Source organism: Marinoscillum luteum (assembly GCF_044005705.1).
Lineage (GTDB): Bacteria > Bacteroidota > Bacteroidia > Cytophagales > Cyclobacteriaceae > Marinoscillum > Marinoscillum luteum.
On record NZ_JBIPKE010000019.1, the window covers coordinates 576,714 to 633,176 of the forward strand.

The window sequence follows — 56,463 nt, forward strand, 5'->3', positions numbered from 1 at the left end:
CTTTGCGGGATACTATGTGAAAGAAGAATACTATGACGATGAAGTACGCAACGCCCCGGACTTCAAACCGACGGATGTACTCATCGCCATCAAGCTCAAGGAAGAAAACAAGGCCTTCAAAGTAGAAAAATACGAGCACAGCTACCCGCACTGCTGGCGTACGGATAAGCCCGTGCTTTACTACCCGCTAGACTCCTGGTTTATCAAGACCACCGCCATGAAAGATCGGCTGGTGGAGCTCAACAAAACCATCAACTGGAAGCCTGCCTCTACTGGTTCGGGTCGATTTGGCAACTGGCTGGAAAACCTGGTAGACTGGAACCTGAGCCGCTCAAGATTCTGGGGCACTCCCCTACCGATCTGGGTCACCAAAGACCGAAAGGAAGAAATCTGCATCGGCAGCATTGCCGAGCTGCAGGCCGAAGTAAAGAAATCCATCGCTGCGGGATATATGAAAGAGGAAGTCGGTGACGACTTTGACCTGCACAGACCCTACGTGGACGATGTGGTGCTGGTTAGTGCCAGCGGCCAGCCCATGTATCGGGAGTCAGACCTCATCGATGTATGGTTCGACTCTGGGGCGATGCCTTATGCGCAGTGGCACTATCCTTTTGAAAACCAGGACACCTTTGACGCCAACTACCCTGCCGACTTTATAGCCGAGGGTGTGGATCAGACTCGTGGGTGGTTTTTCACCCTGCACGCCATTTCTACTTTGCTCAATGACAAAGTGGCCTTCAAAAATGTGATTGCCAATGGTCTGGTGCTGGATAAAAATGGCAACAAAATGTCCAAACGACTGGGCAACGCCGTGAATCCGTTTGAAACCATGGATAAGTACGGCCCGGACGCTACGCGCTGGTACATGATTGCCAACGCCAACCCATGGGACAACCTGAAGTTTGACATAGAGGGTGTGGCCGAGGTACAACGTAAGTTTTTCGGTACGCTCACCAACACCTATTCTTTCTTTGCACTGTATGCCAACCTGGATGGTTTTGACTTCTCAAAGCCTGCCCTGCCGATGGATCAGCGCACCGAAAGCGATCGCTGGGTCATCAGCCGACTGAATAGCCTGATTGCGGAAGCGGATGCAGCGTTCAACGACTATGAGCCTACCAAGGCAGCCAGAGCCATCCAAAACTTTGTGACGGATGACCTGAGCAACTGGTACGTGCGCCTAAACAGGAAACGGTTTTGGGTGGGTGAATACAACGCCGACAAAGAAGCGGCCTATCAAACGCTCTATACCGCGCTGATGACCGTGGCTAAGCTATCTGCACCTATTGCGCCGTTCTATGCCGAGCACTTATTCCAGGACCTGAATAAAGTTTCTGGCCTGGACACCAGCGCATCGGTACACCTCGCCAATTTTCCGGTATCGGATACAGGGCTCATCGACGTGGAACTGGAGAAAAGAATGCACCTGGCACAGAGCGCTTCTTCACTGGTACACAGCTTGCGCAAAAAAGAAAAAATCAAAGTACGCCAGCCTTTGCACAAAATCCTGATCCCGATCCTCAATGAAGCGGACAAGGATAGAATCGCTCAGGTGGCGGCGCTCATCATCTCTGAAACCAACGTGAAGGAAGTGGAGTACGTGGACGATGCCTCGGGTATACTGGTGAAGAAGATCAAGCCCAACTTCCGTAAGCTGGGTCAGCACTTCGGGCCCAAGATGAAGCTCCTGACCCCTCTGATCAACCAGATGGATCAGGCGCAGATCAAAGAACTGGAGCAAACCGGCGAATATGCCGTGGAGCTGGAAGGTGAAAAAGTGGTGCTGGGACTGGAGGATGTGGAGATCACCTCTGAGGATATCCCGGGATGGCTGGTAGCCAGTGAGGACGGCCTCACCGTGGCGTTGGACATCACCATTACAGATGAACTGAAGAAAGAAGGACTGAGCCGCGATGTGGTAAACAGACTTCAGAACCTGCGAAAAGATCAGGGACTGGAAGTACAGGACAAGATCAACGTGAGCTACCATACCAATGACGAATCGTTGAAATCTGCGGTGGAGGCTTTCAAAAGTTATATCCAAAAGGAAACCCAGGCGCTCTCGTTGGAGTATGTAAATGAGGCCAATGGTGGCACCTTGCTGGATATTGACGGCCTGGAGCTGACCGTGGCGATTGAAATAGCGAAGAATTAAACAGTCAATAGTCAATAGTTTACTAGTCCACAGACCGAGCAGTGGACTAAAGACTAAGGCCATCGACTAAAATACCAGAAATTAAAATGGAGAAAAAACGAACACCTCTATACATCTATTACCTGATCAGCTTGCTGGTGATTGCCATCGATCAGGTGGTGAAAATGGCTGTCCACTTCAACATGGACCTGGGTGCCAAGGGTCAGATCAAGATCTTTGGGGACTGGTTTAAGCTGCACTACCTCACCAACCCCGGCATGGCTTTTGGCATGCAGATCGGGTTTATCGACAATGGAAAGCTCGTGCTCACCCTCTTCAGGCTGGCCGCCATGGTGGCGATTGGTTATTACCTCTACACCCTTTACAAGAAGGAAACCTCCAAAGGGTTGCTCATCTGCATAGCGATGATCCTGGGTGGTGCCATCGGCAACCTGGTAGATAGTATCTTTTATGGGGTCTTTCTGGACAATGCGCCTTACGATGCCCCCACTCCATGGTTTTATGGCCAGGTGGTAGACATGTTTTACATCGATATCTGGGAGGGCCGCATTGCCGACTGGGTGCCGATCCTGGGCGGAGACTATATGGCCCTGTGGCCGGTCTTCAACATTGCAGATGCTTCCATCTTCATGGGGATCACGTTTATCCTCATTTTTCAGAAGAGCTTTTTCGGTCATGAGACCGAAAGTTCGGACCAGACGGAAGTGAAGGTGGAGCCATAATAGGGGGCACCACCGCACAAGCACATCAGAAAACCTGACAAGTTCCAGAGACCTGTCAGGTTTGATTGTTTCCTGACACTCCGCACCTCTTTGCTTTACCGATCATAAATACCACAAACATGAAATCATTCCTTCTGTCAGTGGGCATTTTGGTACTGTCCACGGCCACTTACGCACAGATCCTCAAAGTCAACAAAGGAAGCATCGACTCAGACTCCTCCGGCTATTTGATGGGCAGCACCAGTGTGGACTTCAACCTAAACAATAAAAGCGCTACCGCCGAGCAGAGCATCACCTACACGGGCCTGGAGGCGGATGCCGACCTGGCCTTCATCGGGAAGCAACATGCCTATATCCTCATCAACCAGCTCAACTATTTCAAATCTACTGGCGGGCCTCTGATCAGCACGGGTTATGCGCACTTCAGAACCAACTTTCTGCGCAAAAAGCAACTCTCCTACGAACTCTTCACCCAGATACAGTACGACGGTGGCCGGAAGATGCCCCTGAGGTATCTCCTTGGCGGAAACACGCGATTGCGGCTGGCCAGCAGTGCGCGCTCCAGCCTGTTTGTGGGCATCGGCATGATGTATGAAAAAGAAAACTGGAAAATGCTCACCGATGAAACTCAGATCATCTACAAAAACCTCCTGAAATCCACCAACTACATCAGCTATAAGCAGGCCTTCAATGAGCATGTGAACATCAATGTGATGGCCTACTATCAGGGTGACTATGATGGGGAAGCGGATGTCTTCCGAAGCAGGATCAGTGGTGAGGCCGTGCTAAACGTGAAACTCACCAACCTACTGGCCTTCAATACGTCTTTTTCCGCTCAGTACGAAGACCACCCCATCATCCCGATCAATAAGCTGGTGTACTCCCTTACCAACGGGTTTAAGTTTTCGTTTTGAGACCTATGTCTCGCATCAGGATTTCAAGTCTTCCGAATCAAAAGAAATAATACGGTTTAACCTAAGGTTATTCTTTTCGAAAGCCCCAAAATAACTCCCAAGATTCCTGTAAAAAGGATCATCCGAGTTAATTAAGTCAGCAGACTTGAGTACCAAATTTCGAATTTCCTCAAAGGCTTTTTCCGACCTATATAAAACAGCTCTTCCACCAATAGGGTCATCTGCAGTCGAAATCCCAGAGTATATTCCCTGTAAAACCCTTGGTTCTTTGCGATTCCCAATTTTGTATATGTGATGAAAAAGTTTTCCACTACTTCCAGTAAATAAGGTTGTCAAGCATCCATTAGCGTAGGTCATTTCACCCGAGTAGGTCGTATTTGGACCTTTCAATACGAAATAGGCCTTCTGGTTCTTTTGGTAAATCTGTACTGGAGATTGGTATATAAGGCCCTCATCACTGCTCTGTCTTACAAAAGATACCCAAACCCCAAAGCAACTTGCAAGCACTTGAGGAATCGGCGCATTTAAGAAGGTTTGATACTCAGAATAATTTTCGAAACCCAGATAATTCAAAAGGCTTCTCAGTTTAATCTCCTGAATGGAACATGAAGAAGTAACTGACCTAATAGCTTCATTATACTTTGTGTAGAGATACTTACCGTTGATATTGGGACCCAGCTTCGCTTCCATTGCATCAAAACCAGTAAAATCGAGGGACTCTCCCGTTTTCTGGGCAAGAAAATCGAACAATTTTATAAGCTCCTCTTTTTGGATTTCCATTTTCCGAAGTTATTCTGAAAACAAAGTAATAAAACTGGAAACTAACGGCAAGAAACTGTAACATTCACCTCCCCATACTTCTCCAGTTTTGTATTGTTCGCATCACAGAAAGAATTGATCTAAGTGATCCATTCGGGGGAGTTGCTCCTTAGATCCATTTGTTTCTGTCCATCCCCTTCTCTTGATCATGCCTTAGTGCATGCACATCATTTTTTCACATGATAATAATTGATCATGAAAAAGTTAGGATACCTATGTATCATCGTTTTGGGATTGGCATTTTCGAGTTGCTACGATAGCGCAGAAGAAATACTGGATATACCCATGGCCACCACACCTGATGGAGGTGGAGAAGACGATGACGACCCCATTCCTCCTCCTCCTGAAGGCGGAGGAGTACTCAATGTTGGAGATGGAGGGCTGTAAGTAGTATATCCCTGAAAGTAGTCATGTGCAACTTTCAGGGATATTTTTCTTAGATTATGATGTGAAGAGAATTCTCCTAATTTTTCTAACATTACTTACCGTAGTGGCATTCGGTCAAAGTTCTGACAGTATGCAACACAACACCTCACTTCAGCACTACCGATTAGCCTACGGATATCAATCTTCAGGATCACTGGACTCAGCCCTATTTTATTACAAAAAGGCACTTCATACAGCCATTGACCCTAAGACAATAGCTCAACTACATACCAATGCCTCAATCATCTACAAACAACTTGGAAGGTATGAAATGGCCTTGGAGCAAGCTTTTGCGGCCTTAGCGAATTACTCAAGCTCATCCATCGACCAGGCATCCTGCCTAGACAACATAGGTACCATTTATTTTCATATTAGGGATCTAAATAAGTCACTTGAATTTCATTATAAAGCACTAAAAATCCGTCAAGATCACGGTTATGAAAAAGGCATAGCAAAGAGCTTTAACAACATAGGAAATGTTTACATAGAAGGACAGATGTATGATAGCGCAATTCATAATCTCCAAAGAGCACTCAAAATCAAAAAAACAATAGGGGAGGAAAAAGAGATAGCCACTGTAATGCACAATATCGGTTGGGCCTATCTTGAAAAAGAGGATCTTCACAGTGCCGAACAATATCTCATCCATGCATATACATCCAAGCTGAGGCTAAAGGATTCCTTGGCGCTGGTGTATACAAGTAATCTTCTTTCCAAATTATATTTAGAGAAAAACAACCCTGACCTTGCGTGGAGCTATATCACTCAAACTAGACGGCTTGCACGCAAGCTTGGTCTCTTGAACCTTCAAGTTCAAAGCCTGGAAAATGAGGCACTCTACTATGCCGCTATAAAGGACTTCCGAAATCAAGCACTTACACTTGGTCAATTCATAATACTCAACGAAATCCTTCTCAATCAAGAGAAAGCACGAGCACTTGCGGAGATGCAAACCAAATACGAAACTGATAAAAAGGATCAAGAAATCACTTATCTCCACAATGTAGAATCAATACAAAAGGAGGAAATCGTTCACCAAAAAAAGATGGCTTCTATCGCAATAGTTGCAGCTACATTCTTTCTAATCATGGTCATATGCATATCTTATCTTCTTCATACCATTAGAAAAAGTAAGAATCACATAGAGCAACTTAATCAAGAGATGCAGCATCGGATTAGCAATAACCTCCAACTGCTCTCGGGAGTGTTGAAGATGCAGTCCAGTGATCTATCAGCCACCTCAGAGGCTTCTGATTTGATCAAAATCACGGAAAGTAGAGTAAATTCCATGGCTATTGTTCACCAAAAACTATTCGCTAATAAAAACAAGCGAACCATCAACCTGCAAGAATACCTGGAGGAATTATGTCTCTTCTTGCGACATTCATTCAGTCCTGGAGAACAACTAAATATCAAGACTCATGTAGAATCGATTAAAGTAGACGTGGACCAGGTTTTATACATAGGCCTCATCGTGAACGAGTTGATCACAAACGCAATTAAGTATGCATTTACTGAAACGAATAAACTTCCACAGATAGATATAACCGTTCGGGGACAAATGACCAACCTCATTTTCTTAGAAGTGCGAGACAATGGAACAGGGTACGATCCTAACCAATCTTCTCCGTCATTTGGAACCAAACTTATTAAAACGCTGACCCGTCAACTAAAGGCAGAAAGCACTAATTTTAATCAAAACGGTGCCGTATTTCAACTTTCAATCCCATTGGCCTATGAAACCTGAAATTCTCATTGTGGAAGATGATCTTATTATTGGACAAGCGGTCGCCCGGGACCTTGAAGCGCATGGCTATACCGTAGCAGCGATATGTGAATCGGGAGAGGATGCTTTGCTGGTTATAGAAAAAAATCTTCCAGACTTGGTTCTTATGGATATCAAACTACAAGGCAAGCTAGATGGGATACAAGTGACAGAGCGAATCTTGAAAAAGTACCGAGTACCGATCATTTATCTCACAGACATGCAGGATTCTATTACCTTGAATAAGGCTAGACAAAGCAAACCCGCCAACTATCTCATCAAACCCTTTCAAACACATCAGTTACTTATCGCGGTAGACCTAGCTATTTTCAATGGGGCAAGCACAGTAACTGGGGAGCGCTTTGGCTTTTTCAAAGAAGGCACAGAGCTCATCAAGATCGTTTACGATGATATACTCTATCTCAAAGCGGAAGGGTCATATTGTGATGTGGTAACTACCCAAAAGTCATTCACCCTAACCATGCCAATGAACAAAATGCTTCAACGAATACCCTATCCGGATTTGATCAGAGTATCAAGGTCCTATTCGGTGAACAAAAATCACGTTGAACGAATCATGGGGAAATTAATCACCATCCGAGGAGTCAAAATTGCAGTGGGAGAAACCTATAGTGATGTGATCAGGGAAAATTTCAATGTCATATAAGGAGGTATTCGGAAACGGATTTACCTGATTTAGAAAAGAAGTTTTGTGCCTGTAGTGATTTTCGTACTTTTAAAAAAAGCCTACATATTGAAACCATACGAATACGACGCATTCTTATCCTTCGCAGTAGAAGACAAAATAGAAATTGCCACTTTGCTTCATCACAAACTGGAGGAAAAAGGTCTGAAAGTCTGGTACTCTGGGAGAGAACTCTTACTAGGAAGTAGCATTCAATCAACCATTACTGAGGGGCTTTTGCGATCACGATTTGCCATATTGCTCATCTCACCTCATTACTTCAAAACAGAATATACCCTACAGGAACTGGGAGCCCTATGGTCCAGAGAGACAGAGAACAGAAAAGTAATTATACCTGTATTTCATCGAATAACCCCACAAGAAGTGGGCCTTATTAACCCTGCTTTGGCCGAAAGATGGGCACTAAGTACGGAGATCGGTCTGGACCAAGTATGTGACAAAATTGCCAAATACATCTCTGCGTCAGAAGAAACAATCGTTACCAGGCAAAAGAAAACCAGACTGAAAAAATGGTTCGCCACCCTTTTATTGATCGCCCTTTGTCTGACCGCCTTGATGTTTTGGAGAGCAGAAAGAGAAATATTACCTAAGGGCATAATCATTGATGCCGTCACTCTACGGCTCAGGGAGTTTCAAAGCAATCTTGAAAAAAACCTTTCTATTATTTTGGCAAAACAAGGAGCAGAGCCCACTTCCCGTGAAGAGGTAATCAGACTGCTTGATTCATTCAGTACCATCGAAGCTCAGTATAGAAATTTTTATGAATTTACTAACGGTATCACCGAACTGCAATTCGAGAAAAATGTAGGTCCTGCCTCTGGCATCGATTTTGAATCCTGGTCACCTGTTGATAATTATGGGTTCAAATACCCTCAAATCTACATGGCCAAAGGTAATACCAGTACTGGAGCCTGGGATCTTCAGTTTTTCTTCTTCAACACACAGGAAACTCGATTTGAAATCGATAAAACCGAATTACAGGATAGCCTCACCGTAGTGACCATCAGCTATACCGAACCACTTAGGCTGGTAATATTTCACTACGCGTATGGCCCGCAAACGTCCCAAAGAAAACATACCACCTACTCTATCCACGGTTTCATGACTCAGGAGCAATACTACTTCTCCAATATTGACGATAAGTGGACTTTAACGCAAATCAAATAACCCTAAGAGTAGTTTTTTGGATACTTCCCTTAGAAGTTAAGGGGTTCAGAAAGAATTTTAAGTGGTTTAGAAAAAGAATTCAACCTTTACCCATGTTGATGTCGACTTTAGATCAAAATAAAGTGACATGCAACAGTATAAGAACAAGAGTGGCAACTCTGGAGTAACAGGTTATGCCATAAGTGAAGGTCAAATAATTGTTCAATTCAAAGGTGATAGTCAATATGTTTATAATCATATCAAACCAGGCTCTCATCATGTCAATCAGATGCAAAGATTGGCTGTCCTTGGTCAGGGGCTCAATCGATACATCAGTCAAAATGTAAACACGAATTACTTCGAAAAGTTGTGAGATTGGGCATTATCATATTGTCCATTATTTTATGTCATGCTACATTGGCGCAATCCACCATCACTATAGCGCAGGGTTCTTTCAAGGTAGCCGGATTGTCAGAGGAGACCCTCTCCTTTGGCTTTGCACAAGGAGACGAAATCAGTTTTTCTTTAACGGAAGAGAAGGGCAAAGACATCCGTGAGATTGAGATCATCGAATACCCCAGCTCCTCTCGGTATTCACAGTTCAAAAGCAGCAAAGTCCACCAAACACTTGAGGTAGCCAGGACTGGTATTTACCAGTTTCGCGTCAATAACGGGTCTATTTCTGGAAGGGTGTGTAAGTACAGTATTACCCGCAAACCCTCCTCACCAGACACCCAAAACTTCAATACCTCTGTGTACTGGGAAACACACTACGACACTACGTGGGTGGACGAAATAGAGACTTATCTGTCCAGAGATGAGTACGTGCCAAAGGTGATTGTTCCCTCCTCGGATTTTTATATCAATAGCGGTTCCAATGCCATGCTGTTGGGGGGAACCTCTCGCATCACGATTCCCTTGAATATGCCACCCAATACAGTCAAATGGTTTTATGAGTTTAGCGCCTCCCGCGAAAAGTCAGACGTTGAAAATGTAAAATCATCATTTGGACTTATGGGTCAGCTAGTAAGTTCAATTGAGCCAAGTATGGCAATCGCCAACATAGGTATGAACTTGCTAGCCACTCCCCCTGGAGCCGATCAATGCGATATTTATTTACTGGATTTCGAAAACAAGCAATTCTTTGAACGGAAAGAAGACCATCTACTCAGACATTATTCGGACGGATCAAGAGAGAATATGAAATCTGGAATCGTCGAAATCCCCTGGGTAGCCCAGCAACAACTCTACCTAGGAATAAGAAATCCATCCGGTTCATTTGGCATTCATGTCACAGTGGAAGTAGTAGCCATCGTCCATGAGCAGGAGTATGCCGAACAGACCGTCACTTTACCCCAAGTGAAGACATATAAAACGCCCTATTTAAAAAACTAATTCTATGATCTACCGCCTTTATTTACTTTCCCTTCTCTTCTGTGCTAGCCTCTCAGGTCTGTCGCAAGAAGAAAATGAAACAGAAGAACTATCAAAACTTGACAGATTCACCTCCAAAACAGGTTCAATAATTAAGTACCAGGATTATTCTCTTTCTGAGCTCTTATTGATATATGGAACTACTTCCGAGGTTAAAGTCCGGAAAATAGAAAGTGGAGGCCAAATAGGCTTCTTTCTTCAAATTTCCAATGAAGGAAAGTATGGAGATAAAAAAGCTTCCATTGCATATGAGGACCTGCTCGAACTTATAAAGGCATTGGAAATATTAAAATCCGAGTCCACAAATGACCTATCCAAAAGCCCGGAATACCTAGAAAACAAGTTTGTAACTGATGATGGGTTCCAGTTAGGCTACTACTGTAGCAAAGGCAAACTACAGTGGTATCTAGTCCTCGAAAGTTATGGATCCGGAAATACGATCTTTCCCAGGCACCTAGGGGAGGTGGAAAGGTTATTCTCAGAAGCCAAATCAAAAATTGAATCACTAAACTGAATCTTAGAAATGATGACTAAACACTATGTAAACAAGAAAGCCCAGGCAAACGGTGATCACGAAGTTCACAAAGCAGGTTGCATCTATATGCCAAGCGAGGAAAATAGAAAGTACCTGGGAGAGTTCTCCAACTGTGAGGACGCTGTTAAAGAGGCCAAAAAGTCCTACAAACAATCAAATGGTTGTTATTACTGCTGTAACGAATGTCACACCTCGTAATGAACACCTTTCCAACTGTACTCGGATTTTCTACCCCAGAAGGGTGGGAAGTGATTGTTTTATTAGCCTTGATGTTCGGCTTTGTACTGCTCACCAGGTTATTTGGTGCGTGGATGCTACGGATCAATGAGGTAATTGATCTTTTAAGATCTATTAGAGAAATACTAAAAAAGAAAAATGAAAACGCTTAACAGGAAAAAGAAAACTGACCCGGTTGAGCAACATAGAAGGTTTACGCCTTCTCCTTCCCCAAGGCCAAACCCAAATAAGCCCAAACCAGGAGCTAAAACAGTTCCGGCAAAACCACACCGTAGGACCCAAAAAATGATTGACTCGTGAGAATCGCATGTTTTATTATTTGTATATGCGCAATCGCATGCACCGAACCGGACAACGGCTCCTGCATCGATACCAATTGTGCAGATTATAGCTCACAATATGCGGCACAGCTAGCTTATGAGTCTGACCCTGAATGTAGAAATGATCTCGATCATGATAGTGATGGCAAGGCTTGCGAAGATTACTTTCGGGATAATGGCAACGGGGGAGGAGGCGGGTGCCCTACCTCATCCAACTGTGGTTGCTCCAACAAGAACAAATCAGCCTGTGCCTCCTCTTGCTGCCAATGGATAGTGGGCACAGGGTGCAGGTGTAGATGATATGGGTTTCCGCTATCAAAAACGTGTCAACCTCGGCAAAGGGTTGGGACTGAACATCGGGAAGAAAAGCATATCCACGAGCTACCGAACGAGGCATGGCACCATTGGTTCTCGTGGCTTTTCTCTCCGCACTGGTATCCCAGGTCTCTCCTATCGCTCCAGCTGGAGCAAAAGTAAGGAAGGTCTTTTGATCCTGGTGGTCTTCGGGCTGGTTTACATAGCATCAGTGGTCATCTATAACGTAGCGTTGTTCTTAATCTTTTTGGTTAAATTCACTTATTTCAAACTCATCGCCCATGATGATGAAACCGACATTTCAGGATAGGACATTATTTGTGTTCCTTCTTTTTTTGGTGGCCTGCACCTCTGCCTATACCCAGGAGGCCAAAGTATTCGTGACCGATACCGGCACTAAGTATCACCGGGAAAACTGCAAGTATCTCCGATACTCCCGATCAGAACTCACGATAAAATCAGCAAAGGAAAAAGGCTATGAAGCGTGCAAGGTTTGTAAACCTTCACCGTCTGTGAATAGCAGCGATACCACAAGTCAGGTTACCCAGAAGATCCAAACAACCACAAAACCAACCAGCTCTCCAGGAGTCTCCAGACGCTGTAGTGCCACCACACAGGCAGGTGCCCAATGCAAGCGAATGACCAAAAGCTCCAGTGGCAAATGCTGGCAGCATGAGTAATGGACTAACTGAGGAATTGACGTACAGTGAAGGGGGACGAAATCATCAATAAAGTCACGCAAAATGATAAGAAATTGATCGGATAGTTATCCCGATTGATTTTTATCACCCTCAGACATGGATGCAAAAAAATGATTTCGGAAAAGAATTCCACCGGTTCGGAAAAGAAATGAATCCGAATTAATAGTAACAAGCTTCTTTTGAAGTAAACCAACCCACTTCAAATGTCCAACATTTCTAACCAAATCCCCGGGCATTCCGGAGGATATAATGGAGCTACGGTCTCTGACAATCAAATAAAGCAACGAACTATTTCGAACAATCAGGAGATTTTCGAAACCATCACGACCGAACTAGAAAAAGCCCAGACCGAAATACTGGTTGTGGCAGCATGGTTTACAGATTCCTCCTTACTAGAACTCCTCAAAAGAAAGTCAGAGGAAGGCCTCACTGTCCAGATCATTGTCTCAGATAATGAGGACAACCTAAGGCTTGACTTTGACAGTTTCCCGGATGCCGCCACCAATGTACTCAAAGTAAGAAATGTGGGTTATGGAATGATGCACCAAAAGTATTGTGTAATTGATCGAACCATGGCCATTCATGGCTCTTACAACTGGACGGTTAATGCGAAAAAGAACAACCAGGAGAGCGTGATTATCACTAATCATAAGCAAACGGTAGATGAACTAATCCTCAACTTTGAGGACATTAAAAATCGACTGCAGGAAATCCAAGAACACGGCCTCTCCGATACAAGAGCTATTAAAGATCATTTTAAGAACAACCCTGAGATTTTACTAACCCCTCAGCGCGAAGAGCTGTCCAACAAACCATTACTGGAAGTTATGGAAGAACGCAAGCGAGAATATGAGGAAGTACTAGACACGATGATAGCGGCTGAGGTAAGTCATTACAATCGATCTGAGATAGTTAGTATGGGCTACCAAAAGGCCAGGTCAACCAACGGAGATCATCAAGTTCTACCGAACGCGTTTGACAGTGTTTACTCCTCATTCATCGCCGATATTGATGCTCTGGAAGATAAAAAGAATCGCCTTCTCAATCGGATAGAGGAACAAAGAGCAAAAAGCATCCAGAATCTGGAGGCAAAACAAGAACTGGACATTAATGCTATAATAGTAAAGTATGACACCAAAAATCAGATATTGACTACCCAAATTGCCAATTCAAAAAGCCAGATAGACCTCAACAAAGCACAAATTGAAAGATTAGAGTCTCACGATGTTCAAAGAATCGAAGCACAAGTCGCAAGCATCAAAGAAAATATAAACATTCAAGAAAGGGAATTCATCAGGCCCGCGCTCAAATGGTTCGAGCTTCTCCCAGCTATTGTGATCAATCTCGGGCTCTTCTTTTATCTAGTGCTGTTTTACTCTTCCGCAGCATACATCCTCATGTTTAGCAAACTGGATGCAAAAGAGGCAAAAATGAGCGGGGTTTCCATTTTACCGCCAGAGGTATTCAATCCCAACGCTCTTTCCATGGCTGTTGACAAAGGAGGCACGGCCATTCCCTTCATTCTTCTCTTTGTCTTTGTACCGATGACCCTCTCCATAATTGGCAAAATACTTGGCACAAAACACCTTTTAAACACTAGCCTACTTTTCACCGGAGTGGTCGTCGTAGACGCTTTGATTGCTTATGTGGTGAGCGAGTCCATTCATGAAGTGGAGTACCTTTCTGGAAACGTAAATGAGGTTTGGCAACTGAGTATGGTGCTCTCTAACCCCAATTTCTATCTGGTTTTTGTTATGGGGGCCCTAGGTCTTTTCTTATTCAAATTCGCATTTGACAAACTAATGGGCATTTTCGAAGATAGAAATCCTCAAATAGCCGAACTGCGGAGCAAAAAAATAATTGAACAGCTCGGAGCAAAAATCAGTGAACTTGAAGAAAGGAAAGCTCAAATATCAATCGAAATTCACGAATTCAAGCAAGCCAATATTATTTGTGACAGAGATGTCACCCGAGACAATTACGCCCTCAATCACCTACCTGAAACCCGGGAATCAGAAATAGCCAGAACCAAATCAGAAACCAATATCAGCATTGAGGGGATAACAAGAATTACCGACGTGTATATCAGTCATATCGAAAACGACAATTACCTCATTTCATTCCACGCTATTAGGGACCGAATCAGCACGTTTCTAGATGGTTGGTTTCAGTACTTGCACGAAGAGTATTCTATAGCGAGGGCCACCAATATTACACGACTATCCCGTGATGCAGCCATCCTCTGGCAAGAGGATAAGCTGGTTTCTAAAAGCCTGGACACCCGAATTAACCGATAACACCTTATGAAACCACCAACCACTTACTTATTGATTCTACTTTACGCTTTCGTCACCTCATGTGGGTCAAGGGAGAAAATGCATTCCGCATCATTAAAAAGCGACACAACAGAGATTGTTCACTTCAATTTTATCATTGCTCCTGATCTCTCCAATCGGGTTGATCCTAAGATTTATCCGAAGCCCGTTACTGATTTGGATATTGTTCGGCAGCTGATAAGTAGAATTGACAACATTCTCAAATACCGAAGATCAGAAGAACAAAGAGATGTTTTCAGCCTCTCCTTTATCAATACGGGTCTGATAAATATGTACGACGTGGACATGTCGAAACTCACAATCAACTTTGGGAAATTTCACAATCAAAGAGATCGGATTGATTATATCAAAGACCGATCATCAAGAAAATTTAGCCTGGACAAAAAGGAATTCTTAGAAGAGTACCAAGGCATCATACAGGCCTCAATAAATCAAACACATGGTGCTGATTTATGGTCTTATCTAAATGCTGGCCTGAATAACCTGAATGTTAAAAATCAGGAAGAGATCGTTGTCTACAATGGCAGACATTATCGGAACAAGTTCAGAAACATTCTCATTCTGGTGACAGATGGATACCTGGAAACCGCCCTATATGGGGATGAAGGATGTATTTCAAAAAAGTTATGCTACTCCCTGAGTGGACAAAGAGTCAAATCCTTCAGAGACGCTTTCAAAGACTCACAAACGGCAGACCTCCAAACATTTCTTGATGAGGAAGGCTTTGGTATTGTCCCTGTAAACAATCCCAATCTAAAAAATTTGGAAGTGCTGGTCATGGAGTTGTATGACAGATCGCTATCCCGTTCGGGAAGCGCACGTGTCCATCCTACCGATGAAGAAATACTACGAGTCTTTTGGTCCGACTGGCTCAATAAATCAGAAGTAAAGAGATTCCAGCTTCATAAAACGGTCACAACAACCGAAGAGGCCAATAGAATAATATTTAGTTTCCTGGGGATTGATTAACACAGTGCTTTACGACATCTATTCACATTTCTCCAAAATAAATTAACACTCATAAAAATCACTTTTCTTATCTTATCTAACTGATTCATTAGCCACCTAACTAATAACAAGAATGAAAACATGTCATATTTTATGTGTTGCATTAATTTATGGGATCATATCATGTGGTCCCAGTAAATCTGAAATAGAACAAAGAAATAAGTTTGTTGCAGATTCAACCGCACGTGTCGATTCCATAAGAAAAGAATCCCTTCGAATCCACTACGAGAAGATCGAAGTTGGGAAACAGGTCAAGGAAAATTATTTGAAAGAGATTTTGGAATTGAACAAGGCTGAAATACTAAAAGCTGAAAAGAAACTGCGGCAAATTAATGAGTTTCAACTTGGGCGCTCTCTGTCTACAAAAGAGCAGCAAATCGCTGACCAACGTAATAGAATCAGTCAGTTAGAGAGACTCTCTTCATCTATTCAAGCAGAAATAGCAAAGACCAAATTATTTGAATCACATGAGTTCCAAAGTACTCCAGAAGGTGCAGTAAAGCACCTATTTGAAGCTTCCGAATCTGGAAATCTTAGCAAACTAAGGAACCTAATCGACCCTTATGGGGAGTTCACCAAAGATGTTGCACAGATCGGTTTCATTGAAATTTTTCCCGAGGATAGTCGTTCAAAATTCAGGGAGATGTTTAAGAAGGGCCGCATAATGGGTGAACCTAAAGTTTCAAATGATACAGCTGAAATCGAAATTGCTTATGGAGGGAGTTCAAATAGGTTGGAAGTTATCAAGCTAGTCCGTCGAATGGGCAAATGGTATTTTTTGGACTTTTGACTCTCCAAACCTGACAGGTCTACGCGACTCGGTCTCGAAGACCCGTCAGGCTTCAACCAACCACCACGCCCGTACCTTCCGCCAGGGTACCGAAAGCCTCCAGGTCAAAACCCCGCTCTTGCATGAACGACTCAAATGCCTGCTGAGCATCAGCCGACACAGTCACCAGCAGCCCACCACTGGTTTGTGGGTCAGCGATCAGGCGATGGTCCATCCCCTCCGCCAGTGTGATCTTGTGGCCATAGCTTTTCCAGTTGCGGTTGGTGCCGCCGGGGGTGCAGTTGAGGTCAAGGTACTTTTGCACAAAATCAAACCTCGGCACCTTGCTCAGGTCAATCTGTGCAGCGCAGCCACTCGCCTCACATACCTCCAGCAGGTGTCCGCCCAGGCCAAAGCCCGTCACGTCTGTGAGGGCATTCACCCCTTCGAAGGCCGCCAGCTCCTGCCCGATCTTATTCAGCTGAAGCATGGTATGTTTGGCCAGGTCCAGGTCCTTAGTGTCGGCCAGTCCTTTCTTCTGTGCAGTGGTCACCATCCCTATGCCCAATGGCTTGGTCAGGTACAGCAGGTCTCCGGGCTTTGCCGCAGCGTTTTTCTTCACCTGAGTCACTGGCACCCTGCCGGTCACGGCCAGCCCAAAGATGGGCTCCGGAGCATCAATGCTATGCCCGCCAGCCAGGGGTATCCCCGCATCGGCACAAACCTTGCGGCCACCTTCCAGCACTTTGCCAGCCACCTCTATGGGCAGCTTGTCTATCGGCCAGCCCAGAATGGCAATGGCCATGATGGGCGTACCCCCCATGGCGTAGATGTCGCTGATGGCATTGGTGGCGGCTATGGCCCCAAAGTCAAAAGCATCATCCACGATAGGCATGAAAAAGTCTGTGGTACTGATGATGGCTGTGGTGCCATCCAGGTCGTAGACCGCCGCATCGTCTTTGGACTCGTTGCCCACCAGCAGGTTTTTAAAAAAAGGCATTGGTTGCCCGTCGGTGCTGATGATCTTGTCCAGTACCTCAGGGGCTATTTTGCAGCCGCATCCGGCTCCATGGCTATATTGTGTGAGCTTGTATTCCATTATATTTTTGATAAAATTTCTTGTGCGATCTGCATAGGGTCGCTGCTCAGGGTCTCCAGGTGCAGGCGGATGTGGTCCCTTTTTCCTTCAATGGACTTTCCGTATCGTTTGTCATAGTACTTGAGAATGATCGCCGCTGCTTCAGGCGCATCGCCATGATCAATAAACTCCAGGGCTTGTCGGGCTTCCTTTTTCCCCAGCTTTTTTTGTATGCTTTTGGTGGCCAGCACCAGCCGCTCCAGCGACACATGGCGGTAGTTCAGCACCAGGTTTTTGACCCGTACAGGCCGCGCCACTTCCAGAAATACGTGGGGGCTCTGCTCCTTCTGATGATAGAGTTCCGCCACCAGGTCCACCCTCCCGATGCGCATGGACTCATCCTCCACCCAGATACGGCGAGTAAGGTCCAGCTTTCTAAACTCCTGAAATAACAAATTCTGAAACTGCTCTGAGGTAGGCTGCTCCTCCGACTCCTGTCGGCCAAAGGCCGAACCCTGGTGACAAGCCAGACCCTCAAAATCCACCATCTGCTCTCCCAACTCCTGCAGGGCATAGAGCACCTCCGTTTTGAGTGAGCCGGTATAGCCGGTCAGTACCATCAGTGGCAGAGGCTGGTCAAAAAACTCCAGGGCTTCGCGGCGATAGGCTTTGTACCCACCATTGAGAATGGACACGCTGAACCCGTTGGTCTCCAGCAGCATGGCCACACTGTGTGAGCGGTTGCCGCCACGCCAGCAGTGCACCAGCAGCTCCTGAGACTGAAGGCCTTCGGCAAATTCTATAAAACCACTCATCTTCGGACCGATAAAATCCAGCCCCCTTTTGAAAGCCGCCTGGGGGCTGTCCTGCTTGTAGAGGGTCCCTACGATCACCCGCTCCTCATCAGACAGCAGTGGCATATTGAGCGCATTGGGCAGACGGCCCTGCTCATACTCCACGGGCGAGCGTACGTCTATGATGGGGAGCTTTTCTCCGAGTGAAAGAAATTCCTGAGGGTCTAACTGCTTCATGTGGAGCCGCAAATATAACGCACTCCCGTATCAAACATTCTCAGGGTAAATTGAGCATGGATTTATTCAGTTCTCAGGCTCTTCACCGGGTTGACCACTGCAGCCTTCCAGGCCTGAAAACCAATGACGACAAGGGCTACAAAAAAGGAAATAAAGGTGCTCAGCGCAAACATGTCTACACCTATCCCCACCCGGTAGGCAAAATCCTCCAGCCACTGTTGCATCAGCCATACGGTCAGGGGAATGGAAAGCACCACCCCCAAAATGAGCTGCCACGAAAAAGTACGGGCCAGCAAGTGGAAGATTTGAAACGGAGAGGCCCCGATCACCTTGCGGATACCGATCTCCTTCTCCCGACTATTCACCACCAGCACGGTGAGGCCAAGCAAGCCAATGGCCGCTATCAGGATGGAAATAACCGTAGCCACGCCAATGAGTTTATTGAGCCGGGCTTCATTTTCATACTGCCGGGCCACATTTTCGTCCAGGAAGGTATACTCCAGGTTTCTGTTGGGAAACGTTGATTCCCACGCTTCCGTGAGTATTTCCTGTACCTGCGAAAGCTGCGAGCCGGTAAATTTGAAAAGTAGCTTTGGGATCATGGAATCCTTTACTTCAGCGTCAGAAATGCCCAGAAACATAGGCAAGACATTTTGGGTAATCACCAGCGGGGCTATCTCCTGATGGAGGGAGGAAAAATGAAAGTCTTTGACCACCCCAATGATCCGGTGTTCTCCGAAGTTATCGCCGGGGAGTTTCTTTCCAATCGGATTTTCAAAGCCAAAATAGTCCACGGCGGTTTCGTTGAGCAAAATAGACTGTCGCTCATCCAATCCGCTGCCTTTTTCAAAGTCTCGTCCTTCAACGATTCCTATATCAAAAGCCGACAAATATTCTGCGTCTACGGCCAGCATGCTGAACGTGCGAAAGATGCCTTTGTCGTCTGTAAAAGACAGTGCGGCCCAGCCAGGGGTGCCGAATGCATGACTGGCCATGGTAATACTCGAAACTTGAGGATGTGCCTCTATTTTAGGCTTTAGCAGCGCTCCATTAGCCCTGGCGGAGGCTATCCGCTCGGTGGTACGACCAGACTCTGAGCTGGAAAACAACGGCACCGACACGAAGGCCTGATATTCAAAACCCAGGTCTTTATCCTGAAGAAACCGGATCTGCTTTTGCATAATGAGCGCACTGCTGATGAGCAACACGGTGATCACAAACTGAAAAGTCACCATGACTTTTCTCACCCAGTGTTTACCCCTGGAGGTGCTGCCTGAACGCATGATCGCAAGTGCCTTGGTGCTGGTGAGAATAATGGCCGGATAAATCCCAGCCAGTGTACCAATACACAAGGCAATGAGGAAAAAGATGGCCAGGTGCCACATCTCAAAAACATAGACTAGTTCAGTTCCGGTCAGGCGATTGAACGTAGGGATCAACAGTACGGCCAGCAAGCCCCCCACCAGCATCGAGACCAGAGCCACCAGTACACTCTCACTCAGGTATTGAAAAATGAGGGTTCGCTTCGCAGCTCCCAATATTTTACGCATGCCCACCTCACGAGAGCGCTTAATGGACTGACCTATGGACAGGGTGGTGTAGTTGATACAAGCAATGAACAACACCAACAGACCAATAATGCCGAGCACATAGACATACACCGGGTTGCTCACTGGTGCTATTCCTGCCGGGATCTCGGGGTTCAGGTGGATGTCTGTGAGGGGCTGAAACCCAATGTTGTATTCATCCCTGTTCATCTCCTCGCCCAGGTAGCTCATCACCACATCCTGCGACTTGGCATTGACCGTCTCTATACTTGTCTGATCCTTCATGAGCACGTAAGTCTCTGGCCCAACCATCATCCAGGCAGTCAGGGCGCGCTCTCCCATCAGCTCCCGGTTGAGCACATTGGAAATGGCCAGATCAAACTTGATACTCGAACTCTGTGGGATATCATCCAAAACCGCCGTGATGGTAAACGGTGTGACATCTTCATCGAACTGAAGCTGGAGCGTTTTACCGATAGGGTCTTCGTCACCAAAGTATTTTTCGGCATAGGCACGGGATATAATGAGGTCATACCGGCCAGACAGGGGTTCGGTCACATTGCCATGGATCAGGTCGAAATCAAAGACTTCAAAAAATTCAGGACTGATAACCGCCACCGGCTCGCTGATCACATCCTGCTGATTTCGGCTCACCGGAAAATTTCTCAGGTGATACTGTACCACTTCCTCAAATTCCGGAAAGTTCTCCTCGAACAAATTCTCAAACCGCACCGGAGTATTGGAGTTGAAAAATATCTTCCCCTCCCCATAATCTTCCAGCAGCCAAGCCCTGTAGATCCGGTCTTTTTTGGTGTGAAAGTGGTCGAAAGTGACCTCCTGAGTCACATACAATCCCATCAACACAAAACAGACAATGCCAATGGTGAGCCCGAGGGTGTTGAGCATGGTGTTGAACTTATCCCGCCATAATACCCTGACGGCTACTTTGAAGTGTTGTCCTGAATTCATGATGATGTTGTTTTTGAGTTTTGAGTTTTTTCTGAGGGCCGACCAGCGAAAAGAGCGCAATACCAACCAGGTATATTGCCAGCTGGCCCTTCTGGGACCTTTGTGAGAAGTGGTGCGATAGAAGATTTCCAGCAGGTCTCCCTGGAGATCCTCCAACAGGTATGGATCGCAATACCACTCCAGAAAGCGGCTTGCCCATCGGGGGGGCAGATGACCTTGTGTGGAAGCCTGACCCATCAGCTAACGGAAAAGGTGAGTTTGGGTAACTTCTGATAGAGCTCCATGCGGACCGCCATGGATTCCTCCAGCACCTGCCGGCCAGCCTGAGTCAATAAAAAATAGCGCTTTCGGCGACCACCACGCTCCTGAGTGGCTCCTTTCATCTCTGAGCTCACCAGGCCTTTCTTTTCCAGCCTCCGGAGTACAGAGTGTACAGCGGTCACGTCTATCAATCTGTTGGCCTGCTGATGGAGCTCATCGAGGATGGCTACGGCGTATGCTTCGTTTATCAAAGCCCCTACGGTGAGGAGCACCAGCTCCTCCAATTCTCCTATTGATTCTCGTTTCATGAGAAATATTAGTTGTACAAAGATACAATGATACAGTATCCTGTTGATTTGTACAACTAATCAATGAAAGCTTTAACCCTTTTTAACGTAAGGGCAGAAAGAAGGATCAAGCAATATTTGTGTTGGGTATCACTCTATAGTTATACCGAATTAATCCACTGTGGATTCAGAAAAGTTAAGACGCAAAGGCGGGTGGGGCATCCAAGCCTTGCCCGGCCGGGACAAGTGTGAATCATTTTGACTCCAGAAAGTTTTAAAAAAGGCCAAAAACGATGAGTCAAAATGATTTTTTGCGTGCTACCGGCTAGGTTGGTGCCTTTCTGTGGGATCACCAAATGTTTTCTTTGCCTACGCGGCCCGGGGCAAGCAAAGAAAATGAAGGGTAAGTAGCCAATCGGTTGGATTGAGTCATATGAGATGTCAGATTACGGATCACTATCCACCTTTAATACAATCTCCCCACAACTTTATTACTTCATCCAGAAAGAAGCTATCTGAGGGGTTTGATGCCGATGTGGCAGCCTTCTATACAGTATCGGTAGTATAGTTTCAGGTGATCGCCTTCACCCACTAAGGAGTATTCTGCTGTTTCTTTGGTTTTGCGCCCGGTCCTCACCTCGGCCAGGGAAAGGATGTAGCCGTCAGTGGCGCTATCCACCAGCACCCGATAAGTGTTGAAATCCTTCAGTCCGGTATAATTGGAAGAAAACACTCCGCCGGCTTTGAATTCCAGGATCTGAACCGGAGAGTCCGGTACTTGCTCCACTATGTATCCACCTCCGGGCGAGTAGCCATATTCAAATACCTGCCACTTGCCTACCAGTGAGCGCTCATCATCGATCAGCACACAGCAGTCGTACTGGCTACAGGAGGAGATTAGCAGCAAAACAAAAGGAATGAGGATGGATGTCGGTTTCATAGTCTTTGGGTTTGTTCTATTAGACACATCATCCTGTCAAAGGGTTGACTCAAAGGATTGTGACATTACGTTTAGTTTTCTGTCAAATAGTTGCCTGAAAGGTCAACCTGAATAAACCGCGGGGTTTAACTTAGCCGGCGAATCAAACCACAGCATCCGTTGTTACCAAAAAAATCCCTCGGAGTAATCCTGGCCATCACCGGCATCTTACTTTTTTCCAGCAAAGCCGTCATGGTGAAGCTGGCCTATCAGTATGAAGTAGACACCGTCTCTTTACTGCTGTTTCGAATGGTCTTTTCACTGCCCATCTATGTGGTGATCGCAGCGTTCAACAGGCCCATGGAAAAGGTAGCCGGGAAAGACTACATGTGGTTAATTCTTTTCGGATTCATTGGCTACTACCTGGCCAGCTACTTTGATTTTCTGGGTCTCATTTACATCAAAGCCAGTCTTGAGCGGTTGATTTTGTTCATCTACCCCACGCTGGTGTTGCTCATTTCATTTGTCTTTCTCAGGAAAAAGATCACCAGAAAACAGGTCATAGGAGTGGTGGTGACCTACCTGGGTGTACTGATCATCTTTGTGTCGGAGCTGAGCATCAGCGATGACTCATCTGTGATACTGGGCAGTGTACTCATTTTTCTGAGCGCCCTCACCTATGCCAGCTATCTGGTGGGCTCCGGGTGGCTCATTCCTAAATTTGGCGCCACCGCCTTCACCTCCTACGCCATGATCGTGTCCTGTATGGCAGTGATCCTTCACTACTCCCTACAACGACCTGTGGGCCTCCTCGACTTTCAACCCGAAGTATATTGGATCGGGCTGGCCATGGCCATATTTGCCACGGTCATTCCCTCCTATCTGGTCAGCTTTGCCATCAAAATATTAGGGGCCAACGACTTTTCAATCTTTGGGAGCCTGGGCCCCATTTCCACCATAGGCCTTGCTTACCTGTTTCTGGGCGAAACCCTCACATGGACACAATTCCTGGGTGCAGGCGTGATCATTGGCGGGATCGTTTTGGCCGAAAAGAAAAAGAAGGGTTAAAGAAATAACAAAGATCAAACGATTTGATGGTGCCTTTTGGGACAATTCCTAACAAATCGCTTGTGTGATTGCGTGATCAGCAAAAAGAAAGCCAAATATTGCAAAAAAATCAGTAATTGCTTAATTTTGCTATCATAATCACAAAAAACACGCCTATGACACTGCTCAGAGTACATGACCATCAGCAAGACCTCACCAACGACTTTGTGAAAATGGTACGAACCACAATCAAAAAAGGAAACTCTGTAGCAGCTAACAAACAGCAGATTTTTATGATGGGTCAGGAGATGGGCTTTTGTAACGACGAGATCCGTGTACTGCTGGAGGACGCAGTGCCCTCAGCGCTTCCTTTATAATCTCACCCTGATCCCCGGACCTATCAGAAAGAAAGGCTTCTGCTCGCTGAGCAGATAGCCAAAACCTGCATAAAGCGGAAAGGTCAGTTTGTTATCGCTGGACGTGGGGTAGAGCGAACCGATGACCACCAAACCCACATCCCGGCTGTTACTCTCTGTAAAGTTGAAAGCATCTATAGCGATGAAACCGGCTCCTAGTTTATATGGCCTGTACTTAGCGATCCGGCCGGGCTGGTAAAAGCTCATCTGAGCGATCATGGCAAAGCTGGGTCCTCCAAAATTTCCAAAGTTTCCGGTACCGGACTTTAAGATCAAAAGACCAGCAGGGAATGACACATCAATGTCAAAATTATAATCCCGCTTCAGGTGGATCTGTATTTTCTTGGTACGGCCGTCGCCACCATACTTAGGCTTCACGTGACTTATCTCCAGCTCTATTCGTGACCATTCTTCCAGCTCGGAGGTCTTCTTGGAGAGGAAATTATTCAGGTTGATGTCTTCGCTCCGGCAGTACTTATCATCATAATGCACAAACCTCGGAGAGGTCTCTCCGGGGCATATCACCACTTCATCAAATTGATATAGCTCGATAAGGTTTCCTTTTTTGTTGGAAATTTTCACCTTGATGGTCAGGTATTGCTTGCCAAAGAGGTCCTTACCTTCATCTATTTTACCCCGGTCAAAATCAAAGACGAGATCCGTAAGGGTATTTTCATAGTAGATCGGCTTTTCGATATCGCTCACCACCAGCTGTCGGTCACCAAAGTCCAGGTTGATGAAATCAAAAGGTCGCGGACGCTGATACTCCTCTACTTTGAGGCTTTTCCCAGTGGACTTATTGTGATTAAAAATCTCAATGTTGTTGGTATTGATGGTCAGCGGTACCTTGATTCTAAAGAGTGATATATTTTCATTTTTGATCAGTGAATCATACTCCAGGTTGCTGGCGCCCGGAAAACTAAAAGCGGCTTTGTGAAGTCCCTCACCCTCCAGCTTGATGTTTAAGGTTTCGCCAGGGTATACGGTGGTTCCCCGCTGCCAGTCCTTCCCTTCTCGCTGGATAAAGATCTCCTGGATGGTGGTCTTGGGTGTGATGTCCAGATTACTCACAAAGCGCGCATCGTCCCCGTCCTTGATGTACAAATAGCCATCTGATTTTCTGTGGTAGCTGTAGGGCCGCAGGAGACAAAGTACCTTGTCATTGTTGAGTCGGGCTTTGGTGTAAAGCTCCGCGATCAACGCTCCTCCGGATTCTTCCTGGTCTTCAATTCGGTAAGTTTTCCCAAGCCTGAGAAACCGATTGTTATCTATCTGGACCTCTATGGCCTCCTTCTTGTCATCTTTTGGGGTCACCTCCTGGGCATCAAACTGCAAAAAGGCCAACCGGCCAGAGCGGATCTTGAAGGTATAGCTGAGCGACTTCAGTTGATACTTGGGGCGCCCAGCCTCCATGGTAGGTTTCCTCAGTGTAAATGGCACTTCTACTTGCTGATCGCCCAGTGTATTGGGCAATAAATGCAGTAGAAGCTTTGGACCCTCCCGGGTCATTCTATAATTAATTGGCAAGCCCTCTGTCCAACGATTGTCCACCAGAATATTCTCAGAATTGTTGCTGGTCAGCTCAAATACCTTTTCCTCCCCAATGTATAGTTCCTCACTGCCCGGATATAGCTCCACATAGGTATTGGTATAGGGGAATAGTGGCATATCCACGTACTTCACCACCGAATCCTCTCTGATCCCTAAGGTGAATTTTAAAAATTCGCTCGTAGTGAGCTGATTGAAGCGGACTTTGAATCGGGCATAATCACTGAACATCATGATGGAGTCCAGTGGATAATAATCAGCAGAGGGCATCAGGGCGATATCAGCCACCTCAGAGTCCCCGTCGAAGAACAAATAAACTTCCGCTATTTCATCTTCCCGATCGTACTGGAAAGCCAGCATCTCCTTCTGGTTTCTTATAAGGGTATGCCGGGACCAGGAGTACTCCATGGTATCTATGAACATCTTCGCCTCCAGCAGGGGACTTTGCTGGAAGGTCATTTGAGAAAAACCGGATACAGAAATAAGAATGAGGAGGCAAAAAGCTCCAAAGGAAATAGCTGACTTGATTTTTTGCATTGCTGCAAAGATGGCAAAGCCATGGCAAGTGTACAACACCTAAATCTCAGTGGCCTCTTCGGTAATAATCTGCGGCTTGCCCTCCAGCGTCTTATGTACGGGGCACCTGTCGGCTATTTCGATGAGGCGCTTGCGCTCGGCATCCGTCAAATCTCCCTCCAGTCTGATCATCCGCCTGATCTGATCAATCTTTCCTTTGGCCGCTTCGGCCTGGCCACCATCTTGCTGGTGAACCTTGTCGTGTGTGAGCTTCACTTTCACCTCTTTCAGGTCTATCTTCTTGTAGTCCGCATACATGCGCAGGGTCATGGCCGTGCAGGCGCCCAGTGCAGATAGTAAATAACCGTAGGGCGAAGGGCCGTGATCGGTACCTCCGCTACCTTCTGGCTCGTCTGCCAACAAATGGTGTTTCCCCGCAGTGATCTCGGTGAGAAAGCCCTGATCAGAGAGCCGGGTCCAAACCTCGCCTTCCGGCGCTACTTCCTCAGCATCGTTCGGTACTATATAGCGGGAAGCCCAAGAAGACACCATATTACCCACATAATGGGAGTCCGCTTTTCGGCTAAGCAGATGATCTGACCCATCCAAAGTAATGAAACTCTTCGGGTGCATGGCCTGCTGATAAATTTCAGCGGCATTGTCTATCCCCACTATTTTGTCCTGTGGTGAGTGCATCACCAGCAGAGCCTTGCCCAGGTGCCTGATCACTTCGCCTTTTCGATCCTTTTCCAAATCTTCCAGAAACTGTTTTTTGATTTTGAAAGGTCGCCCTCCTATGTTGACCTCCGCCTCCCCATTTTCCCGAATCTCCTTTTCTCCGCCTTTGAGTAGTGCCTTCACATGTGTGGGGTTGGAAGGCGCACCTATGGTCACCACGGCCTTCACCTTTTTCAGCGCCCCAGCCACATGCAAAACAGCCGCACCTCCCAGGGAATGCCCAATGAGGATTTGTGGTGCTTCGAATTTCTTTTCCAGAAACTCGTAGGCCTCCGTGAGGTCTGAAAGATTGGAGGAAAAATTGGTATCCTCAAATTCGCCACCACTCTGGCCCAGCCCGGTGAAATCAAACCGCAGGACAGCCATGCCATTTTGAGTAAGTGCTGAGCTGATATGATCCAGCGCCTTGAGTGTACTGGAGCAGGTGAAACAGTGTGCGAAAAGGACGAACGCTTTGGGTTTTCCTGTCAAAGGGAAATCCATCCTCCCGGATAAGTTCTGACCTGATTTATTGACGAACGATACTTTTTGTGACCTCATTTCTGAACCCGTTAGTTTGCAAATCGTTAACTTGAAAGTTAAAACCCAGGCCAAATCTCTCGGCCTTCAAGCTAAATCTAACATTGATACGTATAAACGCCGCCTGTTTGACATTGTTATTCGCCTATACGTCATTGTATGGACAAACGCTCAACTATGACGTGATCAGAAATGACAAGTCTATGGGCCAGACGGTGGTCAAACGAATACTGAAAGGAGATGAACTCACTTACCACCTGAACACCAAAACGGAGCTGAGAGTAATCTTCCTGTTTGATATAGAATACGACTTGAAAGAAACTTTCAAAAACGGGAAACTCATTTCGGGTACCGGATTCAACACCCTCAATGGAAGTGTGCAAAAAGAAACCCAAATGGCCCTGAAGGAAAAATTCTACGAGTTGGTGATCGATGGTATTCGTACGGAAATTAACGAAACAAACATTACAGAGTCCGTTTCGGAAATCTACTTTGAAGAACCCCACCACAGCAAGAGGGTGTTTTCTGCCTACTTTGGCCGATACCTGAATTTTGAAAAGGTGGGAGAACGCCAGTATTCACTCACCTCACCCGATGGCACCAATGTCTATACCTACGAAAATGGCATTTGTACCAAAGTGAAAGTGACCCGCGACTTTGCCACTTTTGAGTTCATATTGAAACCCGAAAGCCTGCTAGCCGTGAGAAATAAGCAGATCACCGGTAAAACCAATGATTAGCACCATTAAAAAAATCCTTCTTCCTCTTTCTGTTTTGGTCATTCTTGGCTTTGTGCTTTTTATGATCAATCAGATTTCAGGTGTCTACCTGATGCTGAAAGAGATCAATCAACTGACCGCCAATGTGGTCTTAGTAGTCCTCTGCGCAGTGGCTATTGGGCTTGTTGGCTGGCCGTTGCTGCTTTTTCTGAAATTGCCACGGGCCATCTCCCTGCCTAAAAGTGAGGGTGAGCTCCCCCGATACCGACAGCATCTCCTCAAGCGTCTCAGGAGAAATGAAATACTACGGGCACAGGGCATCCAGCCACAAAAGGTGGAGGACCTTGCCGAGAGTATCCTGGTGCTTAACCAGTCCGCCAACAAAGTGATTCAGCAAACTGCCACTGCGGTATTTCTCACCACTTCTGTATCACAAAATGGCAAGCTGGATGCGCTCACCATTCTGGCTACCCAATCACGCATGGTCTGGAAGATCGCCCATATTTACTATCAGCGGCCATCGCTCCGTGAGCTTATTTATCTCTATGCCAATGTAGCGGGGTCCTCTTTTCTTGCTTCCGAAATAGAAGATCTGGATGTCTCCCAGCAGGTGGAGCCGGTCATCAGTTCATTTCTAAAAAACTCTGCCGGTAAGTCCATCCCCGTGATCGGCCCTACAGCCAATATCATTCTGGATTCCCTGCTGGAAGGCTCTACCAATGCCTTTCTCACACTCCGCGTAGGCAATATTGCGCAAAAGTATTGTGCATGCAACGAGGTGGTAGACAAGAAATCCATCCGGAAAAGTGCCTTCATGGAATCCGCCAGCCAGCTAAAAGGCATTGTGATGAAATCCTCCGGACAAATCATGAGTGGTCTTCTCAAGGCCACCCGTAAAGCGGGTGTGGACACCCTGAAATCCGGCTGGGAAGGCATCAAAAACACTGGCGTGAAAGTGGCCGAAGGAATCTCAGAAGCCGGTCAAAAAATCAACCCGTTTAGAAAAAAGGAACCGGAAATATAATCCCGGGTCATTCCACCGATTTTGGTTTATACAATCCATCAAACCCTGGCGTCCAGGTTTCCCCGTCACTAGAGTTTTCAAACAACTGCCTCACTGTTCCGTCCCCATTGTCAGTGAAGGTGAGTCGTGACTTGACCACATTGCCCTGCTGGTCACGATAGTCGCACTGAAACTGAATCATGCCCGGCCTCTTGTCTATTTCTACATAATCGAGCACGCCTCCGGCACTTCCCACCCAGGTCTGATGCCATTTATTATCCAGTTTATCGTAGTAGTTGATACTTTGACCGGTGTAAGTTCCGGAAGTGGTATAGCTTTCGTGAAGGGCACAGCCGCCATTGGCGAGTGTAATGCTGTTTTCTCCTACTTTAGCGCCTTTGACATATACATCCCATTCACCCAGCCAAAAATCAAAATGCCGTCGCACAGAATCGGAGAGGCACGGATAGGCATTGACCTTGCAAGCGTACAACAAAGACAAAAACTTTTGGTCTTGCTGATAAGGTGACCATTCCTCCTCACTCTCCATCAGACGGAAGTTGCTAAAGCCCCTGTCCAAGGCAACCTGCAATGTTTCATAAGCCTTTGCCTGATTTTCCTGAAGGGCATAGGCCTTCGATTTGGTATAGAGCGTGTAACCCGGATAAAAATTACGGGCGACAGCCTCGTCGAAATTTTTGAGTGAGGCTTCGTATGCACCCAATTTAAGCTGACAAAAAGCCAATCTGTACCAGGCGGAAGAATCCTGTTCATTCTTTTTGAGATAATGCTGATAACCTTTTGCGGCTTCTGTCCACTGTTCGTTGGAGTATTGCGCATCGGCATCCTTTCGGGATGGCTGAGCCTGCAGCTGACCAGCCACGAGGCAAAGTAAAAAGACAAGTATTCTCATGGTTTTTTCGAACCAATGTAGGGTGTAATCAGGGAGAGACCGTAAAATCCTAAGATATTTTACTTTTTTGCGGTGGCCAAATGACTCTTCATTCTTTCTATGAAGAATCCGTTCACTTTCATCCCGTCTTTGAAAACAATGAATTTTCCACCTGAGGTGAAAGTCAGCTCAGGGCTTGTACTGATTTGGAGATCAGCATAGGGCATCGGCCAGGCGTAAGACTCCAGCTTGAACCGAAAATGAATCAAAATGCCTTCCGGTCTGAGTTCGATATTGGCGTGGGTGATGTAATGTCCGGCTTTCAGGTAATGGGTGTGTTCTGGACTTACTTGAGAGATCCCCATTCGCCTGGAGCCTATTCCTCCCATCCTGAGTCTTTGCATCAGGGTATAGGGTTTGCCTACCAGCTGATTGATTTGCAGGATGGTTTCGCGCTTGTTATAAGTGGTCTCTAAAATCATGGATAATCCGAACTTTAATAAACCTCGGGCTCAGCCCTCACCACCCGCTGATAGCCCAGGTAGCCTCCGATGGCTGCCCCGGCAAGTCCGCAGAAATAGCCACCCATCAGGTTGTTGAAGATGGTCAGACCAATAAACGCGCCTACAAACTCAAACCCCAGCCAAAGGAGCACCATATTCACAATGAATGGGCTCGGCTTCAGTCGTTTCTCCACTGCGATGTTTCGAATGGTTTTCCCAATGGAAAACATGGCAATCAATTCCAGCATATTGAACTATTTTGGTGCTGTAAATTAATGGTTCTTACGGGAAAGTGACGAAAGAAGTCGGTCATACAGAAAACGATCCCTTTATCCATCAAACCGGTATGTTGATCAGTCTTTTTGACGCATTCATCGACCTCTCTAACATTATAATAACTAAACCGTCAGAATTGTACGAATAATGTCCTACATTAGCCTTATTTTTTTGAGTCCCTAACCTTAAATTTTTCATGGGTTGATTGTAACTCATTCATCAAACGTAACCAATATGAATCACGTACCTCCTAATGAAATGAGCCCATGGAAACTATCTCCGTGGCTTACTATTGTTTTTATTTTGATTGCGAGCACAGCTCAAAGCAAGAATCATTCGGTGCTTTCTGGCCCCCATAATTATAACGCAACTTTTACAATTTCCACGGTGGAAGTATTCACTGATGTAACAGTGGATGATGCGGTTGATCTCACCATTTCTTCGACTGGCTCACTCACCTGCTCAAGTCTGGATTTTCTAAATGGTACCAATTCACTCACCGTGGAGTCTGGTGGGGTCTTGATTCTCACTGGAATCCTAACTGGAAATGTGAATACCACAATTACCATTGAGCATGGAGGCTCCTTTGTGACCAATGGAGCTGACTTCACTGATGGTGGGTTCGTTTCTAATATTATCATTGAAAAGACAGCAAGTGCCACGGGTTATAGCTACGTAAGTATGCCCGTGACTACTGGGACGTACACTGCATACGAGTACTATTTTTCGGAAAGTACACTAGATGGAGATTACGGCTCTTGGATTAACTCGGTAAACGGGGCCCCAAAGGAGGCTGGTATTGGCTATGCCATTTACCAACAAGGGCCAATCTCTTTCACGGGAACACCGAATAACGCAGCTGTCAATTTGTCCTTATCGCTTACAAGCCAAGCTACCAGAACAGACAAATCTGGTCAGCACCTAGTTGGTAACCCATACCCTGCGGCTATCCGCATGGATAATTTTTTCGCACTGGGTGACAATGCCGCCAATACATTTGCTAATTATTATATCTGGGATCCAGCAGATAATGGAGGCCTGGGAGGATATAGCCCAATATTAGGATCTAGTGAAAGCTACATAGCCTCTGGTCAGGCATTTTTCATTCAGCTTGACTATAGCACATTAGCAGATGGCGATCATCCGATTGTCTTTGATCCCTCGATTATGGTTGCAGATAATAATAGCACCTTCTACCGAACTGCTGATTATGACTACTCACAAATTGTCCTGAATTTCAGCACCCCGAACGACACTAAAAATCAACTCTCTTTTCTTTTGGACGAGGAATTCAGCGCCTCCTTTGATAAGGGTTTTGAAGCCTACTCCATTCCTTTCGAAGAAGCAGGTAAGTTAAGGGTGAAGACTTCTTATAACAATAAGTATTTTGATATCCTGGCAGTAAAGCGAGGCGAAAGTCACTCATTCCCGATTTCCGTTACCACCTCTGAGCAGCTACCGGTTGATATTGAGCTTATTGGTCTGGATCGCGTTCCTGCTAATTACAAGATAGAACTCATCAATAAAACAACGGGAGAAGCATTTGATCTTACTGCAAATCCTAAGGTATCCATGAGTTTCAACAAGGTTGACGCAAAAGACGAGCTTCTGCTTCGTATACTTAATCCTGATAACGTATTGTCCACTGAGGTTTCCCGAGAACTTTCAGCCTATCACTCCGATAATAAGCTCACGGTACGCTTTTCAGGAACTCATAGTCAATTGGGAAACATTAGTGTCTATACACTGGACGGCCGATTGGTAAAGTCTTGGTCTGTTCTGGATGATGTTGATACATTCTCTGAGATCTTCAACCCTAAAGGCGGCCTTTACATCGTCAAGGTTGAAACACCAAAAGGAATCTTCTCCCAAAAAATCATCATTAAATAAACCGCCATGAATCGTTCATTGATCAAAATATTATTATCAAGCTTATTTGTATTTGTATTGGTAACCTTTGCTATGTCACAGGCGGCTCCTCCACCGCCACCATCTGCGGCTCCATCAGGGCCTGTTGGTGTGCCAATCGATGGAGGTTTAGGTCTCTTGGCTGCGGCTGGTATCGGGTATGGTGCCACACGCTACAGGAAATTTCAAAAAAGCAAGAATAACAAGGCCTAGTCTTGTATTGGTAAAAATGAAAGTACTTGGAAGGGAGCTATCACGAGGTTATTTATTTATCATAAAGGCTATTGGGCTCATCATCATCTGGAAGATTGCTTATCTACAAGTGATAGCTCCCTATACTCCTATCAATCGCTGGCTAACACAGATGGTAGGTGTATCTACCGCCGGTTTTTTTGATTGGTTTGGGCAAAAAAGTTATTTCGACGGCCAATTTTTGTTCATAAATGACATTCAATCTGTTTTAGTAGCCGACGGTTGCAATGGTCTGGAGCTCTTCGCCTTGTTTCTCGGATTTCTTATCATTAGCCCAGGTTCTTTTTTAGGTAAATTTCTTTACTCACTAGGAGGTGTCCTACTCATTTTTTTGGCCAATATCATCAGGGTCTATTTGCTGGGGTTTAATTATTTAAACAACCCGTCCACCTTTGAATTCAATCATAAGTACACGTACCTGGGGTTTGTTTACCTTATAATATTTACTCTATGGATTCTTTGGATTGAAGTGATCAATAAGCGTAAGTTCATTGAAGCCTAGTCATAAGCATCTGTTTGGCATCTTCATTTTGATTGTTTTTGTCGGATTCAGATATCTAGGTGACTACCCTGCTTTCTTGCAAGATGGACTATCCTGGGTACTGCAAATCGACATGGTCAATGTATTCATGAATAAACTGGCGGGGTTAATGTCTTTCAATCCACCCAATAGCGCATGGCTCACTTCGAGGTTCGTGGTGATGGCTGGTTTTGGGCTAAATTATCTTATCCTTACTTTGTTTATCAACAGAACTATTGCAAAAACCTGCTTTATTCTGTCCCTATCCCTGATCATTCTTAGTGCACTCCTAAGTCCTTTCCAATTCATTGAGACCCGAAGAATTATTTATCAATTCACATCCATTGCCAGTCAGCCATTTCTTATCCTCTTGGTCTTTCCATTGTGGAGGCTTTATCAGTACAATTGGGATGGCCAAAAAAATTGATAAGAAGATTAATCTACTTGATAACGCACTTACAGATTCGTCTTTACTTCCATCATTTTCAAAAATGAGATCATTGCAGCTGTGGATGCTGGCGATTGAGGGCTTTTTTAAACTGAGAAGGTGGAACCCCCACAAATTTCTTGAAAGCTGAGTTGAAGGTAGCTTTATTGTTGAACCCTGCCAGGTAGGCGATCTGAATAATTTTGTAGTGATGGGCCTCGTCCTGTAGCAGTCTCTTGGCCTCCTGCACACGGTACCGATTCACAAAATCAGTAAAATTGCAGCCTTCCAGCTCATTGACCACCTGTGAAATATGATTGGCCGAAATAGCGAGCTCATCTGCCATGTACTGAAGTTTGAGGTCATTGTTGAGGTAACCTTTATCCTCTTCCATATAGCGCTTAACCTCTGCCAGGAACGCTTCTGCCGCACTTTGTGAAAGCCCGGAGCGATCGTATTTCACCCCTGTATTCACATGAAAGACCTCTCTGCCCTGATACCCCTTGTATCCGATGGTATAAATAAATGCTCCCGCCACCACGGAAATGAAATAGTCATATTCAATCTTCAAAAGGCCCGTCCAGACGAGCACGTAGTAAAGCAAAAAACTGAGGGCATAGCCCATAAACAGTACCGACAGCACAATCCTCCAACGGCCGCTTGCGAGGGCGTTCACCCATGTCCACCGAAGTGCGACAGCCGCATAAACGAACAAATGGATGGTTTGCAAGACCGTGACTGAACGCACCAGAACCCTTCGAAGCTCAAGGGATTCAAATGGAAGCACCAAAAAATGAATCAGGTAAATCACAAAAGGCACGAAATGCCAGACCCCCACCCGAAAAAGACGCTCATCGGACCGTACATATCCGTAGAAAAGAGGCCCGAGCAGAAAAGTCATGCCCTGAAGCACACCCAACCACCGTGGTGCCAATCGAAAATAACCGGTCCAGTATAATACATAGTACAATAGCATCAGACTGAAAGCCAACACCACTGCACCCAGATATCCATTGGCCTGGTGGCGCTTGGTCCAGATCACTACCGCCAGGAAGATCCCCTGTGAGGCGGCAATCAGAAAAATGACTGTCCAGGTATTGAGTGACGGCTCCATGTTTTAATAAACAAGGAAGTAATCAAAAGCCCTCATTATTTTTTGGTGTTTACCGACTTTCATTGACACTTGACGGGAATGATAATAAATCCTATCTTCAGTATTTCGATCTAACCAAACCCAATTCTATGAAAACCAACACCGCTCTACTCCTGGTGCTCATGGCCGTGCTTTTCACAGCCTGTGGCTCCACCAAACAGGCCATGGATTGCCCTCAGTTTTACAAAAAGAAAGACAGAATCAAGAGTCAACACCTTACACTCAGGTCATTCAAGAAGACCAGTAAAGTGGCGAAAACACCTCAAAAGATTCAACCGAATCAGGAGCTCATCGATGCGCCAGGTAATCATTATCCCGAAACAGTATCGTTGTATGGACTCACTACGTCACCAGCTGACCTGATCACCTACCGATACAAGCCCTATGAGTACAAGCCTCATGAGGAGTCAAAAGAAGAGTCGGCCGAAACGACATTCATCGGAGATGATTTCCCACCTCAAAAAGTAATCTCAAAAGATGAACTTCAATCCGTCAAAAAAGAGGTCAAAAGAGTCAAAGAGACCAAAGGTTCAAATCCCAACGGTATGGCCATTGCCTCCCTGGTTCTGGGCATTGTAAGTCTATTTGTGGCAGGTATTCCTCTGGGAATACTCGCTGTGATTTTTGGAAGTATATCCATGAGAAGACTGGAGAAAGGCAATGGAAGAGGGATGGCTGTTGCCGGATTGATCTTGGGTCTGGTGGGCATTCTGGGAGCGCTGATCATCCTTACCACCATGGTGTAGTGACAGCAAACAGACCATTTCCACCTCGAGTAAAAGGCGCCTTGAAGGCGCCATTTCTATTTTTTTAAAGAAAGAACATCCGTGGCTTTGGTAAACTCCTGTGCTTGTTGAAAGCATTTTGACCGGCACTGGGTCCAGTACCATAAGTACATCGTGGGGTAAAGGAGTAATCAAAAGCCCTCATTACTTTTTGGTGTTTACCGACTTTCATTGACACTTGACGGGAATGATAATAAATCCTATCTTCAGTATTTTGATCTAACCAAACCCAGCTCTATGAAAACCAACACCGCCTTACTCCTGGTGCTCATGGCCGTGCTTTTCACAGCCTGTGGCTCCACCAAACAGGCCATGGATTGCCCTCAGTTTTACAAAAAGAAAGACAGAATCAGGAGCCAACACGTCACACTCAAGTCATTCAAGAAGACCAGGAAAGTAGCCAAAGCATCTCAAAAGATTCAACCGAACCAGGAGCTCATCGATGCGCCAGGTAATCATTATCCCGAAACAGTATCGTTGTATGGACTCACTACGTCACCAGCCGACCTGATCACCTACCGATATAAGCCCTATGAGTATGAGGTTTTTGAGTTGGACAAAGAAGAGTCGGCCGAAAAGACATTAATCGGAGATGATTCTCCTCCTCAAAAAGTAACCTCAGAAGATGAGCTCAAATCCGCTAAAAAGGACATTAAGGAAGTCAAAAATATCACCAACTCTAATACCAAAGGCATGGCAAGGGCCTCCCTGATATTAGGTATCCTGAGTCTTTTCATAGCTGGAATACCACTGGGGACATTAGCAGCCATTTTTGGCAGTATTTCTATGAGTAAGCTTGAATATGGTAACGGCCGGGGCATGGCAATTGCCGGATTCATAATAGGCCTTGTTGGGATTTTTGGGACTCTCTTTTTCCTCATCACTATGGGCTAACCATGTGCTTAAAGAAAGGGGTACTCAAAACGCCTTTTTTATTTCTTAAAAAAAGAATCTACAAACTCGACTTTATTGAACACCTGAAGGTCTTCGACCTTTTCACCTACGCCTATATACTTCACGGGTATTTTGAATTGGTCTGAGATACCAATGACCACACCTCCTTTGGCGGTGCCATCCAGCTTGGTAATGGCCAGGGCAGTAACATCCGTGGCTTTGGTAAACTCCTGGGCCTGTATGAAAGCATTTTGCCCGGTACTGCCGTCCAGTACCAGAAGTACATCGTGGGGTGCATCCGGAATAAATCGCTGGATCACTTTCTTAATCTTCGTGAGTTCACTCATCAGGTTCACCTTGGTATGCAACCTGCCGGCCGTATCTATGATCACCACATCCGCATTGTGATCCACTCCATACTTGGCGGCATCAAAAGCCACAGAAGCCGGATCAGTATTCATGCCCTTTGATATCACAGGAACACCAACACGCTCCCCCCACATGATGAGCTGATCCACGGCAGCAGCCCTGAAGGTATCGGCAGCTCCCAACACTACGTTTTTACCCAATCCCTTGAGCTGGGCAGCCAGCTTGCCTATGGTGGTCGTCTTGCCTACGCCATTGACACCCACCACCAGCAGCACGTACGGACCGTCCACTTTAGGTAATTCAAAACTATCCAGATCTTTGGTGTTGTTTTCAGAAAGCAGCCCCGCTATTTCCTCCCGCAGGATCTTGTTGAGCTCCGAAGCATTGAGGTATTTGTCCTTCGCTACACGAGCCTCTATTCTCTCAATGATCTTGATGGTGGTTTCTACCCCCACATCGGAGGTAATCAGAATTTCTTCTAGTTCATCCAGCACCTCTTCATCCACCGTGGATTTTCCTACCACCGCTTTGCCGAGCTTGCTGAAAAAGTTTTCTTTTGTCTTTTCGAGGCCCTTATCGAGCGATTCCTTTTTTTCCTTGGAGAAAAATCCTTTCAGACCCATAGAGCTATATTTGAGATGTATAAACGCAAAAAGTCCCTACTAAGAGGGACTTCTAATTAGAATATTTTTAAGAACTGATTAGTTTTTTCTAGCCAATACGTTCTTCACCTCTGCTTCAGGTACCATGTCTTCTTTGTAGACATAATTACCGCTTTCAGTTTTGATGGCTCTTATAACCTTAGCGAATTTTGCTCCGCCGGGTTGTTTCAGGGTTGCAACTACTTTCTTAGCCATGGTTATTTAATTTCTTTGTGTACAGTATATTTTCTCATGATAGGGTTGTACTTCTTAAGCTCTACGCGCTCAGGAGTGTTTTTCCTATTCTTGGTGGTGATATATCTCGAGGTACCTGGAAGCCCTGTAGTCTTGTGCTCGGTGCATTCCAGTATCACTTGTATTCTATTACCTTTCTTTGCCATTTTGTTGCCTGATTATTAAAAGGAGTGCAAATGTAGAAAAGAAAATCTAATTGGGCAACTTATTCGTCCTCCAAAGAGGGTAAAATAAAATTATCCAATGGACTACTCTCTTTCATCAGTGCCTCTATCTCTTCACTTTTTCGGGGTGCCAGATCCGACAGGAGCTCACATCCCTCTTTGGTGATAAGAAAATCGTCTTCGATACGGACCGGAATGCCCCACCATTTTTCATCACAAGGACTGCCCTCGGGGATATAGATCCCGGGCTCTATGGTGATGACCATATTCTCTTTCAGCTCTGCGTAATCTCCCTTATCGTGCACATCCAGCCCGATGTGGTGACAGCACCCATGTGGGTAATATCTGTTTCTTCCCGTCTCCGGATTGATCATATCTTCCTCCTCAGTGCTGGCATATAATCCCAGCTCCACCAGGCCTTCATTCACTACTTTGGCGGTTGCGGCATATACGTCTTTGAAAGTAGCTCCGGGCTTGCATGCTGCACGTCCAGCCTCCTGAGCTTCATACACGAGATCATAAATCAGTTTTTGCTCCTTGGTGAATTTACCGTTCACAGGAATCGTGCGGGTCACATCGGCCGTATAGCCATGGTACTCAGCACCCAGGTCCATCAGGATGAGTTCGCCATCCTCAATCGCTGGTTTATAATTATCGATGTAGTGCAGCACGCAACCATTATGACCAGCTCCCACAATGCTGGGATAGCCTTCAAATTCAGCCTGATACTTTTTAAAAACAAACTCGTGCAATCCCTGAATCTCCTGCTCAGACATTCCTGGCTTCATAGCTTTCATCACTTCCCGCTGGCCCATGGTAGAGATGTCCACAGCCTTTCTGATCAGGCTTATCTCCTCTTTGGTTTTGATCCCTCTGAGGCTTTTCATCAACTCATCCAGCGACTTGGTGTCCAGGTTACTTGCCTTGGGTTCGGCATTAATGGCCATAGCGTCCTCGCCATAATTGACTTTCTCCTTGAAGGCGGCAATCAGATCAAACAAATCCGCTTCCTCCTTGGTATCCCGCACATCTTCTTTGAAATCGTAAAAGAGGACTTTGTCAAAAGTCGAAAAATCGATATTGAAATCCTCGAAATCCGGCCCTTCAAAGGCCAGTTCAAATTTCAATTTGTCCACAGCACCTTCCTTGCCCAGCCTTGCACCATCATAGAGCTCCTTCAGGGCATCGTGCTTCCGCACAAAAATCAATTCATCAAAGGCATAGTCAGTTACTACCTGCTCATCCTTAAAGATCAAAAGAACCGCATGCGGCTCTCTATGCCCCGTCAGGTAATAAAAATTAGGATCCTGATGGTACATGTAATCCACGTCATTGGCCCTATTCCTTACGGGGTTCGCAAAAAAAACAGCCACTGAGTTCTCGGGCATTTTTTCCCTCAGCAAATCTCTTCTTTCCTGATGAAATTCCGTAGAAAGAAAATCATCCGGAAGTTGGGCTGCTTTCTGCCCAAATGAAAGGAAGGATATGCCGGCTAGCAACACGGCAGCTATGCTTTTAAGTACCATATTCATTCAAATTTCGTTTGCGGCAATTTATCCCGATCAGGTCAATAAACCTTTTGAAGTTATTTGAATGGTAGCTTTTGTATACGGATAGACTATTTGGCCCCTGTGATGTAAACCGGATAGATATAATAATTGGGATCCACCTTCAACATAGCGGGGTCCTCCACCGCAATCTTTTCCTGATCCCTGAAGTTCCAGCGTGAGGTTGGAGTGATGGTAAACGACTCATCACCTACACTAATCCTCACCGGCATATCAAACCCTTCTATGCAGTTGGTCCAGCGATACAGGAGGTTTCCCTCATAGGTAAAGTACTCCAACACCGGCACTCTGGGATCGCGCAGGTACTGATTGAAAAAGCTGGTCAGGTCGAGTCCACTTTGCGCTGACATATAGTTTTCTACATCAGCGGTAGTCACTGTCTGATGATAAAATGTCTCATTCAGCCCTCTGAGGATTTCTCTCCATTTTGTGTCATCGTTTACCCACTGACGGAGTGTATGCAGCACATTTGAACCTTTGTTATACAAATCCGCCCCACGACCATTCACACCGTATGGCCCGATCATCGGCTCCTCATTGCCAATGCCGTAACGCATACCCCGAACATAAGCCGCACCTGCTTCCTTGCCATAGTGGTAATCCACAAAAAGCCCTTCAGAGTAGGTCGTAAAACTCTCATGAATCCACATATCGGCCGCATCCTTGTAAGTAATGTTATTGGCAAACCACTCATGACCAGATTCGTGGATGATGATGTAGTCCCACTTCAGGCCCCAGCCGGTAAGGCTCAGGTCACGTCCACGGTATCCCAGCTCATAGCCATTGCCATAGGTCACTGAGCTCTGATGCTCCATGCCCAGATAAGGCACCTCCACGAGTTTATAACTGTCTTCATAGAATGGATAGGGTCCAAACCAGTATTCCAGTGCCTCCATCGTGCGACCGGCATCCTTGAAGTGCGTCTTCGCTTTTTCCAGGTTGTGGGAGAGCACATAATAAATCATGTCCAGCTTTCCTTTTTCCCCATCATACTTTTCCTCAAATTTTACATAGTCACCCACGTTCAGGTTTACACCATAGCTATTGATAGGATTGGTGACCTGCCAGGTGAATGTACGGGTGCCTTTTCCTTTTTTCACCTTAATCAGCCTACCATTCCCGACAGCAGTGAGGTCTTTGGGCACTGTAAAATTCATGGTGACACCATTGTCTGGCTCGTCAGCGGGGTGGTCCTTGCAAGGCCACCAGATGCTGGCACCAATCCCCTGATTGGAAGTCGCTATAAAGGGTTTGCCGTTTTCGTCTTTGTTCCATGTGAATCCTCCGTCCCATGGAGGTCTTCTGGCAACCACCGGGGTACCAGCAAACCGGACAGTCAATTTCTGAATGCTGCCCACGGGCTGATCATCCACCAAGGTCACAAAATGCGCATCTCCCTCATGTCGTACCGTCAAGACCCGATCCCCCTGCTTCGCTTCAGTGATCTCCATAGGGGCCTGCAGGTCTATTTGGAACTCCGTGGCTGCAGACACCACTTTGTAAGTAATGACATTGGATCCTGTGATGGATCGAGCGGCAGTATCAATGCTCACACTGAGGTCATAATGCTGCAAATCCCACCAACCACGCTCCGGGGTAATGGAACCACGGAGGGTATCCTGTCGAGTGAAACTTTCCTGGGCAAAGCCCGCAGTGCTGAGGAATAAAACGAATAGAAGGGTGAGGGACTTGGATGGGTTCATAGTTGTATCATTTGAGGTGCTAAATTTATCAAAATCTTCCAAAGTACGGCGGCCGCAAATAAAGAAAGCCCAATCTCGCTCCGATGTGATCGGGACGTGACAGGGCTTTTATATTTTCAGACCTGAAAGGAAAAATCCGGAGATTAAAGAGAAGTAGTCCCTTTAGCTCTGGCTTTTTTGATCTCAGCGTAAATTCCGTTTTTGTTGATCGTTCTCAACATAGAAGTAGCTACACTAATAGTGATCCACTTATCTTCCTCAGGAATATAGAATCTCTTTTTCTGAAGATTTGGATTGAATCTTCTTTTTACCTTATTGTTAGCATGAGAAACATTATTTCCCACTCTTGGTCTCTTTCCTGAAATTTCACAAACTTTTGACATGATTTACCGGCTTTTTGAAAACGGACTGCAAATATCGCAAGAAAGTTTAAATAAGCAAACCCGGCCTTCAATTTCTTTTATAGCCGTATGGGCAATGCCTGCATCCACTTTTGCAGCAGTGACCTCTTTTCAGATGATACTTCTCAGTGAATACGATAAAACCTTCCTTCGTGAAGTAATAATCCTCTTCCGCTAATCCTTTGGGCTGCTTTCCCTGTGACATCTTCAGACTAAATAGTACTTTTGGAAACTTCTATTCGAAGCGTTTGTTTACATAGTTAATCCAAAAGCATATATGACAACATCAACTTCCAAAAAAAATAGTCAGGAGTACATAAACCTTGAAAATCAACATGGAGCGCATAACTACCACCCCCTACCGGTTGTGCTGTCCAAAGGAGAAGGTGTGTACGTCTGGGACGTATCCGGCAAGCGATATTATGATTTTCTATCAGCCTACTCGGCCGTCAACCAGGGCCACTGCCACCCCAGAATAGTGGAAACCCTGAAGCAGCAGGCCGAAACGCTCACCCTCACCAGCAGGGCTTTTTATAATGACGTCCTGGGGCCATTTGAAAAATACATCACCGAATACTTCGGCTTTGACAAAGTACTTCCCATGAACACCGGAGCAGAAGCTGTGGAAACAGCGATTAAAATCTGCAGAAAATGGGGCTATGAGAAAAAAGGAGTGGAAGAAAACAAAGGTCAGATTGTGGTCTTTGATCAAAACTTCCACGGTCGGACAACCACTATCATTTCATTCTCTTCCGATCCAGATGCCAAAAGGAATTTTGGCCCTTATACGCATGGGTTTATCAAGGTCACCTACAATGACCTGGATGCACTGAAAGAAGTTTTCGAGGACAATAAAAACATTGTAGGGGTATTGGTGGAGCCTATTCAGGGTGAGGCCGGTGTGATGGTGCCTGGTGAATCTTTTCTGAAGAATGTTGCCAAAATCTGCAAGGAACATAACGCGCTGTTCATGGCCGACGAGATCCAAACCGGCATAGGCAGAACCGGTAGCTTGCTGGCAGTCTGTGGCAACTGTACCTGCAGTGGCCATTGCGAACAGCAAAGCACCTACATCAAACCAGACCTGCTTATTCTCGGAAAGGCCCTCTCCGGCGGTGGATACCCGGTCTCTGCAGTACTGGCAGATAATCCGATCATGGAGGTGATTACTCCCGGCACGCACGGTTCCACCTTTGGTGGAAATCCTCTGGGTGCCAAAGTAGCCATGACCGCCCTGGAAGTGATAAGAGATGAGAAGCTCACCCAAAATGCAAGAAAACTGGGTAAGATCTTTAGGACGCGCATGGAAAAGCTCATTGAAAAAACTGAGCTGATCTGCCTGGTGCGGGGGAAAGGCTTGCTAAATGCCATCGTCATCAATGATCATCCGGACAGCAGCACAGCCTGGGACATCTGCGTTGCTCTGAGTGAAAATGGCCTGCTGGCAAAACCCACACACGGCAACATCATTCGTTTTGCGCCCCCCTTGGTGATGGACGAGGAGCAATTACACGAGTGCTGTGACATCATCGAAAAAACCATCCTGAATTTCAAGCAGAAGGCTTAGCCTTTGTCAAGCGAAAAGGACTAAAAAAGCGAATGACGAAAGTGATTCGCTTTTTTTATACCCTTCATTGGGTTTCTGAAAGGTGGATGAATGTTTAAATTAGCTGAAATTGCCTTGCCAAATGAAAAAGCTAATCATCCTCCTGTGCGTGGTGCTCATCGGGTGCGAGTTGTCAGACGACCCCATGGGTCCGATGCTCCCGGAATCCGCTTCTGCGCTCGCTTTTGTCGACTCCATCAACCAGCATTTTTACAAACTCCACAGCCAAAACTTTGAAAATGCCAAAGTACAAACCGAAAGGGCCATTGCGATAAGCCAGGCAAATGCCTGGCCCGACAAAGAGGCCCTGGCCTCGAAAAACTTAGGGGTCGTGCTCTACATGCAGGGCCAATATGAGCCTGCTCAAGTCGCTTTTCTTCGCTCCTATAAACTTTACGACTCGCTCTCAGACAAAAGTGGCCTGGCTCGTGTGTGTAATGAGATGGGTGCCTTTTATAGAAAACACGGATATGAAGAGCAGGCCATGAACCTCTGGAATCAGGCCGAAGACCTGGCCAAAGAGGCAGACGATCTGGAAGCGCTCGGCACCACCTATGGCATGAAAGGCACCTTTTACTGGCTCAAAAAGCAGTACGACGTGTCGGATGCTTATTACTTTCAAACCTACGATATTCGGATGGAGCAGGGCGATAGTGTCGGGTTGGGCTATGTGCTTGTAGACCTGGCCGATATGGAACAGCGCAAAGGAAATCTGAAAGGAGCCCTCGGCTATATGGAACAATCCAACCAGATCAGGAGACTCATTGGGGACGAGCAGGGCGTGACCGACAACCATAAAATGATCGGCGATCTCTATATGGATGTGGGGGACTATGCAACCGCCATCCCGTTTTACCAGCAATGCGCAAAAGAAAGCCTGCAACTTGGCTACCCGGACCTGGCGCGCAAATCCTACGACTCGTTGGCCAGTGCTTATTCACTCATTGGAGATTACCAACAGGCTTTTGGCCACCATGTGCTGGCAGAAGACCTTGAAGACAGCCTCTTTAATCTGGAAAAATCCAAAATCATCGATGAACTCCGAACCAAATATGAAACAGCACAAAAAGAAAAGGAGCTGGCACAGAAAGACCTAACCATCCAGCGGCGCAATCTCCTCACGGCAGGTCTTGGGGGAGGCCTTGTGTTATTAATCATACTGGGTGCACAGTATATTCAGCGCCAAAAACTGGTGCATCAAAACCAATTGACTTTAGAAAAAAGCAGATTCAAGGAAGCCCAAATCGAAGCGGCCATTTCTTCACAGGAAAAGGAACGCACCCGGTTTGCGCAGGACCTGCACGATGGCTTTGGCCAGATGATTTCTATTCTCAATCTGAACCTAAAATCCCTGGAAAATGAAAATCATGATCGGCATAAAGTGTTTCAAGAATCTGCCAAAGTGCTCGAAGATATGTATCGGGAACTCAAAGGCATTTGCTTTAATCTGATGCCCCAAACTTTGATCAAAAGCGGAATCATGGCTGCCGTCAGAGAGTTTGCCGCCAGGGTAAACACCACTGGCAAAATCTCCCTGGAGACCGACTTTTTTGGCCTGGACAATCGACTTTCCGAAGTGCAGGAAATCTCCCTTTACAGAATCACGCAGGAATGGGTCAACAACATTCTCAAATACAGTGATGCCGATCAGGTAAGCATCCAGATCACTACCGATCAGGAAGAAATCACCCTGATGATAGAAGACAATGGAAGTGGATTTGATGCAGAAGTGCTCCGATCAGGATCCGGCAATGGCTGGCGAAACATGACCTCCCGAGCCAACCTCATCAAAGGAGAGCTGGAGTTGGATACCACCCCGGGTCTCAGAGGCAATACACTCATTGTGAATGCGCCGGTGCACTTTCTGTCTCACCATCAAAATGAAGTATTGGTATAAAATATAGCATAGGAGTTTGCTAAATTAACGCCGATTAACTCCACCCATATTGAATTAACTAGATTATGAAATTTTCATTTTTCCTCCTTGCCGTACTGATATTCACTGGCACCACACATTCTCAGCCACAGTTTGATCAACTAAATACCGACAGTCTAAAACTGATTCTCGCCAACGCTCCGGACGACACCAGCAAAGTCAATACGGCCCTGCTCCTACATGACAAGTACCGATTGTCGGATTTTCCTCAGGCCGCCCAATATGCTCAAACAGCCTATGAGCTCTCTAAAAAAATCAAGTGGGACAAAGGGATTGGCTTATCGGCCAACAACCACGCCGTAGCGTTAAGCCTTACTGGCAAAGGTGATGAAGCCGTGCCGCTGTTGCATGAATCTATCCGCCATGCAGGATTAGCCGGAGACACCTCCACAGTGGCCAATTGCTACATGACCCTAGGAAATATCGAGTACGACAAAACCAACTACAGTGAAGCATTACCATTCTACTTCAAGTGCCTTGAGACTTATCAATCCATCCGCAACTATGCGGGCATGTCCAGTGCGCTGATCTGGATCGGCATCATCTATCAGTATGCTCAGGAGGATTATACCCAGGCCATCAACACCTACAATGAAGCGATGATCTATGCCGACATGGGCAAAGCCAATCTAAACAAGGGCTACATCGCTTCAAACCTGGCCACCATCTATTACAATCAGGAACAGTATGACTCGGCCATCACCTATTACCAAAAAGGACTTGAGATCAAAATGAAGTACAAAGATTCAAGGGGCATTGCCAACGGGTACAATAACATCGGAAACTGCTATTTTGATATGAAAAGATACCCCGAAGCCCTGGAGCTGTACAACCGCTCCCTTGAGATAAGAAAGGAGCTTTTTGATAGCACGGGGATCGCCACTTCGTTTGTCAATATCGGCAAAACCCATGCCGAAATGGGTAACTACCACCCAGCCATAGACCTGATGACGCAAAGTTTGGAAATCGCCGGACGAATCGGATACAAGGAAGCCATACAGGAGTCGTATTTGCGCATCAGTGAGTTAGAAGAATCCAACAAAAACTACCAGGCTGCGCTGGATAACTACAAGCGATACAAGGAACTCTCTGATGTCATTTTCAATACCTCTAGGGAAGAAATCATTTCAGACCTGAAAACCAAATATGAAACGGATAAAAAAGAACAGCAAATTGTTCTTCAGGGCGTAGAAATCGCTGAGCAAAAAGCCCAAAACCAGAGAAACCTGGCCCTGATTGTCGGGTTAGTAGTGGTGATCACTCTCCTGACCGTCATCCTGCTACTCCTCAGAAGCAGAACCCGAAAAAAGCATGCCCTGTTGGTCAAAGAAGGTCAAATCAAGCTTCGCGAAACACAAATAGAAGCAGCCATTTCGTCACAGGAAAGCGAGCGCTCCCGCTTCGCCAAAGATTTACATGACGGGTTTGGTCAGATGATTTCCATCCTCAACCTCAATCTGAAATCCCTTGAAAGTGAAAACCGTGACCGTCATCTGGTGTTTGAAGAGTCTGCCAAAGTCCTCGAAGAAATGTACCAGGAACTGAAAGGCATCTGTTTCAACCTGATGCCTCAAACCCTGATCAAAAGCGGAATCTCTGCGGCAATACAGGAGTTTGCCGCTCGTGTCAACACCACAGGAAAGGTTGCTCTGGAGACCGACTTCTTTGGGCTGGAAGACCGACTAACAGAAGTGCAGGAAATATCCCTCTACCGAATCACACAGGAATGGGTCAATAACATCCTCAAGTACAGTGATGCCGACCGGGTGAGCATCCAGATTACCAAGGATCAGGAGGAAATCACGCTCATGATTGAGGACAATGGATCGGGATTTGATCCCGAAGCTTTGATCTCAGGCAAGGGCAATGGGTGGCGAAATATGAACTCCCGCGCCAACCTGATCAAAGGTGAGCTGGAGCTGGACACCACCCCGGGTATGAAAGGCAACACCCTGATCGTGAATGCTCCGGTAGGGGCAGAAATCCCCGAGCCCGAGACTCCACTGATAGCCTAAGCCGACCTGAGCAGCTGTTCCATAGGAAAGAATGAGATCCAATTTTACGATTTTGAGGTAGCAAGCGAATAAGAATACCCTCCCAACGGTATGTGATGACAGACGGGGTGCCGTTAATTTTAGCCCAAAATTATTCACCATCAATGAGGCGCTAAAACCACGGATACGCATGAATTTATTATCTTTCCTCAAAATCAAAACTGCCGCCTTGACCATGAGAATATTCTTGACCGATGATCATGCTGTGCTGATCGGGGGACTGATCAAAATCATTGAATCTGAACCCGACCTGGAAGTAGTAGGAAGCGCCGGAACCGTGTCCGACACCATGGATCAGCTCACTCAGAAAAAAGTGGATCTCCTCATTACCGACTATAATCTGCCAGATGAAGATGGACTTACCCTTGTCAGAAAAGTAAGACGAAAATACCCCGACATCAAAATCCTGGTGCTTAGCATGCACGACGAAGCCCACCTGGTCAAAGAGATTCTTAAAGAGGGCATAGAGGGTTATCTCATCAAAAAAGACTCTCACAATGAACTGATCAATGCCATCTATACCATCAAATCCGGCAAGACCTATCTCAGTTCAGACGTCAGCAAAATACTGATCAAGGGACTCAATGGAGTAGAAGAACAACGGCTCCTTACTGAACGGGAGCGGGAGATCGTTAAACTGATTTCCAAAGAGTTTACTAACCGACAAATTGCCGAGGAGTTATTTATCTCTGAGCGCACTGTAGAAACCCACCGTAAAAATATTTTCAGAAAAACCGGAACCAATAACCTGGTAGGATTAATTAAGTTCGCCTACGCAAACAACCTGATTTGATCGAACTCTTTTCTTTCCAGTTTACCTATCTGGAATTCGGCTTTTTTCTGTGTGTCCCATTCCTTATTGGCATGGCCAAAACCGGCATTCATGGTGCAGGTATGGCTGCTGTGCCTCTGCTGGCGTTGGTCTTTGGCGGGCGCCTGTCCAGTGGCATTATGCTGCCCATTCTCTGTATTGCAGACATTTTTGCGGTAGCCTATTACAACCGGCACGCCAACTGGACGCATTTAGGCAAGCTGTTTCCGTGGGCCGCCGGAGGAGTGATTTTAGGCACCTACGTTGGAGGAAAAATTGACGATGAAGCCTTCCGGATGATCATGGCTGTGATCATCTTCGTCAGTTTGGCCATTATGGTCTGGAGAGAAAAATCCACCAACCAGCACATCCCTCAGGGCATCTGGTTCGCAGCCCTGCTGGGAGTCCTGGGTGGGTTCACCACCATGGTGGGCAACCTGGCCGGCTCGGTGATGGCCCTGTATCTTTTGTCCATGCGTCTGCCCAAAAATGAATTCATCGGCACAGCGGCCTGGTTTTTTATGATTGTGAATCTTTTTAAGATCCCCTTTCATGTATTCGCCTGGGAGACGATTACCCTGGATAGTTTTTTACTGGATCTGACCTCCATTCCTGCGGTGGCGCTCGGCGCTTTCGTGGGGATCACCATTGTCAAAAAAATACCCGAGCAGTATTACCGGTGGTTCATCATTGCCACCACCGCCCTGGCTGCACTCATGATGGTCTTGTAGACACCACTCCTGTTATCCTCAAAAATACCCTGCTCAGGGTATGCATTTTACGTTCCCATACGGATGGATTCCTTCTGGCTTCATTCAGAGATTTGTATTAAAAAATCAATGAAAAATCCCATCCAACTTCTCTCCCTCTGTTTGCTAACGCTTGCGCTACTTTCCTGCTCAGAGGATCCTGATGATGTCAAAGTAGTAGATCAAAAAGGCATGCTTACGGTCGACATCTCAGGGACCAGCACCATGAACTTTGAGGACGACACCCTCACGGCTTATACTCATGCAGGGCTTTTTATTGTGAAGGCCTCTGATCTGGAGGAAAATAATATCTGGATCATGATGGACATGACCCAAATCGACAATATGATCGGGGAGCACACCGTAGCCAGGACAGGCGCCGAAGTGCAAATCAATTTCAACCTTGGTGATGGCTCAAACTACTACAGTGCTACTACTGGAGTGGTCACAGTAACCAAATATGACGAAACGTTCATCAAAGGCACTTTTTCATTCGACGCAATAGATGCCGGAGATGCCAGCGCCACCATTTCAGCTACGAATGGTCAGTTCGAGTCCACCATTTATTGATAGAAATACACTCTTCCCAATTCATTCAAACTGTCACTTACATGATCGCCCAAACAAAGAAAATACTCACAATATTGATTCTGCTACTCGCGGTAGTCACACTGAAAGCGCAGCAGGTCACCTATCAGGTGCTGGAAGACAATCCGGATAAAGTATACACCAAGTTTATCGCCCCGGAGTACGGCATGGAGTCCAATTCTACTAACCTATCCTTTTTTCTGGGTGCCAATACCCGGATGGGTCTGACGGAAGCCATCACGATGGAAGGAGTCGCCAGATTGGACCTCTACCAAATAAGCGGATCAGGCCCCTCATTCCTGCTGGAGGCAGGCGGGTTTCTTCCACTTACCTCCAAGATCAAAAAGAAGGAGGTGCCGATAGTCCTGAGTTATAACCCCTATGCCGGTACGGTCTATAAGGATGGCCGATCCTACAACGTAGAGGAAACCAAGTCCATCAAAATACCAGACGGCCAGTACCGAAACGAACTGGGAGGACGCAGCGGACTGTATATGCGCAAAACCGGAGCAGAGAGCCTGGCTGGCAATGCTTCTTCCTTCGTGTTGCTCACAGGCGCCTACCTGGGCGGACAGTGGACCTCTCAGGCCTATGTGAAAACCAAGATCAACAATGATGTAGAGCGCATCGGCGCAGGATTCACCAGAGTCTATGCAGACCTGCTAGTGCTGCCGGTCTCCACCCTGGGAGACGCAGCAGCTAACCAAGGATTAAAGCCAGACGGTGCCATAGGCTGGCGATTGGGTTTTCAGTGGTATGTGAGCCCACATGATGGCGACTATAAATTTCTAAGTAATTCCGTTTTCACAGCAGAACTGGGCAAGCGCCCGCTCACCGGGTTTTTATTCAACATGTCCTGGGGTTTTGCCTTCATGAACAACCGATAACCTCTGAATCTACAATTCAATCATTCATATGCACTTTTCAAAAAAATTTATTGACATGAAAAAAATCATTCTAACTGTGGCCATCCTTGCTATGATCTGCGGATCAGCTCTGGCTCAATCGGTCACCGAAAAAGAGGTGAAAATCTCAGGGTACGGTGAGAAAAAACTCAAGAAAGCTCCCAGAAAGGTCTACATCGCCAACTTCAGGGTCTACTTCCATGTAATCGCTTCAGCCACTGCCAAATCCACGGGTGGATCGACTATTGGTGGCGGTTCATACAAGGGCAGCACCTCCACTACCATGACCGTAGCGGTAGACGGGGTAGATGTGCCCGATTTCCAAAAAGTAACGGACGATACCTACAACCGTTTTGTCGCGGATCTGAAGTCTAAGGGGTTCGAAATCATCAGCACTGCTGAGGCGTCTAAAATAGAATTTTACGAAGACTGGGAAATAAAAGAGGGTGGCCAGGTGAACTACGCCAATGTGCCTGGTTATGTGTCGGTAACCCCCACTGGCACCCAGTATATGGTAAAAAAGGAAACGCGAAAAGGTCGGGAAAAATCCACCTTCATCGACCGCACCCCACGTATCTCCAAAGAGCTGGAGGATGCCATCGTGATTGAAGCGACGTTTGCTTTCCCATTCATAGAAATGAAAACCAATTCTTCCAATATGGTGGGCTTTTCCTCTGTCAAAGCTAAAACCAACTTTGAGCTGGGCAGCGCAGCTGGCTCTGACGGGCTCGCAAATCTATTTGAAAACTCTCAGGTGAAGTTCACCGCCGGGAGTGGTCCCGGAGCTGCGGCAGATGCCTACCTGGCAGCAGATCTCAAAAAACCCATAGCCCTCGAAGGGGTTTTCAAAGATGAAAAATTCAAAGAATTCTCTGCGGCCAAAAGCACCCCTGCCTATTATGGGATCGTATTTGTGACCAATACCAAAGATCAGGTCACCAACACCGCCGCCTGCGACCAGCAGAAATATGTAGAGGCCACTACCAAAGCCATCAACGGATATATTGATCTGGCCCTGGAAGCCTTCTACGACAATGCCATCAAATAACTTTCCAATTATCCATCTTTCAATGGTCAAGTGAAAGGTGCATAGTTTGCCCTGACGGTTTTCCGTCAGGGTTTTTTATTTTGCAAAAAATAACGACGATGTTTTTCTCCAGAAAACCCAAAGGTCCGACTAAAAAGTACATCGCTTACAAGTCTAAAATGGCCAAATACCGGAATGTAATGACGGCTTTCAAAAATCAAGGCGACAGAAGACTCGTGACTTACTTTTTTGAGCAAACGGGTAAAGAAGTTCGTCAGCTTTGTGAAGCCCTTGAACTAACGATATCCGAACCCGGAAGCTCTTCAGGAGCGGACATCACGCTGATCAAGGCTTATGATCTGGGCAAGCTTCCTTTGCTTGACTCCTCAGAGATTGTGTGCATAGAGGTGCATCCATTGTCCCGGGTCAACGCGCTGGTGGAGGAGGCATTTCAGCACAAAGCCAGTGGCCAAATCACCTACTACATTGGTATGGACGAGCCACTGTTTGAAGTCTTCGGAGCAGAGCGGATACTCCGACTCATGGAGCAAATGGGCATGGAAGAGAATGAACCCATCACACATCCTATGATCAGCAAGAGCCTGGAGCGTGGAATGGAAAAACTTCAGAAAACACTCGCCAACCCCCAGGATATTCGTACTTCATCGGAGGAATGGAGGGCTGCCAACATGCCCTCCTGATCCAGCCTTAACAAAACCTTATCCAACATAATTGAGTTTACTAGCCTCATGCAACGCCCATATTTTCGTCTGATTGCCCTTATCGCACTAGCGGGACTTCTAAGCTGCAGTGAACCCCAAATGGTCATGGTGCTCTCTCCCACTCAAGTGACGGTACAGCATGCAGATGACATCCTGGTCATCGACGACACACTGGTGAGGCCGATGCTCTATCACAACCTCCCTCATTTTGAGGAACTCCCAGTGGAAGAATCCAAGGCGAAATTTATAGGGGCGGTACTACCCGCCATCCTCATTGCCAAATTCAAAATTGACAGTGTGCGTACGGAGGTCATGGCCCTGACCCGGAAAAAGAAATGGACCCCGACAGACTCCGCTCTCTACCGCACACAGACCGAGCGCTTCAGGGCGAAAAACATCTCATCGCTTTTGGATAAGATGCAGACACACCCAAACAGCATCGTATTGGCACAGGCCATAGTGGAAAGTGGCTGGGGATCATCGAGGTTTTTCCAGGAAGCCAATAACCTCTTTGGAATCTGGTCCTACAATACCTCAGAGCCACGAATAGCAGCGGGAAAAAGCAGAAACGGGACCCGCATCTATTTGAGAAAGTATGACAATATTTCAGAATCCATTGTGGACTATTTTGAAACCGTGGCCAGGGCACGCGCCTACAGACACTTCCGGGAAGCCCGCAAAACCACCAGTGAAGTCGCCACACTGGTGCCCCATCTCCGATATTACTCCGAGCGACGCGATGAGTACGTGGAACAACTCCAGACCATCATCCGGCAAAATGAGCTCACACAGTATGACAGGCACCAACTGGACCCGGCTTATTTTATCCCCAAAACGCTTCCCTGATGACAGCTCTTTCCGGACCTATTCTGCTCATGCTAAGCTTATTATTTAGCTTATTTAGCAACCCAACAAGCTCAGTGGCCACAGACCATAAAGAGGTGGTTTGTTTCGTCTATCACCGCTTTGGTGATGACAGATACCCTTCCACCAACATTTCACTGGCAGATTTTGAAGCCCACCTCCAATACCTCAGGGATCATGATTATCAGGTCTTGACCTTTGCAGATGCCATTGATTACCTACAATCCAATCAGGAAAATCGCAAAACGGCTGTGATCACGATCGACGATGGTTATAAAAGCTTTCATACCAATGGTCTTCCCCTGTTGGAAAAATACGGATACCCTGCCACAGTCTTTATCAATACCGAAACGGTAGGTGGTGGGGACTACATGAGCTGGTCCGAACTCAAAGATGCCGGCAATCGAAAAATCGAGATTGGCAATCACACCCACAGCCACGCCTATTTTCTCAATCTGCCCGAAAACAGCCGCTATAAAACCTTCGATGACGAAATCCGGCTGAGTCAAAAGATCATCAAGGAGCAGCTGGGCCTCACGCCCACCACATTCGCCTACCCCTATGGAGAGCTGGATCCTAAAATGGAAGCGATCATTCGCAATGCGGGATTTAAGGCGGCAGCGGCACAAAATTCCGGGGTGATTTCCGCTCAGAGCAACTTGATGCGGTGTCCCCGATTCCCTATGTCTGAATCTTATGCCGCGCTGGACAAGTTTTCCTCAAAGGCCCGCATGAATGCCCTTGTCCCGAAAGAAGAAACTCCGACCTCCTTCATGATGCCTGAGCATCACCGCCCGGAACTGACCCTGCAGTTTGTTACGGGTGCATTACAAATCAATCAGCTCCAGTGCTTCATTCAGGGAGGTGAGTGCCAGATGACTATAACTGAGAAAGAAGGTGAAACCACCCTAAAATTAACATCAGCAGGAAAACTCACCCGGCGCAGGACACTCTACACGGTCACCGTACCGGATAAGAATGGTCAATGGTATTGGTACAGTCACTTGTGGATAGACCCAAGTGTGAAATAACCTATCTTCCCAAAATCAGAAGCAACAGACCCAGCAGTATCCCAGCGAGGTAGATTCCCTTCTTCCTGATGTTTTTCTCCTGATAGAAAATGGCCCCAAAGAGGAAAACGATGAGCACATTCGACCGACGCACCAGACTGATGACCGAGATGAGTGAATCGGGTAGTGATATGCTATAAAAATAGAGGTAGTCACCGATCAACAGAAAAATACCAATAAAGGGAATACTCCATCGCCATTGAAAAGTCGTGGTTTTGGCACGTCCCGGATACCAGAGCAGGAGAAGTACAGGCACCAATAACAATGTCTGGTAAAAGGTAAAGTAGGCCTGGACAGCCATCACATCTGTCTGACGGAGCAGGTACCGATCGTACAAGGCACTGCAAGTGCCCAAAAGTGTACCCGCGATCAGAAACCAAATGAATTTATTGCTTCGGAAAGAAATACCCTCGAGCTTTCCGGCGGTGGAAAAGAGATAGAAAAAGACAAAAATTACCAGCACCCCGGCGAGCTGAAAGAAATTTAGCCTTTCGGAGAAAATCACAAAAGCTCCAAGCATAGTCCAAAGGGGCCCCGTGGAACGAATGGGAGCAAGAATGGTCAGCGGCAGGTTTTTCATCGCGAAAAAGGTAAAAATCCAGCTGCTGAGTACAATCACCGTCTTCAGGATAATCCTCAGATGATCACCTCCACTCACTGGCGGCACATACATTAGCTGATCAGGCGTGAGGTATCCCATGGCTGACACCACTACCAATACGAGCATGATCACTGAAGCCATCACTGTAGAAAAGAAAAGCGTCGGAATCACAGCATTCTCATTGAGCGAAATCTTTTTGAAAATGTCATAAAAACCAAGAAAAAATGCTGAGGCAAAAGCCAGGATGAGCCACATGGTGTATCGGTCATTTGGTGGCGACAAAGTTAGAGAAAGACAACTCCACGCGCGTGCTTATCAATCATCCTCAAAACAGTTCTTTTCAATATTTATCAGGAATCTCTAACTTTAATGAACTACAACCCCCTGGACCATGAGACCTAAAAGGTACCTGACCGCTGTTCTCTTTGCGCTGACCATCTGTTCGTCAGGATTACTCATTAACTGCGCCTCCTATTCGAGTTTCCAAACCGCCAGAACATTACCTCAAGGCAAAGTATCAGGTACGGCAGGCCTTGGATATAATTACCTGGGAGAAGAGAGTTTTGTGGACCTGGCGTTGCGGGTAGGGCTGGAAGACAGTGTGGACATCGGTCTGAAAGCCAACTTTACCAATTGGGGTAGCACCCTGATCATGGGCGATATCAAAAAACAGTTGGCCACACAGTCACCCAATTTCAACAGCGCCCTGGGCATTGGGCTCTCAGCCGTCACCGCAGATGATGAGGGAGTGGCCCTTCATTTCCCGGCCTATTTTAGCTTTCACTCCTCCAGTCAAAAACTGACGCTTTATCTCAACCCCAGGGTTTTCTACTACCTCGATCTAAGGAATAGCCAGGAAAGATCACACAACAACTCCGGACTGGGAGCAGGCAACTCTGTGGGATTAAAGCTTGGCAACCGGTTCGCTATTATGCCAGAGTATTCCTTTTTTGTCGGCCAATACAACGATGAGCTCAAAGTCAATAACCTGTTCAGTGTTGGCCTGGGCTTTCGGGTGCCATAAACTTCGGCCGAACACTGCAAATATTTATCTTCGCTACCAACCAATCGATCAAAACAGATGCAGGTAGTTGTTGCTTCTAAAAACCCAGTAAAAATCAATGCCACGCAGGAGGGGTTCCGGCAAATATTCCCGAAAGGTGAACTCTCCGTTACCGGACTCAGTGTGCCTTCGGGTGTATCAGACCAGCCCATGACTGATGAAGAAACACTGCAGGGAGCGGCCAACCGGGCACGGAACGCCCGCCATGAGCAGCCTGATGCCGACTACTGGGTGGGCATAGAAGGCGGCCTTGATGAAACTCCACAGGGGCTCATCGCCTTTGCCTGGGTGGTCATTCTCTCCCAAAACCAAATGGGACAGTCGCGTACCAGCACTTTCCACCTTCCCCCCAAAGTCACGGAGCTGATCCACCAAGGCATTGAACTGGGGCATGCCAACGATCAGGTATTTGGCGAAAAAAACTCTAAACAAAAAGGTGGCGCAGTAGGGTCACTCACCGGTGGCGTACTTGGGCGCACGGAGTACTATGTGCAGGCCGTGATGCTGGCACTGGTCCCCTTCAAAAACCCCGAGATCTACCCCATTCATTAACAGAATGGCCGGGCACAATACATGAAAGCTTAAAAAAGTTAGCTGAGAATAAGTATCTTAGAGAAACCGGTTGTTTCTATTGAACACATGAAGATTCTCTACACCTGCCTTTTGCTCTCCTCCCTGTTGTTTACTTCCTGCTTTGAGTATGAGGAAGAACTCTCCCTGGTACAATATGGCAGCAGGGATTATGCCCTGTCCGGGGTACTTCAGGAGGACTGGGGTGCTCACTCAGGCAAGCATTATAACATGGATTTTACCATCATTGGAGAAACATCCGTTTTCGAAGAAAACCAGA

General features: G+C 46.4%; 59 protein-coding genes (2 of these 59 running past the window's edge). 39 read left to right on the forward strand and 20 right to left on the reverse strand.

What is annotated here, in order from left to right; translation table 11 throughout:
- The 3 genes from ileS to ACHKAR_RS17575 form a co-directional block, all read left to right on the forward strand.
- Window positions 1-2,155, forward strand: the 3' portion of a protein-coding gene (gene ileS / locus ACHKAR_RS17565; protein WP_395418743.1) for an isoleucine--tRNA ligase. Its footprint begins 1,208 nt before the window's first position; only the last 2,155 of its 3,363 coding nucleotides appear in the window; the start codon falls outside the window, past its left edge; its stop codon occupies window positions 2,153-2,155.
- A gap of 86 nt (window positions 2,156-2,241) precedes the next feature.
- A complete protein-coding gene (locus ACHKAR_RS17570; RefSeq protein WP_159582692.1) occupies window positions 2,242-2,877 on the forward strand; it encodes a lipoprotein signal peptidase in 636 nt (211 codons plus the stop codon).
- A gap of 119 nt (window positions 2,878-2,996) precedes the next feature.
- On the forward strand, window positions 2,997-3,791 hold the full coding sequence (locus tag ACHKAR_RS17575; RefSeq protein ID WP_395418745.1) for a hypothetical protein: 795 nt from the start codon (window positions 2,997-2,999) through the stop codon (window positions 3,789-3,791).
- A gap of 15 nt (window positions 3,792-3,806) precedes the next feature.
- On the opposite strand, the gene ACHKAR_RS17580 is transcribed toward ACHKAR_RS17575, so the two are convergent.
- The gene (locus ACHKAR_RS17580; RefSeq protein ID WP_395418746.1) at window positions 3,807-4,571 is read right to left on the reverse strand and encodes a hypothetical protein; all 765 of its coding nucleotides are present in this window, start codon (window positions 4,569-4,571) and stop codon (window positions 3,807-3,809) included.
- A 234-nt stretch (window positions 4,572-4,805) separates the two neighbouring features.
- On the opposite strand from ACHKAR_RS17580, the gene ACHKAR_RS17585 reads away from it, so the two are divergent.
- The 13 genes from ACHKAR_RS17585 to ACHKAR_RS17645 all read left to right on the forward strand — a co-directional run bounded on the left by ACHKAR_RS17585 (window position 4,806) and on the right by ACHKAR_RS17645 (window position 16,329).
- Window positions 4,806-4,997 (forward strand): hypothetical protein, encoded by a 192-nt coding sequence (locus ACHKAR_RS17585; RefSeq protein ID WP_395418747.1) that lies wholly within the window; start codon window positions 4,806-4,808, stop codon window positions 4,995-4,997.
- A 130-nt stretch (window positions 4,998-5,127) separates the two neighbouring features.
- Window positions 5,128-6,783 carry a tetratricopeptide repeat-containing sensor histidine kinase gene (locus ACHKAR_RS17590; protein ID WP_395418748.1) on the forward strand — a complete coding sequence of 552 codons (1,656 nt, stop codon included), beginning with the start codon at window positions 5,128-5,130 and terminating at the stop codon, window positions 6,781-6,783.
- Window positions 6,773-7,468: a response regulator gene (locus tag ACHKAR_RS17595; protein ID WP_395418750.1), complete on the forward strand. Its 696-nt coding sequence runs from the start codon at window positions 6,773-6,775 to the stop codon at window positions 7,466-7,468. The genes ACHKAR_RS17590 and ACHKAR_RS17595 overlap by 11 nt, the downstream gene beginning before the upstream one ends.
- Window positions 7,469-7,555: 87 nt before the next feature.
- Complete coding sequence (locus tag ACHKAR_RS17600; protein WP_395418751.1) at window positions 7,556-8,674, forward strand: toll/interleukin-1 receptor domain-containing protein; 1,119 nt, start codon at window positions 7,556-7,558, stop codon at window positions 8,672-8,674.
- 127 nt (window positions 8,675-8,801) lie between these two features.
- Window positions 8,802-9,026: a hypothetical protein gene (locus ACHKAR_RS17605; protein ID WP_395418752.1), complete on the forward strand. Its 225-nt coding sequence runs from the start codon at window positions 8,802-8,804 to the stop codon at window positions 9,024-9,026.
- Window positions 9,027-9,028: 2 nt separating this feature from the next.
- On the forward strand, window positions 9,029-10,048 hold the full coding sequence (locus ACHKAR_RS17610) for a hypothetical protein (RefSeq protein WP_395418753.1): 1,020 nt from the start codon (window positions 9,029-9,031) through the stop codon (window positions 10,046-10,048).
- A 4-nt stretch (window positions 10,049-10,052) separates the two neighbouring features.
- Window positions 10,053-10,601 carry a hypothetical protein gene (locus tag ACHKAR_RS17615; protein WP_395418754.1) on the forward strand — a complete coding sequence of 183 codons (549 nt, stop codon included), beginning with the start codon at window positions 10,053-10,055 and terminating at the stop codon, window positions 10,599-10,601.
- Window positions 10,602-10,610: 9 nt separating this feature from the next.
- Window positions 10,611-10,820 carry a hypothetical protein gene (locus ACHKAR_RS17620; protein ID WP_395418756.1) on the forward strand — a complete coding sequence of 70 codons (210 nt, stop codon included), beginning with the start codon at window positions 10,611-10,613 and terminating at the stop codon, window positions 10,818-10,820.
- 660 nt (window positions 10,821-11,480) lie between these two features.
- Complete coding sequence (locus ACHKAR_RS17625; protein WP_395418757.1) at window positions 11,481-11,804, forward strand: DUF4236 domain-containing protein; 324 nt, start codon at window positions 11,481-11,483, stop codon at window positions 11,802-11,804.
- Entirely contained in the window at window positions 11,776-12,174 is a 399-nt protein-coding gene (locus ACHKAR_RS17630) for a hypothetical protein (RefSeq protein WP_395418758.1), read from the forward strand. Before ACHKAR_RS17625 ends, ACHKAR_RS17630 begins: the two co-directional genes overlap by 29 nt.
- A 224-nt stretch (window positions 12,175-12,398) precedes the next feature.
- Window positions 12,399-14,492, forward strand: coding sequence for a phospholipase D-like domain-containing protein (locus ACHKAR_RS17635; RefSeq protein ID WP_395418760.1), 2,094 nt, complete (start codon window positions 12,399-12,401; stop codon window positions 14,490-14,492).
- A gap of 6 nt (window positions 14,493-14,498) precedes the next feature.
- Window positions 14,499-15,500, forward strand: coding sequence for a hypothetical protein (locus ACHKAR_RS17640; RefSeq protein WP_395418761.1), 1,002 nt, complete (start codon window positions 14,499-14,501; stop codon window positions 15,498-15,500).
- 112 nt (window positions 15,501-15,612) lie between these two features.
- Window positions 15,613-16,329, forward strand: a complete 717-nt coding sequence (locus tag ACHKAR_RS17645; RefSeq protein ID WP_395418763.1) for a hypothetical protein — start codon at window positions 15,613-15,615, stop codon at window positions 16,327-16,329.
- Window positions 16,330-16,381: 52 nt separating this feature from the next.
- On the opposite strand, the gene selD is transcribed toward ACHKAR_RS17645, so the two are convergent.
- The 5 genes from selD to ACHKAR_RS17670 all read right to left on the reverse strand — a co-directional run bounded on the left by selD (window position 16,382) and on the right by ACHKAR_RS17670 (window position 22,421).
- On the reverse strand, window positions 16,382-17,407 hold the full coding sequence (gene selD, locus ACHKAR_RS17650) for a selenide, water dikinase SelD (RefSeq protein WP_159582681.1): 1,026 nt from the start codon (window positions 17,405-17,407) through the stop codon (window positions 16,382-16,384).
- Window positions 17,407-18,417, reverse strand: coding sequence for a tRNA 2-selenouridine(34) synthase MnmH (gene mnmH, locus ACHKAR_RS17655; RefSeq protein WP_395418764.1), 1,011 nt, complete (start codon window positions 18,415-18,417; stop codon window positions 17,407-17,409). Before mnmH ends, selD begins: the two co-directional genes overlap by 1 nt.
- A gap of 62 nt (window positions 18,418-18,479) precedes the next feature.
- Window positions 18,480-21,170 (reverse strand): ABC transporter permease, encoded by a 2,691-nt coding sequence (locus ACHKAR_RS17660; RefSeq protein WP_395418765.1) that lies wholly within the window; start codon window positions 21,168-21,170, stop codon window positions 18,480-18,482.
- Window positions 21,170-21,502, reverse strand: coding sequence for a PadR family transcriptional regulator (locus tag ACHKAR_RS17665; protein ID WP_159582678.1), 333 nt, complete (start codon window positions 21,500-21,502; stop codon window positions 21,170-21,172). The genes ACHKAR_RS17660 and ACHKAR_RS17665 overlap by 1 nt, the downstream gene beginning before the upstream one ends.
- A 490-nt stretch (window positions 21,503-21,992) precedes the next feature.
- Complete coding sequence (locus tag ACHKAR_RS17670; protein ID WP_395418767.1) at window positions 21,993-22,421, reverse strand: hypothetical protein; 429 nt, start codon at window positions 22,419-22,421, stop codon at window positions 21,993-21,995.
- 159 nt (window positions 22,422-22,580) lie between these two features.
- On the opposite strand from ACHKAR_RS17670, the gene ACHKAR_RS17675 reads away from it, so the two are divergent.
- Complete coding sequence (locus ACHKAR_RS17675) at window positions 22,581-23,468, forward strand: DMT family transporter (protein WP_395418769.1); 888 nt, start codon at window positions 22,581-22,583, stop codon at window positions 23,466-23,468.
- A gap of 155 nt (window positions 23,469-23,623) precedes the next feature.
- The gene (locus ACHKAR_RS17680) at window positions 23,624-23,824 is read left to right on the forward strand and encodes a hypothetical protein (RefSeq protein ID WP_159582676.1); all 201 of its coding nucleotides are present in this window, start codon (window positions 23,624-23,626) and stop codon (window positions 23,822-23,824) included.
- Here the strand turns inward: ACHKAR_RS17680 and ACHKAR_RS17685 are convergent.
- Both ACHKAR_RS17685 and ACHKAR_RS17690 read right to left on the reverse strand, forming a co-directional pair.
- Window positions 23,819-25,948 carry a hypothetical protein gene (locus ACHKAR_RS17685; RefSeq protein WP_395418771.1) on the reverse strand — a complete coding sequence of 710 codons (2,130 nt, stop codon included), beginning with the start codon at window positions 25,946-25,948 and terminating at the stop codon, window positions 23,819-23,821. The genes ACHKAR_RS17680 and ACHKAR_RS17685 overlap by 6 nt on opposite strands.
- Before the next feature lie 39 nt (window positions 25,949-25,987).
- The gene (locus ACHKAR_RS17690) at window positions 25,988-27,205 is read right to left on the reverse strand and encodes a bifunctional alpha/beta hydrolase/OsmC family protein (protein ID WP_395418773.1); all 1,218 of its coding nucleotides are present in this window, start codon (window positions 27,203-27,205) and stop codon (window positions 25,988-25,990) included.
- Between the two features lie 107 nt (window positions 27,206-27,312).
- On the opposite strand from ACHKAR_RS17690, the gene ACHKAR_RS17695 reads away from it, so the two are divergent.
- Window positions 27,313-27,924, forward strand: coding sequence for a DUF6134 family protein (locus tag ACHKAR_RS17695; RefSeq protein ID WP_395418774.1), 612 nt, complete (start codon window positions 27,313-27,315; stop codon window positions 27,922-27,924).
- Complete coding sequence (locus ACHKAR_RS17700; protein WP_395418775.1) at window positions 27,917-28,927, forward strand: DUF697 domain-containing protein; 1,011 nt, start codon at window positions 27,917-27,919, stop codon at window positions 28,925-28,927. The genes ACHKAR_RS17695 and ACHKAR_RS17700 overlap by 8 nt, the downstream gene beginning before the upstream one ends.
- 7 nt (window positions 28,928-28,934) lie before the next feature.
- On the opposite strand, the gene ACHKAR_RS17705 is transcribed toward ACHKAR_RS17700, so the two are convergent.
- The 3 genes from ACHKAR_RS17705 to ACHKAR_RS17715 are packed head-to-tail and all read right to left on the reverse strand — an operon-like array spanning window position 28,935 to window position 30,549.
- A complete protein-coding gene (locus tag ACHKAR_RS17705) occupies window positions 28,935-29,819 on the reverse strand; it encodes a tetratricopeptide repeat protein (protein ID WP_395418776.1) in 885 nt (294 codons plus the stop codon).
- A gap of 59 nt (window positions 29,820-29,878) precedes the next feature.
- Complete coding sequence (locus ACHKAR_RS17710; RefSeq protein ID WP_395418777.1) at window positions 29,879-30,280, reverse strand: hypothetical protein; 402 nt, start codon at window positions 30,278-30,280, stop codon at window positions 29,879-29,881.
- Between the two features lie 14 nt (window positions 30,281-30,294).
- Window positions 30,295-30,549, reverse strand: a complete 255-nt coding sequence (locus ACHKAR_RS17715; protein ID WP_159582669.1) for a hypothetical protein — start codon at window positions 30,547-30,549, stop codon at window positions 30,295-30,297.
- A 262-nt stretch (window positions 30,550-30,811) separates the two neighbouring features.
- On the opposite strand from ACHKAR_RS17715, the gene ACHKAR_RS17720 reads away from it, so the two are divergent.
- Genes ACHKAR_RS17720 through ACHKAR_RS17730 form a run of 3 tightly spaced genes read left to right on the forward strand, consistent with a single transcriptional unit; the run spans window position 30,812 to window position 33,239 of the window.
- Window positions 30,812-32,467, forward strand: coding sequence for a T9SS type A sorting domain-containing protein (locus ACHKAR_RS17720; RefSeq protein WP_395418778.1), 1,656 nt, complete (start codon window positions 30,812-30,814; stop codon window positions 32,465-32,467).
- Between the two features lie 6 nt (window positions 32,468-32,473).
- Entirely contained in the window at window positions 32,474-32,698 is a 225-nt protein-coding gene (locus ACHKAR_RS17725; protein WP_395418780.1) for a PID-CTERM protein-sorting domain-containing protein, read from the forward strand.
- 16 nt (window positions 32,699-32,714) lie between these two features.
- A complete protein-coding gene (locus ACHKAR_RS17730) occupies window positions 32,715-33,239 on the forward strand; it encodes an archaeosortase/exosortase family protein (RefSeq protein ID WP_395418781.1) in 525 nt (174 codons plus the stop codon).
- A 515-nt stretch (window positions 33,240-33,754) separates the two neighbouring features.
- Here ACHKAR_RS17730 and ACHKAR_RS17735 read toward each other — a convergent pair.
- Window positions 33,755-34,798 carry a helix-turn-helix domain-containing protein gene (locus ACHKAR_RS17735; protein ID WP_395418782.1) on the reverse strand — a complete coding sequence of 348 codons (1,044 nt, stop codon included), beginning with the start codon at window positions 34,796-34,798 and terminating at the stop codon, window positions 33,755-33,757.
- 128 nt (window positions 34,799-34,926) lie between these two features.
- Here ACHKAR_RS17735 and ACHKAR_RS17740 point away from each other — a divergent pair, with 128 nt between their 5' ends.
- Window positions 34,927-35,583, forward strand: coding sequence for a DUF4190 domain-containing protein (locus ACHKAR_RS17740; protein ID WP_395418783.1), 657 nt, complete (start codon window positions 34,927-34,929; stop codon window positions 35,581-35,583).
- Window positions 35,584-35,859: 276 nt separating this feature from the next.
- Window positions 35,860-36,516, forward strand: a complete 657-nt coding sequence (locus tag ACHKAR_RS17745; protein WP_395418784.1) for a DUF4190 domain-containing protein — start codon at window positions 35,860-35,862, stop codon at window positions 36,514-36,516.
- Between the two features lie 38 nt (window positions 36,517-36,554).
- Here the strand turns inward: ACHKAR_RS17745 and ftsY are convergent, their stop codons facing one another.
- The 7 genes from ftsY to ACHKAR_RS17780 form a co-directional block, all read right to left on the reverse strand.
- Window positions 36,555-37,508: a signal recognition particle-docking protein FtsY gene (gene ftsY / locus ACHKAR_RS17750; RefSeq protein ID WP_159582667.1), complete on the reverse strand. Its 954-nt coding sequence runs from the start codon at window positions 37,506-37,508 to the stop codon at window positions 36,555-36,557.
- Between the two features lie 78 nt (window positions 37,509-37,586).
- The gene (locus ACHKAR_RS17755) at window positions 37,587-37,742 is read right to left on the reverse strand and encodes a DUF4295 family protein (protein WP_159582666.1); all 156 of its coding nucleotides are present in this window, start codon (window positions 37,740-37,742) and stop codon (window positions 37,587-37,589) included.
- Between the two features lie 2 nt (window positions 37,743-37,744).
- Window positions 37,745-37,927 (reverse strand): 50S ribosomal protein L33, encoded by a 183-nt coding sequence (gene rpmG, locus ACHKAR_RS17760; protein WP_159582665.1) that lies wholly within the window; start codon window positions 37,925-37,927, stop codon window positions 37,745-37,747.
- Between the two features lie 59 nt (window positions 37,928-37,986).
- Window positions 37,987-39,477 (reverse strand): aminopeptidase P family protein, encoded by a 1,491-nt coding sequence (locus ACHKAR_RS17765; RefSeq protein ID WP_395418785.1) that lies wholly within the window; start codon window positions 39,475-39,477, stop codon window positions 37,987-37,989.
- A gap of 86 nt (window positions 39,478-39,563) precedes the next feature.
- On the reverse strand, window positions 39,564-41,216 hold the full coding sequence (locus ACHKAR_RS17770; RefSeq protein ID WP_395418786.1) for a M1 family metallopeptidase: 1,653 nt from the start codon (window positions 41,214-41,216) through the stop codon (window positions 39,564-39,566).
- A 143-nt stretch (window positions 41,217-41,359) separates the two neighbouring features.
- Window positions 41,360-41,599: a 50S ribosomal protein L28 gene (rpmB, locus tag ACHKAR_RS17775; protein ID WP_159582662.1), complete on the reverse strand. Its 240-nt coding sequence runs from the start codon at window positions 41,597-41,599 to the stop codon at window positions 41,360-41,362.
- Window positions 41,600-41,666: 67 nt separating this feature from the next.
- Window positions 41,667-41,822, reverse strand: a complete 156-nt coding sequence (locus ACHKAR_RS17780) for a DUF5522 domain-containing protein (protein WP_159582661.1) — start codon at window positions 41,820-41,822, stop codon at window positions 41,667-41,669.
- 72 nt (window positions 41,823-41,894) lie between these two features.
- On the opposite strand from ACHKAR_RS17780, the gene rocD reads away from it, so the two are divergent.
- The 11 genes from rocD (at window position 41,895) to ACHKAR_RS17835 (ending at window position 53,910) form a co-directional block, all read left to right on the forward strand.
- Entirely contained in the window at window positions 41,895-43,184 is a 1,290-nt protein-coding gene (rocD, locus tag ACHKAR_RS17785; RefSeq protein WP_395418787.1) for an ornithine--oxo-acid transaminase, read from the forward strand.
- Between the two features lie 121 nt (window positions 43,185-43,305).
- Window positions 43,306-45,120, forward strand: a complete 1,815-nt coding sequence (locus ACHKAR_RS17790) for a tetratricopeptide repeat-containing sensor histidine kinase (RefSeq protein WP_395418788.1) — start codon at window positions 43,306-43,308, stop codon at window positions 45,118-45,120.
- 65 nt (window positions 45,121-45,185) lie between these two features.
- Complete coding sequence (locus tag ACHKAR_RS17795) at window positions 45,186-47,174, forward strand: tetratricopeptide repeat-containing sensor histidine kinase (RefSeq protein WP_395418789.1); 1,989 nt, start codon at window positions 45,186-45,188, stop codon at window positions 47,172-47,174.
- A gap of 214 nt (window positions 47,175-47,388) precedes the next feature.
- Window positions 47,389-48,006, forward strand: coding sequence for a response regulator (locus ACHKAR_RS17800; RefSeq protein ID WP_255465372.1), 618 nt, complete (start codon window positions 47,389-47,391; stop codon window positions 48,004-48,006).
- Window positions 48,003-48,755, forward strand: a complete 753-nt coding sequence (locus ACHKAR_RS17805) for a sulfite exporter TauE/SafE family protein (protein ID WP_395418790.1) — start codon at window positions 48,003-48,005, stop codon at window positions 48,753-48,755. Before ACHKAR_RS17800 ends, ACHKAR_RS17805 begins: the two co-directional genes overlap by 4 nt.
- A 108-nt stretch (window positions 48,756-48,863) precedes the next feature.
- Window positions 48,864-49,343 carry a hypothetical protein gene (locus ACHKAR_RS17810; RefSeq protein WP_395418791.1) on the forward strand — a complete coding sequence of 160 codons (480 nt, stop codon included), beginning with the start codon at window positions 48,864-48,866 and terminating at the stop codon, window positions 49,341-49,343.
- 41 nt (window positions 49,344-49,384) lie between these two features.
- Window positions 49,385-50,248, forward strand: a complete 864-nt coding sequence (locus ACHKAR_RS17815; RefSeq protein WP_395418792.1) for a hypothetical protein — start codon at window positions 49,385-49,387, stop codon at window positions 50,246-50,248.
- Window positions 50,249-50,303: 55 nt separating this feature from the next.
- Window positions 50,304-51,314, forward strand: coding sequence for a hypothetical protein (locus tag ACHKAR_RS17820; RefSeq protein WP_159582654.1), 1,011 nt, complete (start codon window positions 50,304-50,306; stop codon window positions 51,312-51,314).
- A gap of 98 nt (window positions 51,315-51,412) precedes the next feature.
- Window positions 51,413-51,994, forward strand: coding sequence for a hypothetical protein (locus ACHKAR_RS17825; RefSeq protein ID WP_395418793.1), 582 nt, complete (start codon window positions 51,413-51,415; stop codon window positions 51,992-51,994).
- 48 nt (window positions 51,995-52,042) lie between these two features.
- Window positions 52,043-52,861, forward strand: coding sequence for a glucosaminidase domain-containing protein (locus ACHKAR_RS17830; protein ID WP_395418794.1), 819 nt, complete (start codon window positions 52,043-52,045; stop codon window positions 52,859-52,861).
- Window positions 52,861-53,910 (forward strand): polysaccharide deacetylase family protein, encoded by a 1,050-nt coding sequence (locus tag ACHKAR_RS17835; RefSeq protein ID WP_395418795.1) that lies wholly within the window; start codon window positions 52,861-52,863, stop codon window positions 53,908-53,910. Before ACHKAR_RS17830 ends, ACHKAR_RS17835 begins: the two co-directional genes overlap by 1 nt.
- 1 nt (window position 53,911) lies before the next feature.
- Here ACHKAR_RS17835 and ACHKAR_RS17840 read toward each other — a convergent pair whose 3' ends face one another.
- Window positions 53,912-54,805: an EamA family transporter gene (locus tag ACHKAR_RS17840; RefSeq protein ID WP_395418796.1), complete on the reverse strand. Its 894-nt coding sequence runs from the start codon at window positions 54,803-54,805 to the stop codon at window positions 53,912-53,914.
- 136 nt (window positions 54,806-54,941) lie between these two features.
- On the opposite strand from ACHKAR_RS17840, the gene ACHKAR_RS17845 reads away from it, so the two are divergent.
- From ACHKAR_RS17845 to ACHKAR_RS17855, 3 genes are all read left to right on the forward strand, one after another.
- The gene (locus ACHKAR_RS17845; protein WP_395418797.1) at window positions 54,942-55,574 is read left to right on the forward strand and encodes a hypothetical protein; all 633 of its coding nucleotides are present in this window, start codon (window positions 54,942-54,944) and stop codon (window positions 55,572-55,574) included.
- A 57-nt stretch (window positions 55,575-55,631) separates the two neighbouring features.
- Window positions 55,632-56,165: an inosine/xanthosine triphosphatase gene (gene yjjX, locus ACHKAR_RS17850; RefSeq protein WP_395418798.1), complete on the forward strand. Its 534-nt coding sequence runs from the start codon at window positions 55,632-55,634 to the stop codon at window positions 56,163-56,165.
- An 87-nt stretch (window positions 56,166-56,252) separates the two neighbouring features.
- Window positions 56,253-56,463: the 5' end (the start) of a hypothetical protein gene (locus tag ACHKAR_RS17855; RefSeq protein WP_395418799.1), read on the forward strand. It continues 332 nt past the right edge of the window; the window shows 211 of its 543 coding nt (coding positions 1-211); its start codon is at window positions 56,253-56,255; the stop codon falls past the right edge of the window.

What these genes read in the sequence shown, in the direction of transcription:
- ACHKAR_RS17615 (WP_395418754.1), top strand. Translation starts at nt 10,053, where the DNA reads ATGATCTACCGCCTTTATTTACTTTCCCTTCTCTTCTGTGCTAGCCTC.
- rpmB (WP_159582662.1), bottom strand. Translation starts at nt 41,599, where the DNA reads ATGTCAAAAGTTTGTGAAATTTCAGGAAAGAGACCAAGAGTGGGAAAT.
- ACHKAR_RS17810 (WP_395418791.1), top strand. Translation starts at nt 48,864, where the DNA reads ATGAAAAATCCCATCCAACTTCTCTCCCTCTGTTTGCTAACGCTTGCG.
- ACHKAR_RS17685 (WP_395418771.1), bottom strand. Translation starts at nt 25,948, where the DNA reads ATGCAAAAAATCAAGTCAGCTATTTCCTTTGGAGCTTTTTGCCTCCTC.
- ACHKAR_RS17770 (WP_395418786.1), bottom strand. Translation starts at nt 41,216, where the DNA reads ATGAACCCATCCAAGTCCCTCACCCTTCTATTCGTTTTATTCCTCAGC.
- ACHKAR_RS17640 (WP_395418761.1), top strand. Translation starts at nt 14,499, where the DNA reads ATGAAACCACCAACCACTTACTTATTGATTCTACTTTACGCTTTCGTC.
- ACHKAR_RS17690 (WP_395418773.1), bottom strand. Translation starts at nt 27,205, where the DNA reads ATGAGGTCACAAAAAGTATCGTTCGTCAATAAATCAGGTCAGAACTTA.
- rocD (WP_395418787.1), top strand. Translation starts at nt 41,895, where the DNA reads ATGACAACATCAACTTCCAAAAAAAATAGTCAGGAGTACATAAACCTT.
- ACHKAR_RS17845 (WP_395418797.1), top strand. Translation starts at nt 54,942, where the DNA reads ATGAGACCTAAAAGGTACCTGACCGCTGTTCTCTTTGCGCTGACCATC.
- ACHKAR_RS17715 (WP_159582669.1), bottom strand. Translation starts at nt 30,549, where the DNA reads ATGCTGGAATTGATTGCCATGTTTTCCATTGGGAAAACCATTCGAAAC.
- ACHKAR_RS17830 (WP_395418794.1), top strand. Translation starts at nt 52,043, where the DNA reads ATGCAACGCCCATATTTTCGTCTGATTGCCCTTATCGCACTAGCGGGA.
- ACHKAR_RS17745 (WP_395418784.1), top strand. Translation starts at nt 35,860, where the DNA reads ATGAAAACCAACACCGCCTTACTCCTGGTGCTCATGGCCGTGCTTTTC.
- mnmH (WP_395418764.1), bottom strand. Translation starts at nt 18,417, where the DNA reads ATGAAGCAGTTAGACCCTCAGGAATTTCTTTCACTCGGAGAAAAGCTC.
- ACHKAR_RS17735 (WP_395418782.1), bottom strand. Translation starts at nt 34,798, where the DNA reads ATGGAGCCGTCACTCAATACCTGGACAGTCATTTTTCTGATTGCCGCC.
- ACHKAR_RS17720 (WP_395418778.1), top strand. Translation starts at nt 30,812, where the DNA reads ATGAATCACGTACCTCCTAATGAAATGAGCCCATGGAAACTATCTCCG.
- ACHKAR_RS17800 (WP_255465372.1), top strand. Translation starts at nt 47,389, where the DNA reads ATGAGAATATTCTTGACCGATGATCATGCTGTGCTGATCGGGGGACTG.
- ACHKAR_RS17765 (WP_395418785.1), bottom strand. Translation starts at nt 39,477, where the DNA reads ATGAATATGGTACTTAAAAGCATAGCTGCCGTGTTGCTAGCCGGCATA.
- rpmG (WP_159582665.1), bottom strand. Translation starts at nt 37,927, where the DNA reads ATGGCAAAGAAAGGTAATAGAATACAAGTGATACTGGAATGCACCGAG.
- ACHKAR_RS17820 (WP_159582654.1), top strand. Translation starts at nt 50,304, where the DNA reads ATGAAAAAAATCATTCTAACTGTGGCCATCCTTGCTATGATCTGCGGA.
- ACHKAR_RS17575 (WP_395418745.1), top strand. Translation starts at nt 2,997, where the DNA reads ATGAAATCATTCCTTCTGTCAGTGGGCATTTTGGTACTGTCCACGGCC.
- ACHKAR_RS17605 (WP_395418752.1), top strand. Translation starts at nt 8,802, where the DNA reads ATGCAACAGTATAAGAACAAGAGTGGCAACTCTGGAGTAACAGGTTAT.
- ACHKAR_RS17580 (WP_395418746.1), bottom strand. Translation starts at nt 4,571, where the DNA reads ATGGAAATCCAAAAAGAGGAGCTTATAAAATTGTTCGATTTTCTTGCC.
- ACHKAR_RS17710 (WP_395418777.1), bottom strand. Translation starts at nt 30,280, where the DNA reads ATGATTTTAGAGACCACTTATAACAAGCGCGAAACCATCCTGCAAATC.
- ACHKAR_RS17790 (WP_395418788.1), top strand. Translation starts at nt 43,306, where the DNA reads ATGAAAAAGCTAATCATCCTCCTGTGCGTGGTGCTCATCGGGTGCGAG.
- ftsY (WP_159582667.1), bottom strand. Translation starts at nt 37,508, where the DNA reads ATGGGTCTGAAAGGATTTTTCTCCAAGGAAAAAAAGGAATCGCTCGAT.
- ACHKAR_RS17795 (WP_395418789.1), top strand. Translation starts at nt 45,186, where the DNA reads ATGAAATTTTCATTTTTCCTCCTTGCCGTACTGATATTCACTGGCACC.
- ACHKAR_RS17705 (WP_395418776.1), bottom strand. Translation starts at nt 29,819, where the DNA reads ATGAGAATACTTGTCTTTTTACTTTGCCTCGTGGCTGGTCAGCTGCAG.
- ACHKAR_RS17595 (WP_395418750.1), top strand. Translation starts at nt 6,773, where the DNA reads ATGAAACCTGAAATTCTCATTGTGGAAGATGATCTTATTATTGGACAA.
- ACHKAR_RS17725 (WP_395418780.1), top strand. Translation starts at nt 32,474, where the DNA reads ATGAATCGTTCATTGATCAAAATATTATTATCAAGCTTATTTGTATTT.
- ACHKAR_RS17740 (WP_395418783.1), top strand. Translation starts at nt 34,927, where the DNA reads ATGAAAACCAACACCGCTCTACTCCTGGTGCTCATGGCCGTGCTTTTC.
- ACHKAR_RS17700 (WP_395418775.1), top strand. Translation starts at nt 27,917, where the DNA reads ATGATTAGCACCATTAAAAAAATCCTTCTTCCTCTTTCTGTTTTGGTC.
- ACHKAR_RS17570 (WP_159582692.1), top strand. Translation starts at nt 2,242, where the DNA reads ATGGAGAAAAAACGAACACCTCTATACATCTATTACCTGATCAGCTTG.
- ACHKAR_RS17665 (WP_159582678.1), bottom strand. Translation starts at nt 21,502, where the DNA reads ATGAAACGAGAATCAATAGGAGAATTGGAGGAGCTGGTGCTCCTCACC.
- ACHKAR_RS17585 (WP_395418747.1), top strand. Translation starts at nt 4,806, where the DNA reads ATGAAAAAGTTAGGATACCTATGTATCATCGTTTTGGGATTGGCATTT.
- ACHKAR_RS17590 (WP_395418748.1), top strand. Translation starts at nt 5,128, where the DNA reads ATGCAACACAACACCTCACTTCAGCACTACCGATTAGCCTACGGATAT.
- ACHKAR_RS17625 (WP_395418757.1), top strand. Translation starts at nt 11,481, where the DNA reads ATGGGTTTCCGCTATCAAAAACGTGTCAACCTCGGCAAAGGGTTGGGA.
- ACHKAR_RS17840 (WP_395418796.1), bottom strand. Translation starts at nt 54,805, where the DNA reads ATGTGGCTCATCCTGGCTTTTGCCTCAGCATTTTTTCTTGGTTTTTAT.
- ACHKAR_RS17620 (WP_395418756.1), top strand. Translation starts at nt 10,611, where the DNA reads ATGATGACTAAACACTATGTAAACAAGAAAGCCCAGGCAAACGGTGAT.
- ACHKAR_RS17730 (WP_395418781.1), top strand. Translation starts at nt 32,715, where the DNA reads ATGAAAGTACTTGGAAGGGAGCTATCACGAGGTTATTTATTTATCATA.
- ACHKAR_RS17645 (WP_395418763.1), top strand. Translation starts at nt 15,613, where the DNA reads ATGAAAACATGTCATATTTTATGTGTTGCATTAATTTATGGGATCATA.
- ACHKAR_RS17815 (WP_395418792.1), top strand. Translation starts at nt 49,385, where the DNA reads ATGATCGCCCAAACAAAGAAAATACTCACAATATTGATTCTGCTACTC.
- ACHKAR_RS17670 (WP_395418767.1), bottom strand. Translation starts at nt 22,421, where the DNA reads ATGAAACCGACATCCATCCTCATTCCTTTTGTTTTGCTGCTAATCTCC.
- ACHKAR_RS17630 (WP_395418758.1), top strand. Translation starts at nt 11,776, where the DNA reads ATGATGATGAAACCGACATTTCAGGATAGGACATTATTTGTGTTCCTT.
- ACHKAR_RS17660 (WP_395418765.1), bottom strand. Translation starts at nt 21,170, where the DNA reads ATGGGTCAGGCTTCCACACAAGGTCATCTGCCCCCCCGATGGGCAAGC.
- selD (WP_159582681.1), bottom strand. Translation starts at nt 17,407, where the DNA reads ATGGAATACAAGCTCACACAATATAGCCATGGAGCCGGATGCGGCTGC.
- ACHKAR_RS17680 (WP_159582676.1), top strand. Translation starts at nt 23,624, where the DNA reads ATGACACTGCTCAGAGTACATGACCATCAGCAAGACCTCACCAACGAC.
- ACHKAR_RS17835 (WP_395418795.1), top strand. Translation starts at nt 52,861, where the DNA reads ATGACAGCTCTTTCCGGACCTATTCTGCTCATGCTAAGCTTATTATTT.
- ACHKAR_RS17780 (WP_159582661.1), bottom strand. Translation starts at nt 41,822, where the DNA reads ATGTCACAGGGAAAGCAGCCCAAAGGATTAGCGGAAGAGGATTATTAC.
- ACHKAR_RS17635 (WP_395418760.1), top strand. Translation starts at nt 12,399, where the DNA reads ATGTCCAACATTTCTAACCAAATCCCCGGGCATTCCGGAGGATATAAT.
- ACHKAR_RS17825 (WP_395418793.1), top strand. Translation starts at nt 51,413, where the DNA reads ATGTTTTTCTCCAGAAAACCCAAAGGTCCGACTAAAAAGTACATCGCT.
- ACHKAR_RS17755 (WP_159582666.1), bottom strand. Translation starts at nt 37,742, where the DNA reads ATGGCTAAGAAAGTAGTTGCAACCCTGAAACAACCCGGCGGAGCAAAA.
- yjjX (WP_395418798.1), top strand. Translation starts at nt 55,632, where the DNA reads ATGCAGGTAGTTGTTGCTTCTAAAAACCCAGTAAAAATCAATGCCACG.